This window comes from Pseudomonas quercus, assembly GCF_012033695.1.
In the GTDB taxonomy this organism is placed as follows: Bacteria; Pseudomonadota; Gammaproteobacteria; order Pseudomonadales; family Pseudomonadaceae; genus Aquipseudomonas; species Aquipseudomonas quercus.
Genome location: NZ_JAAVJI010000011.1, coordinates 56,527 through 110,097, shown reverse-complemented (window position 1 = coordinate 110,097; position 53,571 = coordinate 56,527). Strand labels below are relative to the sequence as shown.

Here is a 53,571-nt window from a genome sequence, read left to right as displayed (position 1 = left end):
ATCCCCGGTGGCGGATTCATAGGCGTAAAGCACCCATAGGCCCAAGCCCATGAGCGTTGCATTAAGGATCCAGTAAAAGATAGGCAGGGGTATGCCCAGTATCACTACTAAGCTGCCGCTTATCTTCAGGTAGAAGGGTGGAAACAATGCCATCATCAGTAAGGCGATAAAGTACACCGCAAATACCAGGGACTTCGTGCGCTGCGGCTGTGGGGCCGTTGAGAGCGTGTTCATGGGAAAGCTCCTTGAATTCTGGATCTTACGAGGTGAGGTCCGATAAAACTCAAGCAGAGGAAACAAGTTATGCGGTGGCCCGCTATGTTCTTATTGGTGTTGTGAAGCCTTACACTTCGCGCAGCCAGGATTCCCAACGAGGGTCACTGATGACACTTCGTGCCCTCATCTGTTTCCAGGCGCCGTACTTGTAGAAGTCAAAGTCCAGTTGCGATACAGCATGTTGCACCATGGCCCAGGTTGACCACTTGATATCAGCCAGTGCCTTGTACACTTTAACCCTGGCTACTGTCTCCGGTTTTACCTGGCCGAAATAATCTTCAATCAATTCGCGCTCCATGTCTTCCGTGAAAAACATTTCGCCAAACCAGAGTGCCAGTTCGTAATGGCGGTCATTGTTGGACGCATATTCGAAGTCGACCAGCCGTATGTCCTGCTGTGCATTGAGCATGAAGTTGCCGGCCAGGGTGTCATTCATGCAGGGCGCCAGGTCCACCCCGGAGGCTTCCAGGGCCGCACGGGCCCGCTGGGACTGCAAGGACAGCCAGGCATCGTCGAAGGGTTTTTCTCCCTTCAGCACAGCCACTTGCTGCTGGTGCTCCTCGATCATGTGGAAAATGGTTTTGGTCTGGTGCAGCAAGGGCTGGTCGTTGAATGCCTTTAGCCCTCGCAATGCGTTATGGCGTACATCGCGGTTCAGAAAATCTAGGTTGGAAGAGGTGCGCCACCCTTCCATAAACTCAAACACTTCAACCCCAAGCGCCTCTATAAAGGCAAACACCGGTGCGCCATAGCCTGTGGCTGCCGCTGCAACGCTGGCGTCGTGGGCCGTACGCCGATCAATGAACATTTCCGTGCCGGCACCGGGCACCTTGAAGAAATAAGCGGTGCCAGCGCCCTCAACTTCCACGCGCCAGTTGGTGTTGGAAATACCCCCGCTGACAGGCGAGTAGCAAATGTGTCGGCCCTGCCATTCCCGGATGCTGCTGACAGCGGCTTCCAGTTGCAGCTCTTGAGCGGTTGAAGCGTTCCCAAGCAAGGTCATGTGCTTATCCTCTTTACCAGACGCAACCAGCTCTCCAGCCGTGGGTCTTGGGTGCCCTGCTGGCAACGCAGGAACGTCCATTGCCCTAGCTTGGAGAATTCGAGCGACCTGCCAGACACCGTTCCGGCCCAGAAAGCCCAGAGTGTCCAGTACCAGTCATTGATCAGTGCGTATAGCCGGCAGGCGGCATAGTCCGCTTCAAGGCATTGGCCTGCCCAGGCTGCAATGCCCTCGCGCCACTGGTTTTCGAACGGGTACAGCTCATTAAGCGTAATGGCCACGTCGTACCAAGGGTCCATGCAGCCGCCGTAGTCGAAGTCGACCAGCCTGAGTTCGCCCTCTGTGGAGATCATCACATTGCTGCTGACACCGTCGCCGTGAATCGGTACTGCCGAGAACGCTCGGTCTTGGAGCGCCTCCCACGCCATGCCCGTGCATTGATCGATCCAGTCGTGGCCGGGGGGCAGTGCTACGTGATCACGACGGCAAAGCGTGCGCAGCTTGTTGATATCGTCCATGGGGGACCGAACAAACCCTGGAGAAGGGCCGGAATGAACGGCCCGTTTCAAGGCCCATAATTTGTTCAGGCTTTCAGGGGCGACAAGGTCGTCAAGCCGCGCAGTGCGCCAGTTGTCCGCCGGCAGCGCGTCGAAAAGCAGTACGCCCAAGGCTGTATCAGCCTCGATCAAGCGAGGCGCAGCGCCTGTTAGCCCTGCACACCGGCTGGCCTGTGCGCTGTTGGCCACATCGATGACTTCAGCCATGTCCGCCTGCAGCACTTTTGCGTAGCAAGGGGTATTGCCGCCCGACACCCTGTACCCCGCCCACTCCGTTGCCAGCCTGGACGGCGAAGCCACAGCCGGTGCTCCTGGTGCAACCAGAGGGCTGCAGCCTGGCGCATGCCCTAATAAGGTTGTATTCAGGCGGGCCAGCAAAGTCGATGAGTTCGGCATGGTCTGGCCTCAGTGAAGGTCGCTTGGCAGGGTGCAGGCACGGTGCAGCAAGGCTGTGAGCATGATCAAACCGTTGCGCATGTCGTGCGCGCTGCTGAACTCCGCTTCGTTATGGGACAAGCCCCCCTGGCTTGGAATGAACAGCAGGCAGGTAGGGTATTTACGGTTCATGCTGATGGCGTCATGGCCAGCCACGGTGACGCTGTCAGTGATCGAAAGGCCTAACTGCTGGCCCACCGCGTGGGCCAGTTCGGCAAAGCCCTCATGCAGAGCACCCGGGCTGCGCAGCACACTGCTTTCAATCTCGACCTGCGTCTGGGTTTTTTCAGCAATGGCTCGCACGGTCGCATCAAGGCGTGCGCCTGCAGACTGCAGGAGGTGAACATCCTGGGCGCGGTATTCGGCCATCAAGGTGGTAAGGGAGGGCACTACGTTGGGGGAATTGGGGTACACCTCAAGGCGGCCAACGGAGCTGTGCATGCGCTCCCCGTGCTGTTCGGCTTCGTGGCGAATGGCAATGATGGCATGTGCCGCTGCCAGCATGGCATCTCGACGGTCTGCCATGGGCGTTGGCCCGGTATGGTTCTGTTCGCCCGTGAAGCAAATGCGTTGCTTGAGGGCCGCCCAGGTGCTTCGGACTACGCCAATCGCATGCTGCTCACGTTCAAGCGCCGCGCCTTGCTCCACGTGAATTTCCACATACCCTGCAACCTCCAGGTCTACCCTGCCTTGGCCCAGGTATCCTATGGCGTGCAATGCCTGCTTCAGGCTCACGCCGTCTGCGTCCTGGCTGCCCCAGGCGTGTTCCAGCGTAAGGGCGTGGGTAAACACGCCACTGCCGATCAGGCTGGGCTGGAAGCGAGCGCCTTCCTCGTTTGTCCAGTTGACCACGGCGAGGTTGCAGGCAGGGGTCTCCTGGCGCTCCTCCAGTTGCCGCGCCAGGCTGGCCACCGCAACGGCCCCTGCCAGCACGCCATACACGCCATCGAATCGCCCTGCGCTGGGCTGGCTGTCAAGATGCGACCCACACACCACGTAAGGGGCACCCGGTGTGAAGGTCTTCAAACCAAAGATGTTGCCGATGGCGTCAATGTGAACATCGAGCCCTTGGGCCGTTAGCCACTCACACAGCAGGTCGCGCGCTTCGCCATCTTCGGGGGAGGCTGCAAGCCGATGCAGGCCGCCTGCCGCAGTGGCGCCGATAGCCGAGCTGCGTTCAAACAGGTCTTCGAACTGGGCATGGTCGGCGGTGCTGGGTATCAGCGGTTCAGGCATACAGGATCTCGACATTATCTTGCTCCAGGCGAGTTGCGAACTGAGCCGGTAACGGGCGGTTCGTCACCAGCGTAGTGATCGCACTAAATGGCAGTGTGTTTATAAATAAGCGGTGCCCAAACTTGCCGTCGTCTGCAAGGATGACACCTCGCCTTGAATGCCTCACCAGGCGGCGGCGCAGCATGGCCTCGGCCTCTTGGTAGTCCATAAGCCCAAGTTCCAGGTCAATGGCCCCGATGCCCATGAAGGCGATGTCGTAATGAAACTGCCCAGCAAACTCCAGCGTATGAGGCCCGATCAGCGCATTGTCTTTACGGCGAACATCACCCGGGGCTACCAGTACCTTGTTGTCACTTTGGCTTGTTATTACCTGGGCAATGTCCAGCGAATTTGTAATCACTCTAAGCTGGCTGAACTGCGTCAGCCGGTGGGCCAGTGACAGCGTGGATGTGCCTGTGTCCAGAAACAGCACCATGCCTTCAGTCACCAGCTCTGCTGCTTTATTGGCGATGCTCGCCTTGGCCTGCGGCTTGATTCGGCTACGAACCTGCAACGGCGGTTCATCCTGCAACTGAGGCAAGATGGCGCCCCCATGAATACGCCTTAACTTCCCCATTTCTTCCAGATACTTGAAGTCGCGGCGGATAGTTTCCTCGGATACATACAGTAAGGACGCCAGTTCGGACGCCTTTACACGCTGCTGTTGGGCCAGCAGGCGCATGATTTCATCGAGACGAGGCTGGTTTAGCATAGGGCTTTGATTCCGCTACAAATAAAACGCCAGTGTACCCACCCGCTGCCTGTACATGGGCAGGCTACGGTTTACTGCGTTCAGGCGCCCAGCATGGGCGGGATCCGCTGGTCCCAAGGCGCAATGGCTTCAATGGCGGCACAAAATTGAAGTACAGGCCCATCTGCAAACCGTGGCCCTACCACCTGCAACCCGATAGGCAACCCGTTGGGGCTCCAGCCGCAGGGAATGTTTGCTGCTGGGTTGCCACTGAGGTTGAAGGGGTAGGTAAAGGGCGTCCAGCGGGCCCACGGCACAGCACCGTCCTGCCCTGCGTACCCCGGCGGCGCAACTGCATCTGCCGCAAAGGGCAGCACGGGTAGGGTGGGCATAAGCAGCACGTCGTAGTCCTGAAACAACCCGTGCACCTGATTGGCGAACGCCGCTCGCTGCTGCACGCCTTGCAGGTAGCCAGCGAGGTTGTACTGGGCCGACCGCTTGATCAACGCAGCAAACCCAGGGTCCAGCTCGTCTAGTTTGTCGGTAAGTGATGCGCCATAGGCAATGCCTCGGCCGCCTACCCATAACGTTTCAAAGGTGGATAGCGGATCATTCCAGTCGAGGGAAAGCGTGGTGATATCAAGGTGCAGCTTGCTTGCGATGTTTTGAATGGCCGCTTCGACCGCCGTTGTAATGGCTGGATCGACGGCGGTATCAAACAGGGTGGGGGTATAGCCGACGCGTAACGCCCCCAAAGGCCTGTCACAGCGTGCCAGGTACGATTCTTCAGGTGCCGGCAGCGCCTGGTGATCCAGAGGGTCAGGGCCAGACAGAATATCGAACAGCAGGGCAGAATCGCGCACTGTGCGCGTCATAGGCCCTGCATGGCTCAGCATTTCAGTGGCCGACCATGGCCAGGTAGGAATGCGGCCCAAAGAGCCTTTCAAGGCGAATACGCCGCAGAACGCCCCTGGAATTCTTACGGAGCCGCCCCCGTCGGACCCCAGCGCCGCAGGCACCATACGCGCGGCCACTGCAATGGCAGAGCCGGAGCTGGAACCGCCACTGGTCAGCTGCGGGTCCCAGGGGGTACGGCCATTGCCAAAGACACGAGAGGTGCTCGCGCCGGTCCACCCAAATTCGGTTGTGGCTGTTTTGCCAAGAATGATGGCGCCGGCCTCTTTCAGCCGCCTGATGATCGGCGCGTCCCTGACCGGCACGTTATTCAAGCTTGTCAGAGAACCTTTGGTTGTGCGCAGGCCTGCTGTGGAAAACAGGTCCTTGATACCGAATGGAATGCCATGGAGCGGCCCACGGAAAATGCCCCTTCTGGCTTCCTCGCCCATTATGTGTGCTTGCTCAAGCGCTAACTCTGCATAGACATCGCCAAACGCGTTCAATGTGGAATTGTGGGTTTCTATGGCATCAAGACTGCGTTTAACCAAATGCTCGGGCGTCAATGTGCAGGCGTGAAGCAACGTGCTTGCCTCTATGACAGTCGGCATGGATAGGTTGTAGGGCTCAGTCATCATTGATGCTCCAGCAAGTGTGAGGCGTATGGCGATGGCAGTCGCATTACAGTCACAACGTCGTGAAGCGTCAAGTGGGATATGTTGTATTTGTTGGTTTTATGGTGTTTATTTTTTCTGCGGCACTTGTTGGGTGCAAATAAATGAACACTTGCGGCGCTTTGCCCAGTGGTGGTGCGTTCGTGCATCGATATCAACACGGCTCTGACCAAAGCCAATAAGCCGTGGCGGGTTCGGCTACGCTCTGATTGGCTATGCCTGTGAATTAACCTGGCCTACCTTGCCTGTGGAGGCTTCATGAAGTCAGTTGTCACACTGCTCTGTTTGCCCGTCGTTCTTCTCGGCGCCCTGGCGCACGCGGCTGGCGGCACTGTGAAAATCTACAATTGGGCGGCCTACATTGGCCCGACCACTCTTGACGAGGTGGTAATGCCCTCCAACCATCGGCCGATGACACGGGAGTGAATCGACATCAAGCGCGCAGGCCGTTGAGCGGATTATGGCGCCGTGCCCCGCTACGCACCTTGACGTGAGGCGCGGCAAAGCATAAATAGTGGCAAAATGATGTCTTTTGCCGTTAAAGTGAAGGCACCATGGGGTGCATAGTATGATTCGAAAAATTTCAGTTACGGATTTAGCCGTCGGCATGTTTCTGCATGAAGCCCTAGGCGATGGCATCACGCAGTCTCTCTGGAAAGTGGGGTTCAAGATCCAGCACCCTGTAGACCTGGAGCGCATCCGTGGGTCCGGCATGACTGAAGTGCTTATCGACACTGCCAGGGGCTTGGACGTGCCGCTAGAGGCGCCAGCACCAGCGCCAGCACTGTCTGTACTGGCTGGACAAAGCCTGCAGGCCGAAGTGGAGCAGGCCGTTGAAGTATGTGCCCGCGCCAAACGCGCCGTGGCTAGCATGTTCAATGATGCTCGCCTGGGCCAGGCCATTAGCAGTGATCGCTCACGCGCCGTAGTGGAAGAAATTGCCGAGTCGGTCATGCGCCACCCTCACGCTTTGATTAGCCTGGCGCGCCTGAAAACGGTGGATGAATACACCTATCTGCATTCGGTAGCCGTATGTGGGCTGATGGTGGCGCTGGCGCGTCAGCTGGGCTGGCCTGATGCCATGGTATTGGAGGCAGGCACCGCCGGGCTGTTGCACGACATTGGCAAGATGGCCATCCCGCTGGAAATTCTCAATAAGCCTGGCCGGCTCACCGATGAAGAGTTCGCGGTAGTGCGTGCGCACCCGGTAAGCGGCCTGGACATCCTGCGCCGCAGTGGTTTTCTCAGTGTGGCGGCCATCGACGTGTGCCTGCATCACCACGAAAAATTTGACGGCACGGGGTACCCCCACGGCTTGGCCGGCGAGGCTATCAGCCCGATGGCCCGCATGGCTGCCATTTGTGACGTCTACGATGCCGTCACTTCGGCTCGCCCCTACAAAAGGGCATGGGGCCCTGCCCATTCACTCAAGGAAATGGCGTCTTGGAAGGGGCATTTTGATGGGCACTTGTTCCAGGCCTTCGTGCGTACAGTCGGCATCTACCCCATTGGCGCTTTGGTCCGCTTGCGCAGTGACCGCCTGGCAGTGGTCATAGACCAGAACGATGGCGCCCTGCTGGCGCCCAAGGTAGCCGTGGTGCTTGACTGCAAACAGCGCCGGCGGCTGAGCACCACGTGCATTGATCTGTCCACAGGAGAGGACCGCATTGTGCGTATAGAACTGGCCCAGGATTGGGGGCTGTCAGATATGGATCAAGCGTGGTCAGGCCTACCTGCCTGACGCCACCGAAGCGTGGAGGGAGGGGAGGCAGGGGAAACTTTGCCTACAGGGTGACTAACGACCAATAAACACGCAAAATGGCCAGTCCTGCGATGGCTTGGCCATGCGCTGAACACTTCGGATTGGACCTGCTAACTCTATGCGAATGCGCCTAATGCTGTTGGGCGGCGGTAGCGCCCTTGGTCAAGCGCTGATTCGCCAAGGTGCCGAGGAAGACATCGGCTTCCTGGCCCCCCGCCCCCCGGATACCGTCTGGGACGCTTCCAGCCTGACCCAATTGCTCGACGATACCCGCCCGGATGCGCTGGTAAACCTTGCCTATTACCATGACTGGTTTCAGGCCGCGCAGGTGAGTGAATCACAGCTTGCCGCGCAGGAGCGAGCGGTGGAGCGCCTGGCCGAATTGTGTCAGCACCACGGCATCGTATTGATCCAGCCCTCTAGCTATCGAGTATTCGACGGCGCCCGTGCTACCGCCTACAGCGAAAAGGACGAGCCGCTTCCCTTGGGGGTACGCGGCCAGGCCTTGTGGCGTATCGAGCAGAGCGTACGCGCCATCTGCCCTCAGCACGTGCTGCTACGCTTTGGCTGGTTGCTTGATGACAGCGCCGATGGCTTGCTGGGCCGCTTCCTGAAACGCGCGGAAACAGCCAGCGAAGTACGACTGGCGGATGACCGCCGTGGCAACCCCACACCTATCGATGATGCGGCGCGCGTGGTGCTCTCCGTTATCAAGCAGCTTGATTGCGCTGCGCCGTTATGGGGGACGTACCACTACGCCGGCAATGAGGCCACCACCGCGGTCGCACTTGGCCAGGCCATTCTGGCCGAGGCGGCCGGGTTGCGTGCCTTGAGCGTCCGGGCGCCGACCCCACAGGCACACGCCGCCCGTGCCGACGCTGCAGAAGAACCCCAGCACGCTGTGCTGGCCTGCAAGAAAATCCTACATACGTTCGGCATCAAGCCACGCGCCTGGCGCGCCGGCCTGCCGACCCTGCTGGACCGGTATTACCGCCATGGCTGATCGCCCCATTCTGATTACCGGCGGTGCCGGTTTCATTGGTTCCCACTTGGTCCACGCGCTATTGGCGCGCGGCTATGCCGTACGTGTGCTGGACAACCTGTCCACAGGCAAGCGTGAAAACCTCCCGTTGGGGCATCCACACCTGCAGTTGTACGTGGGTGATGCTGCCGATACGGCGCTGCTTGCACAGGCCACGCAAGGTTGTGGGGCTGCCGTGCACCTGGCGGCGGTGGCGTCGGTACAAGCGTCGGTGGAAGACCCTGTAGCAACGCATCAAAGCAATTTCGTGACCACGCTGAACCTGTGTGAGGCGTTGCGGGCTAGCCAGGTTCGCCGTGTGCTGTTCGCATCCAGCGCCGCCATCTACGGCAATAACGGCGAGGGCGAGGCGATTGATGAAGCCGTTACCAAGGCACCCCTGACCCCTTATGCCGCCGACAAGCTGGCCAGCGAGCACTACCTGGATTTCTACCGGCGTGAGCACGGCCTGGAGCCGGTGGTGTTTAGGTTCTTCAATATCTATGGCCCTCGCCAGGATCCCTCTTCACCTTATTCAGGCGTGATCAGCATTTTCGCCCAGCGCGCACAGGCCGGTTTGCCGATTACTGTATTTGGGGACGGCGAGCAGACCCGTGATTTTTTCTATGTGGAAGACCTGGTTGGCTTGATGGTGCAGGCCTTGGAGGCCTCAAGCGCACCAGAGGGGCCCTTCAACGTAGGGTTGAACCACGCCACATCACTCAACCAGTTGCTGGAGGCGCTAGGCACGGTAGTGGGCGGGCTGCCAGCGATCACCTATCAGCCGGCCAGGGCGGGGGATATTCGGCATTCACGCGCCAACAACGCGCGGCTGCTGGCGCAGTTTACGCTAGGCGACACAACCCCGCTGGAAACGGGACTGCGGCGCTTGCTGGATGATGGGAGCCGCTGACAGGTAGGTCCCGGTAGGTTCCGGTAGGTCCCGGTAGGTTCTGGTAAGTTCCAGTGCTTCCCGGCCTCCGCCTTTGGCTCCGGCCGGGTCTACAGGCCATATACGACAGGGTGCATGTGGTTGCTGGCGAAGGCGCCGATATTAAAACTTGTACCCTAGCCCCACCATATACACCCAGGGGTCTACGTCCACGTTCACCTTGGTACGGCCTACGCCCAAGGCTGTCGGGCCATCCACACTGGCCTTGGTATTGATGTCGGCATACCACACGGCAGCGTTGAACATCAGGTGGTCGGTCAGCATGTAGTCCAGGCCTACCTGGCCAGCCAGGCCAATGGAGTCCTGCAGCTTGAGGTGGCTGAAGCCTTGAGTCTTGCGTTCGCTGCTCAGGTCCTCATCGAAGAACATCGTATAGTTCACGCCAACCCCGGCGTAAGGCTGAAAGCGCGACGTAGGGGCCATGGGGTAATACTGGAGGGACAGGGTAGGGGGTAGTTGTTTGATATCGCCCAGCTTGCCATCCAGCCCGTCGATGCCTGTCGCGTTGCTGATACCTTTAACGCCAACCCTGTGCTGGAAAGGCGTGGCGGCCAGCAGTTCGATGCCTACGTAGTCGGTCAGCATGTAAGCGAAGGCCAGGCCCAATTGGGTGTCGCCATCAAGTGTAGCCTTGGTGCCACTGATACGCGCGCCATCGAGCTTGAGCTCGCCGCTGTCCTCGGCAGGTGACACCCTTGCGGCGCCAGCGCGGATGATGAAGTCCCCGGCCTGATGGGCGAAGGCGGTGGGGGTAGCCAGTGCCAGGGCAAGTACAGCGGCACTGATGGCAGACGTTTTCATGACAGCTCCATGGGTAGGCGAATGAGTTCAATCCTGAACGCCCATCCCTCGCCGACTATTGATCCAGATCAATAACGGCACTATCACTGTCTGCGGCGCTGTGTCGCACCAAGTGCTCTAGTCCGGTAGTTCGTAGGCAAAAATCTTTTCTGCCTCCATCTGGTAGCCCGCTTCGGCCAGCTCGCTGCTACTGGCCTTGACCTGCATCGGGCCTTCGATCCAGTAGGGCTGGTACAACTCCTCTACCTTCACGCCCAGCTCACTGGTCACATGAACGATCTGGTTGGAAGGCGGAGGGGGCACATGGATGCAGGCGCCGTAGTAGGGCACCAGTAGAAAGTCCGTGGTGCGCCCTTCTTCGTTGACCTCCAGCGGTACGATGTAGCCGGGCAACCTGACGAGTTGGCCATTCAAAGCCTTCACCACCGGTGAATGGGGAGCAAGCTGGTGGGCGGCTGGGGCTGCTTCGGCCAGCCCTGTGCCTAATTTGGAGAGGTCATGCATGGGGGTGAGCACCGGGGCGATTTTTGGTGCGTCTGGCGGTACCAACGCCTCCCAAGTCAATACACGAATCGGTTCGGCATAGGCCGTGTTTACGGCCATTAGCAAGGCTAGCAATAGGGTGCGCACAGATAGCTCCTAGAGATGGACCGTCAGGCCATCAGCCAACGATTGCCGGTAGGCCCGCCAGGCAGGAATGGCCCCGATCAGGAGGGCAGCGCCGAATACCAGCCCCAGTAACGCGCATTCATAGGCGCTGGGTAACGTAAGTGGCAGGTATAAACCATAGCTAGCCTGCACATAACCCTGCGCGCAGGCGATGCTCACATACAGCAGCGCTACGCCGGCCACGATGCCCGCTGCCGCCAACGCGCCGGCCTCTGCAACCAGTAACACAGCGATCTGCCAAGGCCTCGCACCCACTGAGCGAAGAATAGCCATTTCCCGCCGTCGCTCATTGAGGCTGGTGAGAATGGCCGTCAGCATGCCAATCAAACCGGTGAGCACTACAAACAACGACACAACGAACAATGCCTGCTCTGCCGTACCCATCAGGCTCCACAGCTCCTGCAAGGCCACGCCTGGCAGAATGGCCAATAACGGTTCGTCCAGGTAGTCGTTCACCTCTCGCTGCAAGGCAAAGGTGGTCACCCGGTTCTTGAGGCCGATCAGCATGGCCGTGATCGCCTTGGGCGTAAGGTCCATGGTGCGTGCCTGGGCCGCGCTGATGCGTTCGGCGCCTCGTGCTGGCATGCCGTTGTGCCAGTCCACATGAATCGCCTCCATACCGCCCAGGCTGATATGCAGCGTGCGGTCAACAGGGGTGCCCGTACGCTTGAGAATGCCTACCACCGTGAAGGGTTTGTCGTCATGCTTGACCAAGCTGATGGTGGCGACACCATGGGCCAGTACCAAATGATCGCCTAAACTGTAATGGAGGGCGTCGGCAACCTCGGCCCCCAGTACCACTTCGAACGGATCGTCGGCGAAGGCACGGCCTTGCGCCAGTTCAAGGGCCTGGCCATGGCCATAGTGGTAATGCTCGAAGTAAGTGTGATCGGTGCCCATCACGCGGTAACCCCGGTGGGAGTCGCCCAGTGAAATTGGAATGGCCCACTTTACTCGTGGGTCTTGGGCATAGTGTTCGAAACTGCTCCAGCGAATGTTGTTCGTGGCGTTGCCGATGCGGAATACCGAATACAGCAGCAGGTTGATCGAGCCGGATCGGGCGCCGATGACAAGGTCCGTACCGCTGATGGTGCTGGCAAAGCTCGCCCGCGCCTCGGTGCGAACGCGCTCTACAGCCAGCAACAGGCACACGGAAACTGCAATGGCGAAGGCGGTCAGTGCGGCGGTGAAGCGGCGGTTGGCCAGGCTTGCCAGCGCAAGGCGTAGTAACGGCATCAGGCCTCCCGGGCGCGCGTAGCGCGGTTCAGGTCCATGAGGGATTCAGCCCGGTCGAACAACGGTGCCAGACTCTGATCGTGGCTTACGAACAGTAGGCCAGCACCGCCCGCCTGGCATTCTTCAAACAGCAGGCGCAGGAAGGCTTCCCGTGCATCACTGTCCAGTGCCGATGTCGGCTCGTCGGCAATCACCAGTTCGGGCTGGCCAATCAGGGCGCGGGCAGCGGCAACACGCTGCTGCTGGCCGATGGACAAGGCATCGGCGCGCCGGTCAAACAGCGAGGTGGGCAGGCCTAACCGCTCCAGCAACGTATCGGTGGCCTTCTCAAGGCTGCCGTGGCGATGCTGCGCGCGGGCCAGGCGAAGGGTGGAGAAGCGACACGGCAGGCGTACGTTGTCGCGAACCGACAGAAAAGGCAGGAGGTTGAACTGCTGAAAGATGTACCCGGTGTGGTCCACCCGAAAACGGTCGCGCGCCCCTTGGCGAAGCTGAGCCAGGTCCTGGCCCAGCAGCCGTACCTGCCCTCGATCAGGCAGTTGAACGCCGCCAAGCAACCCCAGCAGCGTGGTTTTGCCACTGCCGCTGGGGCCGCGCAAGAACAGGCTTTCACCTGTGCCTAGCTCAAGGGCAGGCAGGTCGAGCAACTCCGGCTGCCCTGGCCAGGCATAACCCAGGTTGTGCAGTTCGATCAACGCAGCCGCCATGTTCAGAACACCAATGTGCTGTTGTCAGGTGTCGCTTCAACGCCCACTTGGCCATTGGCGGTAATGGCCTGCACCAGCACTTTATGGGTCGCAGGGAAGGTGGTGAAGAAGCGGCTCAAGTCCAGGCGCTTCAACGCCTCAGGGTGCTCGCAGGTGAACTGGAAGTGCCCGTCGACATCGCTGTGATCGTGGTGATGGCCGTCGCCATCATCTTCATCGTCATGGTCATGGTCAGCAGGTTCTACAGCAGCGTTACCGAACAGTGGGCTAATCAGCTCCTGGTGCGTGGCGCTGCACTTGGCGGCCGGGGGCAGGTTGAACAATTGAGCGGGTGCTGCCAGCTGTTCATGTGCCTTCGCAATAGCGGCACGGTCGGCGTCGGTGCTAGGTGCGTGCTCGAACCCCACCAGGTTCATGCCGGGGCTGTCCAGGTCCAAGGCAAGGGTTTGGCCGTCTAGGGCAACATCCAGTCGCGCGGTGCCGTGCTCATGGGGCGCCAGCGTGGCATGGGCATGAGCAGGCTCAGTGGCAGCGTGTGCCAAGGCGGGCAATAGTGAGAGGGAGAGGGCGAGCAGGGCGTGGCGCATGGGAAAGATCCATTAGAGGTATTTGGTTATGTTATAACGGCTTTACCTCTCCGGCTAGGGTTTGCTTCGAAGCTTCATGTTAAGGTCGCTGTCATGGGCTATAGGGTGAATGCATGATCAGAATCACGGGCACGGTCGGCCAGTGGCCGATAGACCTCAACATAGACATGGGTGAGGGTGATTGGGCGCAACTGAAGGCCGCCCTGGATAACACACAGGTGGTGGCTACGCCTGCCGCGCCCGAGCCACGCCCAGCCGCTACCGACGCTGTGTGGCAGAACGCGTTGGCGCTGGTCAAGGCCAGCGGGCAGATCAGCGGGCCAGCGTTGTTCGAGCAACTGGAAGGGCTGACAGGGAATGCGGCAGCCGGCAAACGGCTGTTGGTGCGGCTGCGTCACTGTGATCAGGTGCAGGTAGTGAGCGGCGCCGACGCACCGCTCTATACCTGGGCAGGCGGTCAGTAAAGGGCAGCGAACAGCTTGCGGCGGTAGGTGGTGACCAAGGGGTGATCGTTGCCCAGCAGGTCGAACACCTGCAGCAGCGTTTTGTGCGCAAGGCCTTCATTGTAGCTACGGTTGCGCTGGAACAGTTTGAGCAGGCCGTCCAAGGCACCCTCGTATTGCTGGCGCGCCAGTTGCCGTATTGCCAGCTGGTAGGCCGCTTCGTCGTCTTGAGGGTTCTGGGCCAGGCGGCTTTTCAGGTCTGCAGCATCCGGCAGGTCGCCGGCCTGGCGCAGGAAGGTCAATTGGGCTTTTGCCCCGGCCAATGCAGCCTTGTGTTCGTCACCGGTCACAGCGTTCAGCACGGTTTCAGCTTCGGTTAACGCGTTGCGCTCTGCCAGGCAACGGGCATACAGGATCAAGGCGGCCATGTTGCTGTTGTCCGCGCTCAGCAGGCCTTGCAGGGCCGCTTCGGCCTCGCTGTAGTGGCCCTCTGCAAACAATGCCTGAGCCTGTTCAAAAGGATCGGCCGCCACGGGAGCCGGTTCGGCCACATGAGGTTCAAGCATGGCCCGGATGGCTGATTCCTGTTGGGCACCGGCGAAGCCATCCACGGGTTGGCCGTCCTTGAACAGCACCACGGTAGGCAAGCTGCGTACACCGAACATGGCAACCACTTGCTGTTCAACGTCGCAATTGACCTTGGCCATCAGCAGCTCGCCCTGGTAGCCCTCGGTGATTTTTTCCAGCACCGGCATCAAGGCCTTGCAGGGCGCGCACCAGTCGGCCCAGAAATCCACCAATACGGGCTGGTCGAATGATTTTTCGATGACCTCCTGCTGGAAGTTCGCATCGGTGGCATCGAAAATGTAAGCGGTGGCCTGACTCATGGTGACTCTCGAAGAAGACATGATTGGCGACACTATAATGGCTGCCGTGGCCGGCTGAAAGTCACGGCCGCTGGCCGTGGTACAGGCTTACCTGGCGAAACGCTTCAGGTTCAGCCAGGTCCGGCAGCGTCATGGCCTGAAGGTGTGCCAGCCGGGTATAGCACGGGTGGCTAAGGTCTCGAATACGAGAGTCGGCCACCAGTGCCTGCGGGGCGCGTTTCAGAAAGGCAGCCAGCAGCGGCAGGTTTTCCCGGTCGTACAACACATCGGCGGCCACTATCAGGTCGAAGCTGGCCAGGTCGAAGCTGTCGCCAGCAGAAAAAGCGTTGTCGCGGTATTCAAGCGTCACGCGATTGAGCGCTGCATTGGCTCGGCAGGCCTCCAGGGCTATAGGGTCCAGGTCGCACGCCACTACGCAGGCAGCCCCTGCACGGGCTGCTGCGATGCCTGCCACGCCTGACCCGGCGCCGAAGTCCAATACCCGCTTGCCTTGTACCCAATAGGGGTGCTGGGCGATGAAGCGTGCCAGGGCCAGGCCACTGGCCCAACAGAAGCTCCAGTAGGGCGGTGTGTCCAATACCCGCTGAGTTTCCTCGCGGCTGAAAGGCCGGTCCAGGTTGGCGGGGTCCAGCAACCATAGATGCAGCGCTGTACCCGGCAGAGCCACCTGCGCAAGCCGGGCCTCCCCGAGCAGTTCAGCCAAGGCGCTATGCAGGTGTTCAAGGGGCATTCAAGGGGCCTTGGTCATTTCCATCGTACCCAGCAGCTGCGTTGTAGGGCCGCCGATCTGCCTGGGCGTGAGGTGTAGAATCAGCTGGCCAGACTGGCTGGCGCGGCCGCGCAGTTCAACACGAGCATTTTGAGGGAACGCATCGGGGTTGAAGCGCAGGCGGAAGGGCAGCGGCTGGCCCGTACCGGCCAGTGTGGTATTGGCCAGCAGTTGCTGAGGCCGGCCCCGTTCGTCTATGACCAGCAGGGCCAGCTCCACCTCGGCACCACGAGGAATGGGGGTGAGGGTGCCGCTGAGTTCACGCTGATAAGCGGGCAAAGGCCCAAGGGGCTCCGGGTCGCGTATATCCGGGGCGGGGGCCTTGGCTGCCGCAGGCGCGGGGGCGGGTGGCGGCTTGGTGGGCTCGCTGGAGCAGGCGGCAAGCAGGCCGACGCAGCAGAGCAAGGCAAGTGAACGTACTGTCATGGGAAGCCTGTTCCTGTAGGCATGAAACCAGCGCGTCATCGCGCCTGGCCTGTATACCTGAAACCCAAGGCTGTGTCTGCGCCGGGCGATGCGCTAACATTGTTCTCCCTTCCAGAACGTACCGGCCACCATGCACTGTCCTTTCTGTGCCGCCAACGACACCAAAGTCATTGATTCGCGACTGGTCGCAGAAGGCGAGCAGGTCCGCCGCCGCCGCGAATGCCTGGCCTGTGGCGAGCGCTTCACCACCTTTGAAACCGCCGAGCTTGTGCTGCCTCGGCTGATCAAGCAGGACGGCAGCCGCCAGCCTTTCGACGAAGACAAGCTACGTGCAGGCATGCAGCGGGCCTTGGAAAAGCGGCCTGTAAGCATCGAGCGGATCGAAGCTGCGCTGGGCCATATCAAGGGGCAACTGCGTGCCACGGGAGAACGTGAAGTGAAATCGATGGTGGTGGGCGAGTGGGTGATGGCCGAGCTGCGCAAGCTGGATGAAGTAGCCTATATCCGCTTCGCCTCGGTGTATCGCCGCTTCCAGGCGCTAGACGAATTCCGGGAAGAGCTGGACCGCTTGGCTAGGGAGCCCGCTGCCAAATGAACAGCGTGACCCAAGATGCCGTGGACCGTCGTTTCATGGCCCGCGCGCTGGAACTGGCGCGGCAGGGCCTGTACTCCACTGACCCCAACCCTCGTGTGGGCTGTGTCATCGCCCGCGGTGACGAAACAGTAGGCGAGGGCTGGCACGTACGGGCGGGCGAACCTCATGCCGAAGTTCATGCGCTGCGGCAGGCCGGCGAAGCGGCTCGGGGTGCGACCGCCTACGTGACCCTTGAACCCTGTAGCCACTATGGCCGTACGCCGCCTTGTGCAGAGGCCTTGCTGGCAGCCGGCGTGACCCGGGTAGTGGCCGCCATGCAGGACCCGAACCCCCAGGTCGCCGGTCAAGGGTTGGCTCGGCTGGCTGCAGCCGGTGTCACGGTGCAGGCTGGCGTGCTGGAGGCCGAGGCCCGCGCGGTCAACCCCGGTTTCATCAAGCGTATGGAACAGGGCTTGCCTTTTGTACGGGTCAAGCTGGCCATGAGCCTGGATGGCCGAACGGCCATGGCCAACGGTGAGAGCCAATGGATTACCGGGCCGGATGCCCGGCGTGCGGTTCAACGCCTGCGGGCTCGTTCCAGTGTGGTTATTACCGGCGCAGATACGGTCATGGTCGATGGCGCGCGCTTGACCGTACGAGCGGCTGAGCTGGGCCTGCCGCCAGCTGCAACGGCCTTGGCAACCAGTCGGTCCCCCACGCGGGTATTGGTCGATGGTCGCTTGCGTGTACCCACCACAGCCCCTTTTTTCGCCGCGGGCCCATCGCTGGTGGTGTGTGCCCAGCCGCCGGCTGATTCTGCCGCCTATCAGGCGGTCAGCGCTGAGTTATTGGCACTGCCCGGTTCAGGCGGCCACGTAGCCCTGCCACAGTTATTGCGTGAACTCGCGCGGCGCGGCGCCAACGAAGTATTGGTAGAGGCCGGCTCGCGCCTGGCGGGCGCCTTTGCGCAGGCGAGGCTGGTAGATGAATACCACGTGTTTATGGCGGCCCTGTTCATGGGGTCCAGCGCACGGCCTTTGCTGGACTGGCCGCTGGCCCATATGGCCGAAGCACCAGCGCTCAAGATTGTGCACATGCGAGCGGTGGGCGACGACTGGCAGGTCATTGCCGTGCCAGCGCCAGCCCGCCCCGTATAATTCCCGTTTTCCCGGAGGTTTTCATGTTTACCGGCATCATCGAATCCATTGGCAGCATCCGCGCCCTCACGCCCAAGGGCGGTGACGTGCGCGTTCATGTGCATACCGGCAAGCTGGACCTGGGCGATGTGAAGCTGGGCGACAGCATTGCCGTCAATGGCGTGTGCCTCACTGCCGTGGAACTGCCCGGTGATGGTTTCTGGGCTGATGTAAGTCGCGAAACACTGGACTGTACCGCCTTCAACGATTTGAAAGCTGGCAGCCCGGTTAATCTGGAGAAAGCCCTTACCCCTAGCAGCCGGCTGGGTGGCCATCTGGTCAGTGGGCATGTGGATGGCGTAGGTGAAGTCGTTGCCCGTAGCGATAATGCCCGGGCTGTGCAATTCACCGTGCGAGCCCCGAAGGAGCTGGCCAAGTACATCGCCCACAAGGGGTCCATTACCGTGGACGGCACCAGCCTGACGGTCAATGCCGTCAATGGCGCCGAATTCGAGCTGACCATCGTGCCTCACACGCTGGCCGAAACCGTCATGGCTGACTACCGGCCAGGGCGCCGCGTCAACTTGGAAGTCGACCTGCTGGCCCGTTACCTGGAGCGTCTGCTGCTGGGCGACAAGGCCGCCGAGCCCGGGCAGGGCGGGATCACCGAAGGCTTTCTTGCCGCCAATGGCTACCTCAAATAACACCAAGGGGGTGCCGCGTGGCGCTCAACACGATTGAAGAGCTGGTAGAAGACATTCGCCAGGGCAAGATGGTCATCCTTATGGATGACGAAGACCGCGAGAACGAAGGCGACCTGATCATGGCCGCCGAATGCTGCCAGGCCGAGCACATCAACTTCATGGCGCGGTTTGCCTGTGGCCTGATTTGCATGCCCATGACCCGCGAGCGTTGTGAAACCCTGAAGCTGCCACTGATGGCCCCTCGCAATGGTTCAGGTTTCGGCACCAAGTTCACCGTCTCCATCGAAGCAGCCACCGGCGTGACCACGGGCATTTCCGCAGCAGACAGGGCTCGGACCGTACAGGCTGCTGCGGCCAGAGGCGCTGTAGCCGACGACATCGTCAGCCCAGGGCATATCTTCCCGCTGATGGCCCAGCCGGGGGGAACACTTGCACGTGCCGGGCATACCGAAGCGGCCTGTGACCTGGCCCGTATGGCCGGGTTCGAGCCCGCGGGGGTGATCTGCGAGATCATGAACAATGACGGCACCATGTCGCGCAGGGCTGAGCTGGAAACCTTTGCAGCCGAACACGGGATTCGCATCGGTACCATCGCCGACCTCATCCATTACCGCATGATCCACGAGCGTACCGTAGCGAGGGTGTCTGAGCGGCCACTGGACACCGACCTGGGGCCGTTCAACCTGGTGACCTACCGGGATTCGGTCGAAGGCGATGTGCACATGGCCCTGACCCTGGGGAAAATCCAGGGGGAGGAGCCTACGCTGGTGCGCGTCCACAACATGGACCCCCTCCGTGATCTGCTCATGGTGAAACAGCCAGGGCGCTGGAGCCTGCGGGCAGCCATGAGCCGGGTGGCTGAAGCAGGCGCAGGCGTGGTGCTGTTGCTGGGGCATGCGCCCGATGGCGACCGCTTGCTGGCGCATATCCGTGAGGTGACCGAACATGCGCCGCCCAAGGCCCTTACTACCTACAGCACCATCGGTGCCGGTTCGCAGATATTGCGCGATCTGGGCGTGCGCAAGATGCGCCTGATGAGTTCGCCAATGAAGTACAACGCGATATCCGGATTCGATCTGGAAGTTGTAGAATACGTGCCCTCCGAATAAACAGGCCCCTTGCCTGTTTTTGGACTTTACTTACCCACAGGCCGCTTCACGCGGCCTGGCTCTTTAAATACGAGACCGCCGAATGACCCTGAAGACCATCGAAGGTACCTTCATTGCCCCACAAGGGCGCTATGCACTGGTAGTTGGCCGCTTCAACAGCTTTGTTGTGGAAAGCCTGGTCAGCGGTGCGGTTGATGCACTGGTTCGCCACGGCATCAATGAAAGCGATATCACGGTTATCCGTGCCCCTGGCGCGTTCGAAATCCCGTTGGTAGCACAAAAGGTAGCCCAGCGCAGCGAGTTCGACGCCATCATTGCACTGGGTGCAGTCATTCGTGGCGGCACGCCGCATTTTGAATACGTGGCTGGCGAATGCACCAAGGGCCTGTCCCAGGTGTCCATGGAGTTCGGTGTGCCCGTGGCGTTCGGTGTGCTCACCGTAGACTCCATCGAGCAGGCCATCGAGCGTTCCGGTACCAAGGCAGGCAACAAAGGCGCCGAAGCGGCCTTGTCCGCTCTGGAAATGGTCAGCCTGCTGGCGCAGTTGGAGGCCAAGTGATCAACGACGAAAACGAGCAGTTCAACCCTCGGGAAGCCAAGGACCCTGCTGCAGCGAAAAGCAAGACCGCGAAGCGCCGCGAGGCCCGCAAGATGGCCACCCAAGCCTTGTATCAATGGCAATTGGCCGGGCACTCGCTTAACGAAATCGAAGCGCAGTTCCGTGTGGACAACGATTTCAGCGACGTGGACGGTGCCTACTTCCGCGAGCTGCTGCACGGCGTACCATCCAACAAAACCGAAATCGACAAAGCCCTTGCACCCTGCGTGGACCTGACGCTAGACGAAATGGACCCGGTCGAGTTGGCGGTGCTGCGCCTGTCTACGTTCGAATTGCTCAAGCGTGTGGACGTGCCTTACCGAGTCGTCATCAACGAAGGTATCGAGCTGGCCAAGATCTACGGCGCCACAGACGGTCACAAGTTCGTCAATGGGGTGCTGGACAAGCTGGCGCCGCGCCTGCGCGCGCCCGAAGTCAAAGCGCACAAGCGCTGAGGCCGTGGCACTAGGGGAGTTCGAGCTGATCCGCCACTACTTTGCGGCGGCAGCTTGCGCACGTGCTGTTAACGGCGTGGCCTTGGGTATCGGCGACGATTGCGCGCTGCTTGCGCTACCTGAAGGCGAACAGTTGGCCGTCTCTACCGACACCCTTGTGGAAGGTGTGCATTTTCCACAGGGCGCACCTGCGTACCGGCTGGGGCAACGAGCGCTTGCTGTTGCGGCCAGCGACCTGGCCGCCATGGGCGCGACGCCGATTGGGTTCACCCTGGCACTGACACTGCCAGCCGTTGCCCCCGCATGGCTGCAGGCCTTCGCCGAAGGGCTGGACAGCATGGCGTTGGCGTGTGGCATGCAACTGGTAGGGGGTGATACCACCCGTGGGCCATTGAGCCTGACCCTTACTGTTTTTGGCAGTGTACCTGTGGGCCAGGCGCTGACCCGCCATGGTGCTCGCCCTGGCGACCTGCTCTGTGTGGGCGGAACGCTAGGGGAGGCCGCAGGTGCCTTGCCGCTGGTTCTGGGCGAGTGCACCGCTGTAACGCCTATCAGCGACCTGCTGCTTGAACGCTATTGGGCACCACAACCTCAATTTGCCTTGGGCCTGGCGCTACGGGGCCTGGCAACGGCTGCCCTGGATATTTCCGATGGTTTGCTGGCCGATTGTGGACATATCGCGACGGCTTCGGGCGTAGCACTTGAAATAGAACAATCAAGCGTACCGTTGTCAGATGCCGTGTGTGCCTTCGCTGGCAGGCCTGCTGCCTTGCAAGCGGCGCTCAGTGGCGGCGACGATTACAGGTTGGCGTTCACATTACCCGCGCAGCACCTTGAGGCATTGCGTCTACAGGGCCACATGCCCTTCGTGATCGGCAAGGCGCTGGCAGGCAGCGGCGTAAGCCTGCTTGATGAACGGGGTCGACAGATCACGCCCCGCCAGCTGGGCTATCAACATTTCCGGGAGCAACCGTGACAGACCATCCGAACCAAGTACCTGCGGAGTTTGTGCCACCTTCAGTGTGGCGCAATCCGTGGCATTTTCTCGCGTTCGGCTTTGGCTCGGGTACCTTGCCCAAGGCACCAGGTACCTGGGGTTCATTGGTCGCGCTGCCTTTCATCCCACTATGGCAGATGCTGCCCGATTGGGGGTATTGGCTAGTACTGGGATTGACCATGCTGTTTGGCTTCTGGCTATGCGGCAAGGTCGCCGATGACCTACGTGTGCATGATCATGAAGGCATCGTGTGGGACGAAATGGTCGGCATGTGGATTACCCTATGGCTGGTGCCTGAGGGCTGGTACTGGCTGGTTATAGGGTTTCTGGTATTCCGGTTCTTCGATATTCTCAAGCCGTGGCCCATCCGCTGGATCGACCGGCATGTGCATGGCGGCATCGGCATCATGCTGGACGATGTGCTTGCCGGTGTCTTTGCCTGGCTCGCAATGCAGGGGCTGGTACAGTTATTGGCCTGACCCTGGCACAAACACGGATCGCGCCAAATGGAGTAGGCAATGTTCAAGTGGGTGGCGTCATTGTTGTGCGGGCTGCTGGCCACCGGGCTCGTCAGCGCGCAGGTGGCCAAGACTGTACCGGCGTCTGGCACTGTTGCCATTGTCAGCGATGCCTGGGAGGACTACACCGGTGCTGACGGTACCGGGCTGGGGTGGGACCTGATGCGTATCATTTTCGAGCCAGCCGGCTACGAAGTGGTATGGCGGATCGAGCCTTATCTTCGGTCCGTGGGCCTAGTGCAGCGTGGTGAGGCCGATGCCTGGGTGGGGTCTTACAAGGATGAGCAAAACTGCCTATACCCCCGCTGGCATTACGACACTGACCATATCTATGCTTTGAGCCTGGCCAGGCTGCCAGCGCCAACCCCTACCAGCCTGGGCGACTACCGCCTCGCCTGGGTGCGTGGTTATGAGTTCCAGCGTTACCTGCCATCGGCAAAACAGTACGAGGAAATACATCGGCGGGACGGCATTCTTGAAATGCTCAAGCGTGGCCGTGCTGACTACTACATCGATGCTGAGCAGGAAATGGATTACATCCAGCAGCAAGCGCCAGACCCTATGGCCTATAAAATGACCCACCTCATCGACTTGCCGCTGTACCTGGGTTTTACAAACAGCGAGAGGGGTCGCGAATTGCGCGACGTCTTTGATCGGCGTATGGACGAACTGGTCGCCAACGGTCAGCTGCGAGCCATCTACAAGCGCTGGAAAATGCCTTACCCCTTTGAGCGAGAGCCCACCAAGCACACCGAAGGCCGGGCTGATAGAGCGCATCGATAGGTAAGGTCAACTATTCGGGCTAAGCCACCTTCAGGCGCAGATGTTACAATGTGACATCCTCTGCGCGCCGCTACCTTTAAAGAGTGGCCACTAACATTTTCCCTACTTAGATAGGAGCACAAGGTGCCAGTCGCTTTTGTCGCCGCTTCCAAACTGCCTACGCCCTTCGCAACCTTCACGATGCATGGGTTTCTTGAGGAAGCCACCGGGCGTGAACATGTCGTACTCAGCCTGGGCGATATCGCCGATGGCCAGCCCGTGCTTGGGCGTGTGCATTCCGAATGCCTAACAGGCGATGCGTTATTCAGCCAGCGCTGCGACTGCGGCTCCCAATTGGAGGCTGCCTTGCAAGCCATTGCTCAGGAAGGCCGCGGTGTGTTGCTGTACCTGCGTCAGGAAGGACGGGGCATTGGCCTGATGAACAAGATCCGTGCCTATGAGTTGCAGGATCAAGGCGCCGATACCGTGGAAGCGAACGAGCGCCTTGGCTTTGCCGCCGACCAGCGGGATTACACAATCTGCCAGCCGATGCTGGCGCATTTGGGCGTGAGTTCACTACGGCTGATGACCAATAACCCTCGCAAGGTGAAGGCCATGACTGATATGGGCATCAAAGTAGCCGAGCGTGTTCCGTTGCACACGGGCCATAACCCGCACAACAAGTACTACCTGGCAACCAAGGCTGGCAAGCTTGGGCACATGATGGGCAATTGAACTCAAGCAGCCTTGTTTATTTGCAGGCGGGCCCCTACTTGCTGGCGGAGGCAATGCCGCCTGCGTGTGTAGGGGTGAACCCTGGGCTGTGAAGCGAGCTTCAGCCCGCTGCCTGTAGCCTCGCCTGAATGGCCTTTTCGATCCCAGCTTCGTCCAGGCCGCACTCAGCCAGCATTTGCGCGGGCTTGGCATGTTCCACATAGGTGTCCGGCAACCCCAGGTGCAGCAAGGGTACGCACAGGCCCTGGCTTGCCAGGAACTCTCCCACGGCCGAACCTGCCCCACCCATGGTGGCGTTTTCTTCCAGAGTGACGATCAGTGAGTGCTGGCCAGCCATCTCGCGGATAACGGCTTCGTCCAGCGGCTTCACAAAACGCATGTCCACCACTGTAGCGTCGAGGCGTTCTGCCACCGCCAACGCCTCGGTCAATTGCACACCGAATACCAGTATCGCTACGCGCTTACCGCGCCGGCGTACCACGGCTTTGCCGATCTCTACTGTATCCAGCCCAGGTGCTAGTGCAGCGTTCGGCCCGGTGCCACGGGGGTAGCGTACGGCCGCCGGCCCCATGTACTGGTAGCCCGTGCTTAACATCAGCCGCAGCTCGTTTTCATCACTGGGTGCCATGATGACCAGGCCGGGTATGCAGCGCAGGAACGAGAGGTCGAAGCTGCCGGCATGGGTAGGGCCATCTTCACCTACCAAGCCTGCACGGTCGATGGCGAACAGTACATCCAGGCCTTGTACCGCCACGTCATGAACCAGTTGGTCGTAGCCCCGCTGCAGGAATGTGGAGTAGATCGCCACCACCGGCTTGATACCATCGCACGCCAGGCCTGCCGCAAGAGTTACCGCGTGCTGCTCAGCAATGGCGACGTCAAAGTAGCGCTCGGGGAAACGCTCGCTGAACGCTACCAGGTCCGAACCTTCCTTCATTGCAGGTGTGATACCCACCAAGCGCGCATCTGCGGCTGCCATGTCGCAGAGCCACTGGCCGAACACGGCGGAGTACTTTGGCCCCGCTGCTTTTTTAGGCGGCGCTATCACAGGCACCAAGGGGTCAAGCTTGGTAATGGCGTGCCAACCGATCGGGTCAGCCTCGGCTGGGCCAAAACCCTTGCCTTTCTTGGTGACCACGTGAAGAAACTGCGGGCCCTTGAGGTCCCGCATGTTGCGCAGCGTGGCGATCAAGGTAGGCAGATCATGCCCGTCGATAGGCCCGATGTAGTTCCAGCCCAGCTCCTCGAACAACGTACCAGGCACCAGCATGCCCTTGGCATACTCCTCGGTGCGGCGCGCGATTTCCCAAGCCCCTGGCAGGCGGGACAACACCTTCTTTCCGCCTTCACGCATGCTGGCATAGGTGCGGCTGGACAGGATTTTCGCCAGGTAATTGGACAACCCGCCCACGTTGCGGGAAATGGACATGTCGTTGTCGTTCAGCACAACGAGCATGTTGGCGTTGACTTCAGGCGCATGGTTGAGCGCTTCGAACGCCATGCCTGCGGTAAGTGCGCCATCACCGATCACGGCGATAGCCTTGCGCTCGCTGCCTTGCAGGCGGGCGGCAATGGCCATGCCCAGTGCGGCACTGATGGAGGTGCTGGAATGCCCTACGCCAAAGGTGTCATAGGGGCTTTCACTGCGGCGAGGGAATGCGGCAAGGCCGTCTTTCTGACGCAGGCTATGCATACGTTCCCGGCGACCGGTCAGTATTTTGTGTGGGTAAGCCTGATGGCCTACATCCCATACAAGGCGGTCTTCGGGTGTGTCGAACACATAGTGCAGAGCGATGGTCAGCTCAATCACTCCCAAGCCGGCGCCGAAATGGCCGCCCGTCTGCCCTACGGTATAGAGCAGGTCCTGGCGCAGTTCATCGGCCAGGCCTTCAAGCTCGGCTTCGCCCAGCCGTCGTAGCCCAGCCGGTGTATCAGCCTGGTCTAGCAGCGGAGTTGACGGGCGCTCACGGGGAATCTCTTGGAACGTCGTAGGCATCAGGCGGATCGTTTTGGAAGCCATAAAGGGAAAGAGTTTACCCTAAGGCGGAGAGCTGTAGGAATCTGGCTCACCCGTGATAGCACATCCGCGGGCAAGCCAGGCCGTCAGTTGCGACGATCGACGATATAGCGCGCCAGCGCCCGCAGCGGTTCGGCGCTGCTCGAAAATGGCTGCAGGGCGTGAAGCGCCTGGTCACGCAACTCATGGGCATAGGCCTTGGCCACGTCCATGCCCAGCAGGGCAGGGTACGTCGGCTTGTCGCGGGCAATGTCTGCCCCCTGGCGCTTGCCCAGCGTTGCGGTATCGCTTTCCACGTCAAGGATGTCGTCCTGCACCTGGAACGCCAAGCCCACAGCGCCTGCATAGGCCTTCAAGGCACTCAGGCTCTGCGCGTTGGCACGCTCACTGGCCAGTGCGCCCAACACGACGCTTGCTTCAATCAAGGCACCGGTCTTGTGCCGATGCATCTGCTCCAGGGCCGCCTGGTCCAGCTTCAGCCCTACCGAACCCAGATCAATAGCTTGGCCTCCGACCATTCCGGCAGGGCCTGCACCCAGGGCAAGGGCGCGGACCATCTGCAATCGGGTGCCGTCACTTAGCCTGCCCAGGGCCATATCACTCAATGCCGCGAACGCCATCGCCTGCAATCCGTCTCCGGCCAATATTGCGCAGGCTTCGTCAAAGGCTTTGTGTGTAGTGGGCTGGCCACGCCGTAGGTCGTCATCGTCCATGGCTGGTAAATCGTCGTGTACCAGTGAGTAGGCATGAATGAGCTCTACAGCACAGGCTGCACCATCAGCGTTGGCCACTTCGCCCCCCAAGGCTTCACAGGCGCCGTACACCAGCAAGGGACGAACGCGTTTCCCGCCATTCATCACGCTATAGCGCATAGCCTCATACAGCCGGGCGACCTCCGCCAGGTGAGGCACGAACAAGAGGGTGAGGGCCCCGTCTACCCGCGCCTGGCACTGCGCCTGGTAACGCGCGATCATTGAGCGTCGTCCACGTCCAGTGGTGCTTCCACCAACTGCCCGTCGCGCTCCAGCAACTGCTGCACCTTGACCTCGGCCGCCGCCAGGGCGTCCTGACAATCACGGGTCAGGCCGATACCTTGCTCGAAGGCAGTGAGCGAATCTTCCAGAGACAATTGCCCGTTCTCCAGGCGCTCTACCAACGCTTGCAGGTCGGTAAGGGATTGCTCGAAGTCCAGAGCGGTTTTCTTTCGGGCCATGGTGGCGGTCTCGGCAGTCTTGATCAACCGCGCGACGTTAGCAGAGCGGGGCAAGGGGGGCAAACCGACGCTAGTGTTTGATGATGGAAATGCTGCCATTACGCTCCAGGATCGCATAGCGGATATCTTCCATACGCTCTACGCCTTCATTGGCGCGAGCGTTCTCCATGATGTCATCCTCGGTCAGGCGTGCCTTGGCCAGGCGCTTTTTCAGGGGCTTGCCGTTTTCCACAAGAATCATGGCGCTGTCATCCATGAACCGCGCCAAGCCATTGAACCGTTGCTTGGCCAGCGAAAACCCTACATCCATGGCAATCAGTGTGCTGATGATCAGTACCGCGTTAGTGAACGAAAAGTCGTCGCCTAATAGCGCTTGCTGGGTCGCTTCACCAATGATCAGCAGCAAAACGAAGTCGAAGGTGGTCAGCTCCATCAGCGAGCGGCGGCCAGCAATCTTGAACAGGATGATCAGCGCGATGTACATCGCGCCTGCGCGCAGGGCCGCGTCCATGGGAAGCTCCGAATGTCAGGGGTAGATGAATCGAGGAATAGCCAGTTGGGCGCCAGATGGCAGCGAATCAGAGGAAAGCGAGATAGTGCCGCGGTACAGCCCTACGCCATCGCTGCGCAAGGTGAGGTACAGCGTGGCGATACCGGTCGAGTCTGTGCGTACCGGGATTACCAGGTCTCGCCCCTCGCTGTGCGAAGGCCCGTTGATGGGGTGTACAGCTTCCAGGGTTACGCCTTCCAGCAGGCGTGCGCCGACGTGCACCTGCACGGCCTGGTCAGGTTTGCCCTTGGCTGTGACGATCAGCGTGTCCTGGGCGCCATTACGGCTGAAACGCTCGTATTCAACCCGCAATGAGCCATCTGGGCTTGAAAGGTCCCTGGAGGACAGCGGGCCCTTCGAGAACAGGCCCATCAGCGTCAGGGCAACCACCACCAGTAGCCCGTACCAGCCTATGCGTTCGATTGTCCAGGCACGTTGCTGCCGTTGCATGTTTTCGGCAACTGGGTACGTACGGTTGGTAAATTCGTTCTGGTCTTCCATGGTTACCCCTATGAGGCCTGGCTATTGGAGGGGGGCCTGGATGAAGCGTTCCGCAGCGGCCGCCGGGTGCCATTCGTCCGGCATAAATCAGGCGAGTGGGAACCATCGCCTGTTGCAAGCGCCGACAGTAGTAACCGGTGGCACCGCCACCCCCATCCTGGCATTGAGGAATGTAACCATGGACTCCTTACTCTCCGGCCTGATAAGCCTTGCAATCCTAGTAGCGGACATTTGGGCAGTCGTGAGCGTCTGGCGCAGCGAAAAATCCTCTGGTACCAAACTGGGTTGGACGCTGTTGATCTTCATCCTTCCCGTCGTAGGCCTGATCATATGGGGCATCATGGGACCACGCGCTATCGTGCCGCCAACCTCCCCTACGCACAGCAAAGGCTGAGGGCAAGGAGGGCCGAATGCGCTGTAAGGTAAATTCCGACAACCGGTGCAGCGAATTTTCTGCCCGCTGTGATGGTTGTCACAGTTCTCCAGGCCACGGAAATCGCGGCCTTTGATCTTCTGCCTACATTAGCCGCTTGCGGCAATGAGGATGAATCTCAAGAAGCCCGTAGTAGAGGGCTCAAGCATGGTCTACAGTGCAGCTTAACAATAAGAAACAGTAGAAGGATGTTTGCCATGCTTGACTACAAGAAAACTCATCGCTGCCTTCTTGCCGACGTAGCCTCTGGTCAATCTACCCATCGCGGGCAGCTGACCCAGACCTTGCAAGCCCTGGTACTGGGGGGCTTTCTTCGCAGTGAACGCGTGTACGACCCGGAACGGGCCATCGTGTTCAGGCTCACATTGACCGCTGCAGGGCATGAATACCTCGCAGGGTTGTGGCATTGAAGTTTATCCAAACCCCAGGGCCGGCAGGAAGCCGGCCTTTTGCTGTCTGGGCGCGACGCATGAAGGGGCTGGGGACGTAGTGGTTGGAAGCGGGGGCTGCGTAAGGTTAGATGGTCCCGCACTGGAATGGGCAAGCGCGGTGGAACCAAGGTTATCTATTGCAATACCCTAGCAGACAGGTACATATGGCTGTTGATGGTTTATACCAAAGCCAAGCTCGATAACCTTTCTGCGACGTTTATGGACCAATTGAGGGAGAGCATTAGCAATGGATAATGAAATGAAGAAATTCGAAGAAGACCTGCTAGCTTCTATACAGCAAATGAAAAATGGGGAAGCGGCCCGTACTACCGAAGTGAATTATCCCCCGCTGCCGAAGCTCGCATAAAAGTTGGTATCTCACAAAGCGCGTTTGCACGTCTTCTGGGCGTGAGCCTCCGTACCTTGCAAGACTAGGAGCAAGGCCGTCGTCAGCCCACAGGGGCAGCGCAAACGCTGTTGAGGTTAGCGAGTCTTCATCCGCAGGCATTGCGAGATTTGCAATCTACTTGAGAGCAAAGCGTATTTCATTAGAGGGTCTTTAATGCCCTACAGGCAAGCCATACCCAATTTTGGGTTGGCCGCATTTTTTAGCAATTTCGAATAGCATTCCCATCTGGGCAAGCAGTGCAAGTCGTTATTGAAAATAGGGGTTGAGCAAAGAATACTGCGAGTCGTCAGTTCGGGCGGTAGGCTCGCTTTCTACGTTTGGCAAGTTTTTCGTTTATATCACATGCTGATCGCTTGTTTGCTATTGCTCTTAAGGGGCCTGTACTTCTAAAGTGATCTCTAATGGCAACAAATTAAAAAGCCGGCTTGTGGCCGGCTTCTCGTCGATAGGTCTGGCCTGTTTTTGGCAGGCCTTACCCATCTGCAAAAGGGTAGGGTGCTGCTGCGCTAGGCAGGAGCGGGCAAGCAGGCGGGTAGCCGGGTTGCCGAGCGGGAGCGCGAGTGGCCCCTGCTGCAAGGGGCCACACAATAGCGCAATCGCTTAGTCTTTGTAAGCCGCTACCGCCTTGGTGATTTCGGCGCGGGCTGCGTCAGCATTGCCCCAGTCCTTCAGCTTGACCCACTTGCCTGGCTCCAGGGCCTTGTAGTTCTCGAAGAAGTGTTTGATCTGCTCCAGCAGCAACGGGGGCAGGTCGGTGTATTCCTTCACGTCCTTGTACAGCTGGGTCAGCTTGTCGTGAGGTACGGCCAATACCTTGGCATCGCCGCCGCCTTCGTCGTCCATCATCAGCACGCCAACCGGGCGAGCGCGAATGACCGAGCCGGGTACCACCGGGTACGGGGTCACCACCAGCACGTCCAGCGGGTCGCCGTCGTCAGCCAGGGTATTGGGGATGTAGCCGTAGTTGGCTGGGTAGAACATAGGGGTGGCGACGAAACGGTCCACGAAGAGCGCGTCGCTGTCCTTGTCCACTTCATACTTGATCGGCGCATGGTTGGCCGGGATCTCGATAACGACGTGGATGTCGTTCGGCAGGTCCTTGCCGGCTGGGATTTTGCTGTAGCTCATCAATAGTGCTCCCGTTAAGTCGGATCGTTGGCCAGTGTCTGGCAAAGTGGCGGGATTATAGGCACATCCCGTTGCAGGTGCCACGCTAGGACCATGGCAAGCCTGCTCGGTTGCACCCTGCCTCTAGCGGCGAGCCGCTTTGGTGTCGTTAGTGGCCATGCGTGCCTTTACCAGCCCGATAACCATAGGCAGGAAAGACAGCAGCACAATGAACAGCACCAGCAGCGTGAGGTTCTTCTTGATAAACGGCACATTGCCGAAGAAATAGCCCAAAGTGACCAGCCCGCCCACCCACGCCACGCTGCCGACCACACTGAAGCCCAGGAAGCGGGCATAAGGCATACGCGCTACACCGGCCACGAACGGCGCGAAGGTACGGATGATCGGTAGGAAGCGCGCCAGGGTGACGGTTTTGCCGCCATGGTGTGCATAGAAGGCCTGGGTGCGCAGCAGGTAGTCGCGGCGGAAAATCTTCGAGGTGGGGTTGGCGAACAGCCTTTCACCCAGGGTGCGGCCTACGGTGTAGTTGGTGGTGTCACCCAAAATGGCCGCCGCCATGAGTAGCCCTGCCAGCAGCATAGGGTCCATACCGCCACCGGCGGCCACTGCGCCTGCGATGAACAGCAATGAATCGCCCGGTAGGAAGGGCAGCACCACAAGGCCGGTTTCGCAGAAGATCACGGCGAACAGAATGACGTAGATCAAGCTTCCGTACTGGGTGACCAACTGGTTCAGGTACACGTCCAGGTGAAGAATGAGGTCCAGCGGGTTGAAGTCCATATACGGCTGCCTGTATCCATGCCCGTTCGGGCAAAAAGCACCATTATACGGGTGAATCCACTAGGAAGTTCAGCCTTGGTAACCAGGGCAGGCAAAGGGCGCGCGCGCGGTGCAGAAACCAGGTAGCGGGCGCCGCCTGAGCAGGCGCCCGCTACGGCTACATGGCGCTGCCCACCCGTTAGAAGAAGCCCAGCGGGTTGATGTCGTAGCTCACCAACAGGTTTTTGGTCTGCTGGTAGTGGTCAAGCATCATTTTGTGGGTTTCACGGCCTACCCCGGATTTCTTGTAGCCGCCAAACGCGGCATGGGCAGGGTACAGGTGATAGCAGTTGGTCCATACCCGGCCGGCCTTGATGCCCCGGCCCATACGGTACGCACGGTTGATGTCACGCGTCCACACGCCGGCACCCAGGCCGAATTCCGTGTCGTTGGCAATGGCCAAAGCCTCGGCTTCATCTTTGAACGTGGTCACGCTCACCACAGGGCCGAAGATTTCCTCCTGGAATACCCGCATGCGGTTATTGCCCTTGAGCAGGGTTGGCTGGATGTAGTAACCGGTAGCCAAGTCGCCTTCCAACTTCTCGACCTTGCCGCCGCTGAGCAGCTCGGCCCCTTCGTTCTTGGCGATGTCCAGGTAGCCCAGAATCTTGTCGAACTGCTGCTGGGACGCCTGGGCGCCGATCATGGTGTCGGTGTCCAGCGGGTCGCCACGCTTGATCTGCTCCACCTTTTTCATCACTTCCTGCATGAAGGCCCCGTAGATGGACTCCTGCACCAGCACCCGAGAAGGGCAAGTGCACACTTCACCTTGGTTGAAGAACGCCAGCACTACGCCTTCAGCCGCCTTTTCGATGAATGAAGGCTCGGCTTGCATGATGTCTTCGAAGAAGATGTTGGGCGACTTGCCACCCAGTTCCACAGTGCTGGGAATGATGTTCTCGGCTGCGCACTTCATGATGTGCGAGCCCACAGGGGTTGAGCCGGTGAAAGCGATCTTGGCGATACGCTTGCTGGTCGCCAGCGCTTCACCCGCTTCTTTCCCATAACCCTGCACCACGTTAAGCACGCCAGGCGGCAGCAGGTCACCAATCAGTTCCATCAGTACCGAAATGCCTAGGGGTGTCTGCTCGGCGGGTTTAAGCACGATGCAGTTGCCCGCTGCCAAGGCCGGGGCCAGCTTCCAGGCGGCCATCAGGATCGGGAAGTTCCAGGGGATGATTTGCCCTACAACGCCCAGGGGTTCATGGATGTGGTATGCCACAGTGTTACCGTCGATTTCCGCAGCGCTGCCTTCTTGGGCGCGCAGGGCACCGGCGAAATAACGGAAGTGATCGGCCGCCAGCGGGATATCCGCGTTGAGGGTTTCCCGAACGGCTTTGCCGTTGTCCCAGGTTTCGGTGATGGCCAGCAGTTCCAGGTTCTGCTCGATTCGGTCAGCGATTTTCAGCAGCACCAGTGAGCGCGCCTGCACAGAGGTGCTGCCCCAGGCTTCGGCAGCAGCATGGGCGGCATCCAACGCCTTTTCGATGTCTTCGGCGCTGGAGCGGGGAAATTCAGCAATAGGCTGGCCATTCACCGGTGAAGTATTGGTGAAATACTGGCCTTTCACAGGCGCTACGAACTGGCCGCCAATGTAGTTGCCGTAGCGTTCCTTGAAGGAAACGGTAGCGCCTTCGGTGCCGGGATGTGGATATTGCATGGCGGTGTCCTCTTATTGTTTGGCTGTGCACGCAAGCGTAGAGCAAACCCTAAGCCACTGCTTCGGCGCAATACCCTCTATGGAAAAATGCCCCGCCATGGCTTGGCACGCGCAACCGCACCCGGCGGGTGAAATTCTCCGTGGGCTGGGCTACCCTGCGGCGATGTTTTCCGAGGTTGAACATGCATATCCACATTCTTGGCATCTGCGGTACTTTCATGGGCTCTTTGGCGGTCCTCGCCAAGGAGGCCGGGCACCGAGTGACGGGCTCCGACGCGAACGTGTATCCCCCCATGAGCACGCAGCTTCAGGCCCAGGGCATCGAGCTGACCCAAGGCTACGATCCTGTGCAATTGGAGCCTGCCCCCGACCTGGTAGTGATCGGCAACGCCCTGTCCCGTGGCAACCCGGCCGTAGAGTATGTGCTCAACAAGGGCTTGCCCTACGTCTCCGGCCCTCAGTGGTTGGCAGACCACGTATTGCAAGGGCGCTGGGTGATGGCGGTAGCGGGCACCCATGGCAAGACCACCACCAGCAGCATGCTGGCCTGGGTGCTGGAACACGCCGGCATGGCGCCTGGTTTTCTGATCGGGGGCATTCCACAGAATTTCGACGTATCAGCGCGTTTGGGTAATACGCCGTTTTTTGTGGTGGAAGCTGACGAGTACGACAGTGCCTTCTTCGACAAACGCTCGAAGTTCGTTCATTACCGCCCCCGCACGGCCATTCTTAACAACCTGGAATTCGACCACGCTGATATTTTCCCGGACTTGGCTGCTATCGAGCGCCAGTTCCATCACTTGGTGCGGACCATCCCAGGTGAAGGCCTGATCGTTCACCCCGCGCGTGAAACGGCCCTGGCGCGGGTTATCGAGATGGGCTGCTGGACGCCAGTGCAGACCACAGGGGAGGGCGGCCAGTGGCATGCCCGGCTGCTGAGTGAAGACGGCTCCCGCTTTGAAGTGCTGTTCAATGGCCAGGTAGAGGGGGTGGTTGAATGGCCCCTCACCGGCCGTCACAACGTGGATAATGCCTTGGCCTGCCTGGCAGCGGCGCGCCATGTGGGCGTTGTGCCCGCACTGGGCATCGAGGGCTTGTGCCGGTTCCGCAACGTGAAGCGGCGCATGGAGGTTGTTGCGCAGGTCAACGGCATTAGGGTGTACGACGATTTTGCCCACCACCCCACGGCCATCGCTACCACCCTGGACGGCTTGCGCAAGCGCGTGGGTGCGGCACAGGTCATTGCTATCGTTGAGCCCCGCTCCAACTCCATGAAGCTGGGCGCACACCGAGAAGGCCTACCGGCCAGCGTAGCCCAGGCAGACCAAGTGATCTGGTACGCGCCGCCCAACCTGGGGTGGGACCTGCCCGGGGCGGTTGCCCACTGCACAGTGGCTAGCACCGTGGTCGACAGCCTTGAGGCGATCATCGCCCAGGTCAAGGCCCAGGCTGCACCTGGTACCCATGTGGTGATTATGAGCAATGGCGGCTTTGGCGGCCTTCACGGTAAATTGGCTGAGGCATTGAAATGAACGGTCCGCAACGTATCACCCTTGCAATGACGGGGGCGTCCGGCGCTCAGTACGGCCTGCGCCTGCTGGACTGCCTGGTGCGCGAAGACCGTGAAGTGCATTTTCTGATTTCCAAGGCGGCCCAACTGGTGCTGGCCACCGAGACAGACGTGACGTTGCCGGCCAAGCCCCAGGCCATGCAGACCTTCCTCACGGAATACACCGGGGCCAGTGCAGGCCAGATCAAGGTGTATGGCAAGGAAGACTGGATGGCCCCGGTAGCCTCCGGTTCCGGTGCACCAAGCGCCATGGTGGTAGTGCCCTGTTCCACGGGCACGCTGTCGGCCATTGCCACAGGCGCATGCAACAACCTGATCGAGCGTGCGGCAGATGTGACCCTCAAGGAACGCCGCACGTTGATTCTGGTTCCCCGAGAGGCGCCGTACTCCACGCTGCACCTGGAGAACATGCTCAAGCTGTCGCAGCATGGGGCGATCATCGTGCCCGCTTCTCCCGGGTTCTACCATCAGCCACAAACCATCGACGACCTGGTGGATTTTGTGGTGGCGCGTATCCTGAACCTGCTGGACGTGCCTCAGGACATGTTGCCGCGCTGGGGTGAGTACCACGTAGGTAACGATGAGTAAGGCCTGGCTGCCGCTGATGGTGCTAGCCCTCACCACGGGCTGTGCCAGTGTTCGCACCTTGGACGCCGCCAAGGCGGGTGCCCCTCTGGTGTACGCTGGCACACGGTTGGACCTGTACGCACTCCAGGGCGGATGCTGCCCCATGGACCGGTTTGGCGCACAACCGCCTGCCTGGCCACGAGCGGATCTCCCCGCCAGCGCCTTGCTCGATACGGTATTGCTGCCCTTTTCGCTGTTGTCGGCGATAGGGGTGGGGTACCAGGCCCAGGGCGGGCTGTAAGCGCTAGCAGGCCTACCGGCCCAGTTTTCTCAAATCGTCGGACTCTACCACCCGAATGCCGTCGCTTTCTTCCAGCGCCAGGCGCCATAGGGCCCTGGCCAGTTGGCAGGCTTCTATGCCGTGGTACTTGCCAGGAATCAGGCGGGACAACGGGCCAGCGATCTGTTCGGCCAGGCGCGGCTCGCTACGGTTACCAATCAGCAGGGAAGGCCGTGCCAATGTCAATTGTGGCCACTGCTGTTGGCGAAGCGTCATTTCCAGCTCGCCTTTGACCTGGTTATAGAACGTTGAGGCCTCTGGGTCAGCCCCTACCGCACTGATAACCAGCAAGTGGCGTGCCCCCAGTGCCCTGGCGCGTTGCGCGAAGGCGACGACCAGATCATGGTCAACGGCGCGGAAGGCCGCTTGAGAGCCGGCCTGCTTGATCGTTGTGCCCAGGCAGCAGAACGCGGTATCCACAGGCCCTTCCAGGCTCGGCAAAAGCTCTGCCAGTTCGCCAATAGGGTTATCCAGCCGGCTGTGTTCGGCCAGCGGGCGGCGCGTTGGAGCCACTACCCGCTTCACCGTCGGCTCGTTCAGCAGCCGGTCCAGCACGTGCTCACCGGTAAGCCCGGTTGCGCCCGCAAGCAGGATGTTCTGTGGGGTCAGGTACATAGCGGCTCCTGGGGTTCAATGGCGGGCGGGCAATTTTGATGGGCTATTGTTGCTGCTATCGTGCAGCGCTGCACTGGCCTGCTGCTGTCGTAGCCGATGCCAATGGGTGAGCACGCCCTTGGGGGCCCACATCTGAGGTTCGGACGCCTCGAAGTTTTCAGCTTGCTCGCGCTGCGCAACGATGCTGCTGGCTTGCTGGAAAGCAACCTGCAAGTCATCCGTGGCAGTGAGCGCCTGAGCGAACAGCGCGTCGCCGAAGTAGGTAAAGTCGGCCTCTTCCGAGCAGCCGAAGGACACCCTGTCAGGCCGCGAGGCTGTGATCACAAGCGTCCTGTCATTCTTCAAGGGTTCAATGAACCCGCCGGAATAGCAGGCCGAAACAACCACGACCTTGTCTCTATCCTTGAGCGGTGCCAGCAAGGCGGCGAGATCCTGGCCGGAAATATCGCTTAGCTGGAGGCGCGGCTGCTCCAGCACCAGTTCATGCTCGGAAGTGCCATGGCTGGTGAGGTAAATGAACACCAGGTCCTCCGGGCCACTGCGCTGGGCAATGGCCTGTACCGAGCGGGCGAGGGTTTCTCGTGTCGCCATCGCCCTGTCGGTCAGGTGATCGCGGTGGTTGACCAGGGTCACGCCACCTACCGCCCCAAACCGGGTGGCCAGCAGGTCATGAACGTAATCGGCCTCGCGCATAAACACGCTTTGCTCCCCATCGCCACCCAGCGTCAAGCTGTAGAGTTCAATGGCCGGGCTGGAGTTCGGCAGGCGATTGAGCGCGCGATCCAGCAGGGCGCCTTGAACCAGCAGGCCTTGCTCCAGAGGATCAGGCAGGGCGCGGTCATGTTCGTCGCGTACGCGGCGGCCTTCTGCCCAATACCCAGCCTGCGGCGCTTGGCCAGGCACTACCAGTGTGCCTTTGCCTTGGTAGGCATCGTTGGCAAAGCCGCCGGTGTAGAGGCTGCCATCGGCCGACGCCAGTTGGCCTTCCCCTTGGAAGTGCCAATCCACGAAGTCGCCTTGATAGTGGCTGCCATCGTTGGCGAACAGGTCGCCTGGGCCATTGGGCGCGCCATCTTTGAACTGGCCGATCCACACGTCGCCTGCCTGGGTTTCATACCGGCCATGGCCTTCCAGGCGCCCATGGTGGAAGTCACCGATGTACTGGTCGCCATCGCCGTTGCTGAACGTGCCATGCCCTTCGAGCTGGCCGTCCACAAAGTGGCCACTGAACTGGTTGCCGTCCGCGTCGGTACGCACACCTTCGCCATTGGGCTGGCCGCGCTCGAAGTCGCCTTGGTAAACGCTGCCATCGTCCATGTCCAGATGGCCCGCCCCGGCGTACTGATCGTTCTGGAACCCGCCTCGATAGTTGCGGCCCGGCGCCTTGAGCGTACCTTCGCCTTCACGTTTGCCGCGCTTGAAACTGCCGGTGTAGGTGGTGGTGGCTGTAGTCAGCGTGCCTTGCCCTTCGAACAGGCCTTGGCTGAACTCACCACGGTATACCTCGCCATTGGGGCCATGCCATTCGCCATTGCCGTTCCACTGGCCATCCTTGAACGTGCCTGCGTACCAGCTGCCATTGGGGTAGTCCACCCGCCCCTGGCCTTGCAGCAACCCATCTACAATGGTGCCCCGGTACTGGCCGCCGTCAGGCAGGCGAGCATCGGCAGGCAGCAGGGGTTTACCTTCGCCGCACGCGGCAAGGAGCAGGCACACGGCCAGTGGAGCAAATACGCGCATGACAGGGTCCGGGCAATCGAGGCGCCGAGTATGCCGCACAAGCTGTGGTTGTATACAGCCCTTGGCGCGGTTACCGGTGCTGCTCAGACGAAACACAGCAAAAGAGGCTCTGCCACACAGGCAGGTTTGGCCTGGCCTTCGATCTCCAGGGTCGCCTGGACCTTTAGTAACCATTGGCCTGGACGCTTCTCATCCACGCCCAGCAAGGTCGCTCGCAGCCGCACCTGGGCATTCACAGGGACAGGCTGTAGGAAGCGTACCGCGTCTAGGCCGTAATTGACGGTCATTTGCAGGCCTTCGGGTAGCACCAGCAAGCCGTCGAGCAGGCTCGGAATCAGTGACAAGGTCAGCAAGCCATGGGCAACGGTCGTCCCGAAAGGGCTGTGGGCAGCACGCACAGGGTCTACATGGATGTATTGATGGTCGCCTGTGGCATCCGCGAACCGATCAATGCGGGCTTGATCGATTAGCAGCCAGTCGGAGCAGCCCAGTTCCTGGCCGATAAAGTCTTTCAAATGATGGGCGGGTACCTGGCGCATGGGCAGATCCTGAGTACGGTGCAGTGAGACCATGCCTATAATGCCGCCCACTTCAAGCCGCCACGAGGAGGAAGGCTATGTTGTTGCGAGGGCTGACCTGGCTGATTCTGTTCCAACTGTTCGGCACGGCCATTCATCAATTGTTCCTGCCCATGCTGCCAGGGCCCATCATAGGGCTGCTTTGCCTGCTGGCGTGGTTGATGTACCGGGGTGACGTGCCTCAGCCTATCGAGCTGGCGGCCTCCAGCCTGCTGCGCTACCTGCCCTTGCTGCTGGTGCCGCCTGCTGTCGGGGTTATGGTCTATGCCTCGGTGATTGCTCAGCACTTCTGGGCAATCGTGGGCGCGCTGGGCATCTCGGTGGTGGTGTCTCTTGGCCTGACAGGGTGGCTGATGAATCGCTTGATCAACCTCAAGGTCGGGCAGCCTGAGGGGGGTCGTGATGCTTGACTGGCAGGGTGCAGTGGCCTCGGTTACCCACCACCCTCTCTTTGGCATTGGCGTAAGCCTGGGCGCGTATCAAGCCGCCATGGCCCTTTACGAGCGCACGCGCCTGGTGTTTCTCCAGCCGGTGCTGCTATCGATGCTGCTGGTCGTAGGCGTGCTGTTGGCGTGTGGCATCAGTTATGCCGAATATCGGCACGGCACGGAGATCCTCGCCACCCTGCTGGGGCCAGCAACGGTGGCCTTGGCGGTTCCACTATTTCTGAACCTGCGGCGTATACGGCAACTGTTCTGGCCTACGGTGCTTACGCTGGTTGTCGGCGGGCTGGCGGCCACCGGGTCTGGCGTATGGCTGGGCTGGTGCTTTGGTGCAGATCACGAAACACTCATGACCATGGCCCCCAAATCCGTCACCTCACCCATTGCCATGCTGGTGGCCGGCCAGTTGGGCGGTGTACCGGCACTGGCCGCCGTGTTCGTATTGACCACCGGGGTAATCGGCGGCATTTTCGGCCCAGGTATTCTACGGCTACTCAAGGTGCAGGCACCGGAGGCACGTGGCATGGCATTAGGGCTGACGTCCCATGCTGTCGGTACGTCCGTTGCACTGCAGGAAGGTGAAACCTGCGGCGGGTTTGCCGCGTTAGGTATGAGCCTGATGGGGTTGGCCACTGCAGTCTTCCTGCCCTTGGCCGTCAGCCTGTTTGTATAGAGGAAAGCCAAATGACGTTACCGTTGTTCCCGCTCAATACCGTACTGTTTCCCGGGTGCAAGCTGGACTTGCAGCTCTTCGAAGCCCGCTACCTGGACATGATCGGGCGTTGCATGAAGCAGGGTGAAGGCTTTGGCATCGTGTGCATTGTGCAGGGCAGTGAGGTGGGCGAGGCCGCCACTGCTCACGCTACGCTGGGCTGTGAAGCGCGAGTATTGGATTTCCAGCAGCAGGACAATGGCTTACTGGGCATCCGGATTGAAGGTGGCCGGCGCTTCCAGGTTGAGCGCGTAGAGGTTCAGCGCGACCAACTGATCGTCGCCGACGTCAACTGGCTGGAGGAGGCCCCCGAGGTGCCTGTGCAGGATGAGGACGAGGACCTTCTAGTACTGCTGGCCGCGCTTACTGACCACCCTATGGTCGCTGGGCTGGGCATGGGCGGCCCGCCGCTGGGGCGCCAGGCCCTCGCCAATCGACTGGCCTACCTGCTGCCGTTCGATGACGGCGACAAGCTCGCATTGCTAGGCATCGCCGAGCCTGGCGCCCGGCTGGCAGCACTCCAGGCCTTGCTGGAGCGCATGCAAGGCGAGCTACAAGCCTGAGCGATAACGTTCCCAGCAGCGCGCGGCTCAGTAGGCATAGCGCGTGAGGGCGTCTGCCCAGTCGTGCCAGGTGAACCAGCCAAACAGTAGCAGGCAGGGCACAAGGATCAGTAACCAGGTGCGCCAGCTCAGCGGTTCGAGGCGGTGTACCCGTAAGGTGATTGCCAGGCCGGCAGCGCACACGAACACCGCCAGCAAAGCGCCTGCCAGCACATCCGTCGGCCAATGGGCACCCAGGTAGACCCGTGACAGGGCAATGGACAGGGCAGGGATACAGGCCAGCCCAACCCAGGTCAGCCGCATGCGAGGTGGTTGCCCCCGGCTTGCAAGAATCGCCAGCACCAGGAAGAACGCAAAGGACGCTGAGCTATGCCCACTGGGCATGCTATAGGTGCTCAAGGGGTGGCTGAGGACTTCCGGGCGTGTGCGAGCAAACAGCCATTTCAACGTGCCATTGCCCAATGCGGTACATACCAGCACGCCGCCTGCGAACAAGGCATGGCGCCACTGGCGCGCCACCAGCAGCAATGTGGTCAGCAGGGCGCCTGCGAAAAGCTGTGTACGGAAGTCCCCAAGGCGCGTCACGCCCACGATGAAACGGTCCAGTACTTCGCTACGGTGCTCTTGTACGAGGGTTACCAGGCCCTCATCGAAATGGGCGAGGTAGGGCCAGCCCAGGAACACGCCCAGCATCAGCACAAAGCTGGCCGCGCTGGTAATCACTGTGGCACTCGGTTGCCGGCGCAGGCTGCTGTTAACAGCAAGGCCGATCAACGCTATAAGCCCCACCGCGACCACTGCAGCCTGTGGCCAGAAGCCCGGAGGCAACGGTAGGCGCACTGCCGCGCCAGCCATCCAGCCGGGCAGCAGGTAAGCGATGGACCAACCGGCTGCGGCCAGCAGGCTCACCGGTACAAAGCGAGGCAGCGGCATTCTCAGCATGCCCGCTACCATCGGCAGCATTGGGCGTAGCGGGCCAATAAAGCGGCCTATCAACAGGCTGGCCACGCCATAGCGTGTAATGAAATTTTCGGCCGTGGTGAGCCATTGCGGATGGCTGCGCAAGCCTGGCAGGTGCGGGATTCTATCCTTGAGGCCACGGCCGATGGCATAGGACAGGCCATCGCCCAGTAACCCGCCCGCATAACCCAGCAGTAACGTGTCTCCCAGGCTCAAGGCGCCACCGCCTGCCAAGGCCGAGACCGCGAACAGGGCCACGGTGCCGGGCACGATCAGCCCGGCCACGGCCAGGCACTCGATACAGGCCACCACGAAAATGGTCACCCCCAGCCATTCCGGGTTGGCACTCAGCCATTGGTTTATAGTGCCCAGCCAGGCATGCATGCTCAGAGTCCTTGGGTCAGTAGCTGATAGTCACGCCCTTCCACCTGCCCGCGACGCAGTGGGTTACGTGTGCAGAAACGCGTGTATTGAGCATCGACAAAACGGTACGGCAAGTGTTCATCGCGGCCTTGAGGAATACCCAGGCGGGTGGCCTGTATAACCTGTGGTACCAGAGCGCCTACGTCGTCCACGAACAGGTTGGCCGGGTCGAAACGGCGGGCGTCCCAGTCCGGCACTTTCAGGTTCAATGCCCGGCATAGCAGGGTTTGCCCGGCACACAAGCGCTCGGGCGGGCGTGGCTGGCCGCTGGCGTTAGGGTTGTTGAGAGTCATTTGCGCAAGGGCGTTGGCATCGCTCAGCTCATCTACCCAAGGGAAGGCGGACTTGACCAGCACCGCGTTGCCAGGCCCTTTCGCACTGAAGTTCATCGAATCCCCGCCACGGGCGTAGTACATGTAGATATGCCCACCGTCGAGAAACAGCGCCTTGCGCTTTTCGGTATACCCCAGTGAGGCATGGCTACCTTTCTCGTCCAGGTAATAGGCTTCGGTTTCGATGATTCTCGCGGCCAGCCAATAGGCGCCTTGGCGATGGCGGATGACCTTGCCGAGCAGTTCGCGGGCCACCAGAAGGGCATCCCGGTCAAAAAAGGCGTCGGGCAGGGGATTGAATACGGGCATGTCACCAACCGTTGAAAAAGTGGGGTGGATAATAGCAAGCCATCGGGAGCGGTTTCACGGGGTGATCGTACTTGTTTGTAACCATCTGCCCGGCACCGCTGTTAGTCGCTACCGGTCACAGTTATAATCAGCGGCTTTCCTATTTTCCAAGCCGTGGAACCATGACTGAGCCTGTCCTCGACTACATGCACCGCCTCGGGCACGCAGCCCGCGCTGCGGCCCGGGTCATTGCACGCGCCAGCACGGGCCGCAAGAACCAGGCGTTGCTGGCAACTGCCGATGCCTTGGACCATGCCCGCCACGCCCTGGCCGAGGCCAACCAGCTGGACCTGGACACTGCTCGCGCCAACGGCCTGGAAGCCGCTCTGCTGGATCGCCTGGCCCTTACCCCCGCGCGTATCGATGGCATGATTGCAGGCTTGCGCCAGGTGGCAGCCTTGCCCGACCCAGTGGGTGCCATTCGTGACATGAGCTATCGCCCCTCAGGTATCCAGGTGGGCAAGATGCGCGCACCACTAGGTGTGGTCGGCATCATCTACGAGTCACGCCCCAATGTGACCATCGATGCGGCCAGCCTGTGCCTGAAGTCCGGCAATGCGACCATCTTGCGTGGGGGCTCCGAAGCCATTCATTCCAATCGCGCTGTTGCCGCCTGCATCAGCCAGGGCCTTGAGGCTGCCGGCCTGCCCGCTGCAGTGGTACAAGTGGTCGAAACCACAGACCGTGCAGCAGTAGGCGCACTGATCACCATGCCCGAGTTCGTGGACGTCATCGTTCCCCGCGGCGGCCGTGGGCTGATCGAACGTATCAGTCGCGACGCACGTGTGCCGGTCATCAAGCACCTGGACGGCATTTGCCATGTGTATGTGTCTGCCCATGCAGACCTGCCAAAAGCTCAGCGCATTGCCTTCAACGCCAAAACCTACCGCTACGGCATCTGTGGCGCGATGGAAACCCTGTTGGTCGATGCCGCTGTGGCCGCTGCGTTTGTCCCCGGCATGGCGGCGCAGTTGCGTGAGCACGGTGTGGAACTGCGGGGCTGCGAGCGTACGCGTGAGCTTACCGAGGCACTGCCGGCGTCCGAACAGGACTGGCACACCGAATATCTGGCACCTATCTTGTCGATTCGCGTGGTCAGTGGGCTGGACGAAGCCATCGAGCATATCAACCACTATGGCTCGCATCACACCGATTCAATCGTGACCGACCATCAGGGCGAAGCCCGGCGTTTCATGGCCGAAGTGGATTCAGCTTCGGTCATGCTCAATGCCCCTACGTGTTTTGCCGACGGGTTCGAGTACGGGCTAGGCGCGGAGATCGGTATTTCCACCGACAAGTTGCATGCCAGAGGCCCAGTGGGCCTTGAAGGCCTGACCTGCGAAAAGTATGTGGTCGTCGGTGATGGGCAGCTGCGTGGCGAGTCGAGCGGCCATTGAATGAGCCTGCACGGGCCGCAGCCCACGCCCAGCGAATCGGTCTGCTAGGGGGGACGTTCGACCCCGTGCATATCGGTCACCTGCGCAGTGCGCTGGAAGTGGCCGACATACTGGCGCTGGATGAACTCCGGCTGGTGCCCAATGCGCGGCCGCCGCACCGTGGAGAACCCCAGGTAAGCCCAACACAGCGGCTGGCCATGGTTGAGCAGGCCGTGCAAGATATTGCCCCCTTGTGTGTGGATGGCAGGGAGCTGCTCAGAGAGCGGCCCTCCTATACCATCGAAACCCTTGAGGCGGTGCGTGATGAACTGGCAACGGATGACCAGCTGTTTCTTTTGCTGGGCTGGGATGCTTTTTGCGGTCTGCCAGGCTGGCATCGCTGGAACGAGCTGCTGGCGCACTGCCACATCATCGTGTTGCAGCGGCCGGACGCAGACAGCGAACCCCCGGATGCTCTACGTAATTTGCTGGCCGCCCGTGCGGTCGGCTCACCGGCAGGCCTGCATGGCCCTTCCGGCAGCATTGCTTTCGTCTGGCAGACGCCCTTGGCGGTGTCCGCTACCCAGATCCGCCAGCTGCTGGCCAGCGGCAAGTCGGTTCGTTATCTGGTACCGGACGCAGTATTGGCCTACATCGAGGCGCACGGGCTGTACCGTGCGCCCAACTGACCGGGGCAACGACGGGATACCCCGCGCCCCGAATACACGAGTTGAAGAGTTTTATATGAAGAAGCACACAATGAAGAGCGAAGACCTGGTCCAGTTGGCCACCGTTGCGCTGGAAGACATCAAGGCCCAGGACATCCTCAGCATCGATGTGAAGGAAAAGACCAGCATTGCCGACTACATGCTGATCGCCACCGGTACGTCTGGCCGTCACGTAAACTCCATGGTCGAGCATGTACGTGAAAAGGTGAAGGAAAAGGGTGTTCAGCCCTTGGGTGAGGAAGGCAAGGGCGACAGCGACTGGGTGCTGCTGGACCTGGGCGACGTGATCGTGCATGTGATGACCGCTGCCGCGCGCCAGTTCTATGACCTGGAGCGCCTGTGGCACGGGGCCGAACAGAGCCGTGCCCAACACGCGCCCGACCAGCACGGCACCGACCAGGAATAACCGCCCCCGTGCGTTTACGTCTGATCGCCGTGGGTTCGCGAATGCCGAAATGGGTAGAAGAGGGCTGGCATGAGTACGCCCGCCGGCTACCCGCCGAGCTGCCCTTGGAGCTGGTCGAGATCCCGCTCAATACGCGCGGCAAGAACGCCGACGTTGCCCGGTTCATGCGCCAGGAAGGTGAAGCGATGCTGGCCAAGGTGCAACCCGGCGAGCGTATCGTGACGCTGGAGGTGCAGGGCAAGCCCTGGAGCACCGAGCAACTGGCGGGTGAGCTTGACCGCTGGCGCCTGGATGCCCGCACCGTGAACTTCATGGTGGGCGGCCCGGAAGGGCTGGCCCCGGAAGTGTGCGCGCGCGCGGACCAGCGGTGGTCACTGTCAGCACTTACGCTACCTCACCCGCTGGTGCGTATCCTGATCGGCGAGCAGGTCTACCGGGCATGGACGGTACTGTCCGGCCATCCCTATCACAAATAAGCCCTAAAGCCTTTTCAGATGTCGCAGCCGATCCGCCTCAAGGACCACGAAAAAGACGCCCGCCTTGTGCGTGGGCGCGTGGTGGTGGGCGCTGTAGTGGTTGTGGCATTGATCGCTGTGCTGGTGGCCCGGCTTTATTTTCTGCAGGTCATCCAGTACGAGTACCACTCCACGTTGTCCGAAAACAACCGGGTGCACGTCCAGCCCATTCCACCGAGCCGCGGGCTGATCTACGACCGCAATGGCGTGATCATTGCCAACAACCGGCCCAGCTTCAACCTGAGCGTCACCCGTGAACGGGCAGGGGACTGGGAGGGCACACTCGACCTGATCGTCGAAGTGCTGGAACTCACGCCTGAAGACCGGGCACTGTTCGAAAAGCGTATGCGCCAGGGCCGTCGGCCGTTCGAGCCCGTGCCGGTGATGCAGGAGCTGACGGAAGAACAGATTGCCCGTATCGCTGTAAACCAGTTCCGCCTGCCTGGCGTCGAAGTCGTGGCTCAGCTCACCCGGCATTATCCAGAGGGTGCACACTTCGCACACTCGGTGGGCTATATGGGGCGAATCAACGAAAAAGAGCTCAAAACCCTCGACCCCGTCAATTACAGCGGTACTCATCAGATCGGCAAGACAGGCATCGAGCGGTTCTACGAGCCTGAGCTGCATGGCCAGGTGGGCTACGAGGAGGTCGAGACCAACGCCCGAGGGCGTGTGCTGCGCGTGCTCAAGCGAACCGATCCGATTCCAGGCAAGGACATCGTGCTGTCCCTGGACATTCAACTGCAGCAGGCTGCCGAAGCCGCATTGGGCGGGCGGCGCGGCGCCATCGTAGCGCTGGACCCAGCGACTGGCGAAGTACTCGCCATGGTGAGCCAGCCCAGCTTCGATCCCAACCTGTTCGTGACCGGCATTCCGTTCAAGACCTATGCCGAACTGCGCGATTCCATTGACCGGCCGCTGTTCAACCGCGTGCTGCGCGGGCTTTACCCGCCAGGCTCCACCATCAAGCCGGCCGTTGCCATTGCAGGGCTGGACAGTGGCGTGGTCACGCCCTCCACACGGGTCTTCGATCCGGGCTATTACACGCTGCCCAACTACGACCATAAATACCGTAACTGGAACCGCAGTGGTGACGGCTTCGTTGACCTGGATACCGCCATCATGCGCTCCAACGACACCTATTTCTATGACCTGGCGCACAAGCTGGGAATCGACCGCCTGGGTGAATACCTGGGGCGTTTCGGTATCGGCAAGAAGGTTTCCCTGGACATGTTTGAAGAGTCGCCTGGGTTGATGCCCTCCCGTGAATGGAAACGGGTTACCCGCCGTCAGGTGTGGTACCCCGGTGAAACCTTGATCCTGGGGATTGGCCAGGGTTACATGCAGGTCACCCCGCTGCAGCTGGCACAAGCCACTGCGCTGATTGCCAACAAAGGCCGTTGGAATCGCCCTCGTCTGGCGCGTGCAATCGAAAACCAGCCGCCGAAAGACCTCTCGCCAGTGCCGGATATCGTGCTGCGCGACCCGGCAGATTGGGCGCGTGTCACCCATGGCATGGAACAGGTGATGCAGAACGCAAGAGGTACAGCGCGCAAGGCCGCCTTGGGTGCCCAATACCGCATTGCCGGTAAAAGTGGTACCGCCCAGGTGGTCGCCATCAGGCAAGGTGAGCGCTATGACCGCAACAAGCTGCAAGAGCGCCATCGTGACCACGCATTGTTCGTAGGCTTTGCTCCGGCAGACCGGCCGAAAATCGTGGTAGCGGTGATGGTCGAGAATGGCGAGGCGGGCTCGGGTGTAGCTGCACCTGTGGTTCGGCAGGTGATGGATGCCTGGCTGCTGGGCCCTGATGGCCAGCTAAAGCCCCAGTTCGCCAGCGGTTCCACACCGGAGGTCACGGCCCGTGAAGAATAATTTCGACCGTATCCTGTCCAGCGAAGATGTGATGCGCCGTCGCGCCACGTTTCTACAACGTATACATGTCGATGGGCCGCTGCTGGTCCTGTTGCTGACCTTGGCCACGGGTAGCCTGTTCGTGCTGTATTCGGCCAGCGGAAAAAGCTGGGACCTGCTGATCAAGCAGGCCACTTCGTTCGGGATCGGCCTGGTCTCCATGTTCATCATTGCGCAGCTGGAACCCAGGTTCATGGCCCGCTGGGTGCCCCTGGCCTATGTGGTGGGCGTGATACTGCTGGTGGTGGTGGATGTAATGGGCCACAACGCCATGGGCGCGACCCGCTGGATCAACATCCCAGGGGTGATTCGCTTCCAGCCTTCGGAATTCATGAAAATCATCATGCCGGCGACCATTGCCTGGTACCTGTCCAAACGTACGCTGCCGCCCCATCTCAAGCATGTGGCAATCAGCCTGGCGCTGATCGGTGTGCCCTTCGTGCTGATCGTGCGCCAGCCGGACCTAGGCACGTCCTTGCTTATCCTGGCATCCGGGGCCTTCGTGATGTTCATGGCAGGCCTGCGCTGGCGCTGGATCATCAGCGTGGTGGCCGCAGCGGTGCCGGTCGCGGTCGCCATGTGGTTCTTCATCATGCATGACTACCAGAAGCAGCGAATCCTCACCTTCCTGGACCCGGAAAGCGACCCGTTGGGCACAGGCTGGAACATCATCCAGTCCAAGGCCGCCATTGGTTCGGGCGGGGTATTTGGCAAGGGGTGGCTGCTGGGCACCCAGTCCCACCTGGATTTTTTGCCCGAAAGCCATACGGACTTTATCATTGCGGTGCTCGGCGAGGAGTTCGGCCTGGTAGGTATCTGTGCCCTGTTGCTGATCTACCTGTTGTTGATCGGCCGTGGGCTGGTGATCACAGCCCAGGCACAAACCCTGTATGGGAAACTGCTCGCGGGTAGCCTTACCATGACTTTTTTCGTGTATGTATTCGTAAACATTGGCATGGTCAGCGGCCTTCTACCTGTAGTTGGCGTGCCCTTGCCCTTCATTAGTTACGGCGGAACTTCGCTTGTGACACTACTGTCAGCGTTTGGGGTTTTGATGTCGGTCCATACCCATCGCAAGTGGATCGCTCAGGTTTGAATAAGGTGAAGATGTCAATGCAAGCAATGCGCGGCTGGGTCGCTCGATACGCTCCTTGGGTCGGCCTGGCAGGCATCCTTGGCACGCCAGCTACATCGGTCGCCGGTGACTACGAAGGGTCGCCTCAGGTGGCCGAATTCGTAGGTGAAATGACCCGCGACTATGGTTTCGCCGGCGAGCAGCTGATGGGGGTGTTCCGTGAAGTGGAGCGCAAGCAGGCCATTCTGGACGCCATCTCCCGGCCTGCCGAGCGGGTGAAACCTTGGAAAGACTATCGCCCCATCTTCATCACCGATGCACGTATCGCTCGCGGTGTAGACTTCTGGCGCCAACATGAGGCTGCACTGGCCCGTGCAGAGCAGGAGTATGGCGTGCCGGCCCAGGTGATCGTGGCCATTATTGGCGTGGAAACCTTCTTCGGCCGCAATACCGGCAATTATCGAGTGATCGATGCCTTGTCCACCTTGGGCTTCGACTATCCTCCCCGTGCAGACTTTTTCCGTAAGGAGTTGCGCGAATTCCTGCTGCTGGCGCGCGATGAGCAGGTGGACCCCATGACCCTCAAGGGCTCCTATGCCGGTGCCATGGGGCTGCCGCAGTTCATGCCCAGCAGCTTCCGCGCCTACGCGGTGGACTTCGACGGTGACGGCCATATCAATATCTGGAGCGACCCTACCGATGCCATCGGCAGTGTAGCCAGCTACTTCAGCCGCCATGGCTGGGTGCCTGGCGAGCCCGTGGTCAGCCGTGCCGACGTACGAGGCGAGCGCGCGGACGAAGGCCTCAGCCCCGGCCTGGACCCGACGAAAACCGTAGGGGAGTTGCGAGCGCTGGGGTGGTCGAGTCATGATGCGCTGCGCGATGACTTACCGGTCGTTGCATTCAAGCTAGACGGGGCGGCTGGCCCTGAGTACTGGATGGGCCTGAAGAACTTCTACGTGATCACGCGCTACAACCGCAGCGCGATGTACGCCATGGCCGTTCACCAACTGTCGCAAATGCTGGTTCAAGCACGGGGCAACAAGTAATGCGGGCTTTGCCGTTTCGCACACCATTGAAACTGGCGCTCTACGGCGCGCTTGCCTTGCTGGTCGTCAGTTGCTCCAGCAGCCGGGCCCCACAGGGCACGTCTACCGGCACCAGTACCTATACCGTGCGCGCCAAGCCCGGCCTGGATATCAACCGTGCCCACAAAGATGGTGCGCCCTGGTGGGATGTGGACATCTCGCGTATTCCGGACGCGGTGCCTACGCTTCATACCGGCCCTTACAAAGCCAACCCCTACACGGTACTGGGCAAAACCTATTTTCCGATTCCCAGTGCCAGCAGCTACAACGTGGTGGGTACGGCCTCCTGGTACGGCACCAAGTTTCATGGCCAGAACACGGCCAATGGTGAGGTGTATGACCTGTATGGCATGAGTGCAGCCCACAAGACGCTGCCCCTGCCCAGCTATGTACGCGTTACCAACCTGGATAACAACCGTTCGGTGATCCTGCGTGTGAACGACCGCGGGCCGTTCTATTCTGACCGTGTGATCGACCTGTCCTACGCCGCTGCGAAGAAGTTGGGATATGCCGAAAACGGCACCGCTCGGGTTCGGGTGGAAGGCATCGACCCGCAGCAATGGTGGGCCCAGCGCGGGCGGCCAGCACCGATGGTGCTAGAGCCTGTGCAGGCCGCGCAGGCACAGGCGGCGTTGCTGCCGTCCACAGGAACGGTGGAACAGTACACCCCGCCGCCTGAGCAGCACGCCGTGGCAACGGCACCCGTTGTCATGGACCCAAAAAAAAACGCTTCTGCGCAGGCAACTGGCCTTTATCTCCAGGTGGGAGCCTTCGCCAACCCGGACGCTGCCGAGCTGCTCCGTTCGAAGCTCAGTACCATGGTCAAGGCTCCGGCCTTTACCAGCCCTACGGTTCGCAACCAGCAAACGCTCTATCGCGTGAGGCTGGGGCCGATCGGAACCCAGGATGAAGCACAGCAAGTGCAGAACAGTGTGCGCCTGGCCAGGCTCGGCTCGCCCAGCATGGTCACAGCAGACTAACCTCCACCTGCGATGCTTCATGCTCCCTGCGAGCGTGCGCCAAGGACGGCAACCCACGTAAGCCCTGACAAGGCTTTTAAAGATTTGCCCTCAGGGCCTGTGCCATCAGTAATCTCGAGAGACGGATGAACATCACCAACTTTGCCAAACGCCTGTGCCTGCTAGTTCCCTTACTGCTTTCGCCCACCGCCTGGGCCGTCGACCAAATGGTTCCGGCTGCCCCTCAGCTGGCGGCGCGTGCCTACGTGTTAATGGAGGCGTCCAGTGGCAATGTGCTGATCGACAGCGCTGGCGATGAACGCCTGCCGCCGGCCAGCCTGACCAAGCTGATGTCTGCCTATATCGCGACCCTGGAAATCCGCCGTGGTCAGATCGGCGAGAACGACCTGGTCACGGTCAGCGAAAATGCCTGGCGTACTGGCGGCTCCCGGATGTTCATCAAGGTGGGTTCCCAGGTCACGGTCAGCGACCTGCTGCACGGCATCATCATCCAGTCCGGTAACGATGCTACCGTTGCCCTGGCCGAGCACATTGCTGGTAGCGAAGATGCCTTCGCCGACATGATGAACGCGACCGCCAAGAAGCTGGGCATGGAAAACAGCCACTTCATGAACCCCACTGGCCTGCCTAACCCGGACCACTACGCTTCGGCGCACGACATGGCGATCCTGGCACGGGCTATCATTCATGAAGACCCGGCACACTACGCGATCTACTCCCAGAAAGAGTTCTTCTGGAACAACATCAAGCAGCCCAACCGTAACCTGCTGCTCTGGCGTGACAAGACCGTCGACGGTCTGAAAACCGGCCATACCCAAGAGGCAGGCTATTGCATGGTTGCATCGGCGGTCCGTGACGGCACCCGCCTGATCGCTGTCGTGTTCGGCACCAGCAGCGAGCAGGCCCGTGCGGCGGAAACCCAGAAGCTGCTGACCTACGGTTTCCGCTTCTTCGAAACCCAGACCTTCTACAAGGCCGGCGCCGAGCTGAACAAGGCCCCGGTGTGGAAAGGCACTACCAATGAAGTGAAGGCCGGCCTGGCCGAAGACCTCACCATGACGTTGCCACGTGGCCAGCTTAAGAACCTGCAGGCCAGCATGACCATGAACCCACAACTGACCGCGCCTATTGAAAAAGGCCAGGTGGTGGGCAAGGTTGAAGTGAAAAACGGTGACAAGGTTGTGGAAACCAAAGACCTCATCGCGCTAGACGCGGTTGAGGAGGGTGGTATCTTCCGCCGGTTGTGGGATAGCATTCGCCTATTCTTCTACGGCTTGTTCAACTAACGAACCGTCGGTTACCCCTCCCCAGCTCGCGGCTGCGGGAGGGGTAGCTTTTTTCCACGGCTTGATGAGGCCGTCACTGCCATGACAGACACCGATGTAAAGTCTCATATCATTGAGTTCCCTTGCCCCGACTATCCCATCAAGGTGATTGGCGACACGGTGGTGGGGTTCAAGGACGCGGTCATCGAAATTCTCGCCAAATACGCCAAGGTGGACATCAATACCCTGGCGGAGCGGCAAAGCAGCAATGGTAAGTACACCACCATCCAGTTGCACATCATCGCAACCGGGCAAGAGCAGCTACGCGATATCAATAGCGCCCTGCGTGCCACCGGCTTCGTGCACATGGTGTTGTGATGCAGGGTTGCCTGGGCTTTCGCGAGCTAGGCCTGACACCTTACGAACCGGTATGGCAGGCCATGCGTCGTGTTACCGACCACGCCCGCGAGCATCAGGTGGGCGATGAAGTATGGCTGGTCCAACACCCGCCTGTGTTCACGCAAGGCCAGGCCGGCAAGCCCGAGCACCTGCTGTTGCCGGGAGACATTCCGGTGGTGCAGGTGGACCGCGGTGGTCAGGTGACTTATCACGGGCCCGGTCAACTGGTAGCCTACCTGCTGCTGGACTTGCGCGAGCGCGGGTTTGGCGTGCGAGAACTGGTAAGCCGTATCGAAAACACGCTGGTGGCTGTGCTCGCCAGCTATGGGGTCAGCGGCTCGGCAAAGCCCGATGCGCCGGGTGTATATGTACAAGGGGCCAAGATCGCCTCGCTGGGCCTGCGTATTCGCAACGGCCGCTCGTTCCATGGGCTGGCCCTGAATGTGGACATGGACCTGCGTCCATTCCAGAGAATCAACCCGTGCGGCTACGCCGGCCTTGCGATGACGCAACTGGCCGACCATGCCCCCGGTGTCCAAATGTGTGAGGTGAGTGCAAGGCTGCGGGCGCAGCTCGTCGAACACCTCGATTATGCTGAGCAGACGACCCTCACGGGCGGAATCGACTGATATGACTATTGCCCAAGACACCGTCGCAAGCCCTGAAGTGGCGATCCAGAAGCCCTCGGCGCCTAAAAAAGTGGAAGCGGGCGTCAAGCTGCGTGGCGCTGAAAAAGTTGCGCGCATTCCGGTAAAGATCATCCCCACGGACGAACTGCCGAAGAAGCCAGACTGGATTCGTGTTCGCATCCCGGTATCGCCGGAAGTGGACCGTATCAAACAACTGTTGCGCAAGCACAAGCTGCACAGCGTATGCGAGGAAGCATCTTGCCCCAACCTGGGCGAATGCTTCTCCGGCGGTACCGCTACCTTCATGATCATGGGCGATATCTGCACGCGCCGTTGCCCGTTCTGTGACGTTGGCCATGGCCGCCCGAAAGCCCTGGACGCGGATGAGCCGCACAACCTTGCCGTGGCCATCGCAGACCTGCGCCTGAAGTACGTGGTGATCACGTCGGTGGACCGGGACGACCTGCGTGACGGCGGTGCCCAGCACTTTGCCGATTGCCTGCGGGAAATCCGCAAACTGTCGCCAGGCGTACAGTTGGAAACACTGGTACCCGACTACCGTGGCCGCATGGACGTTGCCTTGGACATTACGGCCCAGGAGCCGCCAGACGTGTTCAACCACAACCTGGAAACCGTGCCACGCCTGTACCGGGCCGCCCGCCCAGGTTCGGATTACGACTGGTCGCTGGACCTGCTGCAGAAGTTCAAGCAGCGTGTGCCCACAGTGCCCACCAAATCCGGCTTGATGCTGGGCCTGGGCGAAACCGACGAAGAAGTGATCGAAGTCATGCACAGGATGCGCGAGCACGACATCGACATGCTCACCCTGGGCCAGTACCTGCAACCCTCCCGCAGCCACTTGCCGGTACAGCGTTTCGTTCACCCGGATACCTTCGCCTGGTTCGCTGAGGAAGGGTACCGCATGGGCTTCAAGAACGTCGCATCAGGCCCCCTGGTGCGCTCTTCGTATCATGCGGACCAACAGGCCCATGAGGCGAAGATCAAGCTTTGACCACGCCCTATGGCAGGCCTGTGCGGGCACTGCGCCCAGGCGACTGCCTGGCACTGATCGCCCCGGCAGGCCCTGCCGACTTTGACCATGCTGCTGCCCACTTGTGGGCAGAGGGGCATGGTTATCGGTTGAAGATCTACCCAGGCGTGTCGCACAAGGCAGGCTACCTGGCAGGCAGT

At 60.5% G+C, this 53,571-nt stretch carries 62 protein-coding genes and 1 pseudogene (2 of these 63 cut by a window edge); 36 read left to right on the top strand and 27 right to left on the bottom strand.

The genetic code is table 11. From position 1 onward, the window contains the following. From HBH25_RS17175 to HBH25_RS17150, 6 genes are all read right to left on the bottom strand, one after another. On the bottom strand, positions 1 to 234 hold the 5' portion of the coding sequence (locus HBH25_RS17175) for a hypothetical protein (protein ID WP_168085166.1). 24 nt of this gene lie to the left of the window's left edge; only the first 234 of its 258 coding nucleotides appear in the window; the start codon lies at positions 232 to 234; its stop codon lies beyond the left edge, outside the window. A gap of 109 nt (positions 235 to 343) precedes the next feature. After that, on the bottom strand, positions 344 to 1,279 hold the full coding sequence (locus HBH25_RS17170; protein WP_168085165.1) for a choline kinase family protein: 936 nt from the start codon (positions 1,277 to 1,279) through the stop codon (positions 344 to 346). After that, on the bottom strand, positions 1,276 to 2,232 hold the full coding sequence (locus tag HBH25_RS17165) for an aminoglycoside phosphotransferase family protein (RefSeq protein ID WP_168085164.1): 957 nt from the start codon (positions 2,230 to 2,232) through the stop codon (positions 1,276 to 1,278). The genes HBH25_RS17170 and HBH25_RS17165 overlap by 4 nt, the downstream gene beginning before the upstream one ends. Positions 2,233 to 2,241: 9 nt before the next feature. Further along, positions 2,242 to 3,522: a Zn-dependent hydrolase gene (locus HBH25_RS17160; protein ID WP_168085163.1), complete on the bottom strand. Its 1,281-nt coding sequence runs from the start codon at positions 3,520 to 3,522 to the stop codon at positions 2,242 to 2,244. After that, on the bottom strand, positions 3,500 to 4,258 hold the full coding sequence (locus tag HBH25_RS17155; protein ID WP_168085162.1) for a DeoR/GlpR family DNA-binding transcription regulator: 759 nt from the start codon (positions 4,256 to 4,258) through the stop codon (positions 3,500 to 3,502). The genes HBH25_RS17160 and HBH25_RS17155 overlap by 23 nt, the downstream gene beginning before the upstream one ends. An 80-nt stretch (positions 4,259 to 4,338) precedes the next feature. Beyond that, positions 4,339 to 5,766 (bottom strand): amidase, encoded by a 1,428-nt coding sequence (locus tag HBH25_RS17150; protein ID WP_420708514.1) that lies wholly within the window; start codon positions 5,764 to 5,766, stop codon positions 4,339 to 4,341. Between the two features lie 607 nt (positions 5,767 to 6,373). On the opposite strand from HBH25_RS17150, the gene HBH25_RS17145 reads away from it, so the two are divergent. The 3 genes from HBH25_RS17145 (at position 6,374) to HBH25_RS17135 (ending at position 9,501) form a co-directional block, all read left to right on the top strand. After that, positions 6,374 to 7,546: an HD-GYP domain-containing protein gene (locus HBH25_RS17145; RefSeq protein WP_168085161.1), complete on the top strand. Its 1,173-nt coding sequence runs from the start codon at positions 6,374 to 6,376 to the stop codon at positions 7,544 to 7,546. Positions 7,547 to 7,685: 139 nt separating this feature from the next. Continuing rightward, positions 7,686 to 8,570, top strand: coding sequence for a sugar nucleotide-binding protein (locus HBH25_RS17140; protein WP_168085160.1), 885 nt, complete (start codon positions 7,686 to 7,688; stop codon positions 8,568 to 8,570). Then, positions 8,563 to 9,501 carry an NAD-dependent epimerase/dehydratase family protein gene (locus HBH25_RS17135; RefSeq protein WP_168085159.1) on the top strand — a complete coding sequence of 313 codons (939 nt, stop codon included), beginning with the start codon at positions 8,563 to 8,565 and terminating at the stop codon, positions 9,499 to 9,501. Before HBH25_RS17140 ends, HBH25_RS17135 begins: the two co-directional genes overlap by 8 nt. A gap of 141 nt (positions 9,502 to 9,642) precedes the next feature. Here the strand turns inward: HBH25_RS17135 and HBH25_RS17130 are convergent, their stop codons facing one another. From HBH25_RS17130 to HBH25_RS17110, 5 genes are all read right to left on the bottom strand, one after another. After that, complete coding sequence (locus tag HBH25_RS17130) at positions 9,643 to 10,341, bottom strand: OmpW/AlkL family protein (RefSeq protein ID WP_168085158.1); 699 nt, start codon at positions 10,339 to 10,341, stop codon at positions 9,643 to 9,645. Positions 10,342 to 10,458: 117 nt separating this feature from the next. Then, positions 10,459 to 10,944 carry a DUF3299 domain-containing protein gene (locus HBH25_RS17125; protein WP_168085217.1) on the bottom strand — a complete coding sequence of 162 codons (486 nt, stop codon included), beginning with the start codon at positions 10,942 to 10,944 and terminating at the stop codon, positions 10,459 to 10,461. Positions 10,945 to 10,980: 36 nt separating this feature from the next. Further along, a complete protein-coding gene (locus tag HBH25_RS17120; RefSeq protein WP_168085157.1) occupies positions 10,981 to 12,246 on the bottom strand; it encodes an ABC transporter permease in 1,266 nt (421 codons plus the stop codon). Further along, on the bottom strand, positions 12,246 to 12,953 hold the full coding sequence (locus tag HBH25_RS17115) for an ATP-binding cassette domain-containing protein (RefSeq protein WP_168085156.1): 708 nt from the start codon (positions 12,951 to 12,953) through the stop codon (positions 12,246 to 12,248). Before HBH25_RS17115 ends, HBH25_RS17120 begins: the two co-directional genes overlap by 1 nt. Before the next feature lie 2 nt (positions 12,954 to 12,955). Further along, positions 12,956 to 13,540: a DUF2796 domain-containing protein gene (locus tag HBH25_RS17110; RefSeq protein WP_168085155.1), complete on the bottom strand. Its 585-nt coding sequence runs from the start codon at positions 13,538 to 13,540 to the stop codon at positions 12,956 to 12,958. A 113-nt stretch (positions 13,541 to 13,653) separates the two neighbouring features. Between HBH25_RS17110 and HBH25_RS17105 the strand changes: the two genes are divergently transcribed. After that, entirely contained in the window at positions 13,654 to 14,004 is a 351-nt protein-coding gene (locus HBH25_RS17105; protein ID WP_168085154.1) for a hypothetical protein, read from the top strand. Here HBH25_RS17105 and trxA read toward each other — a convergent pair. The 3 genes from trxA to HBH25_RS17090 form a co-directional block, all read right to left on the bottom strand. Next, on the bottom strand, positions 13,998 to 14,870 hold the full coding sequence (gene trxA / locus HBH25_RS17100) for a thioredoxin (protein ID WP_168085153.1): 873 nt from the start codon (positions 14,868 to 14,870) through the stop codon (positions 13,998 to 14,000). The two genes, HBH25_RS17105 and trxA, sit on opposite strands and share 7 nt — an antisense overlap. Positions 14,871 to 14,931: 61 nt before the next feature. Continuing rightward, complete coding sequence (locus tag HBH25_RS17095; RefSeq protein WP_168085152.1) at positions 14,932 to 15,600, bottom strand: class I SAM-dependent methyltransferase; 669 nt, start codon at positions 15,598 to 15,600, stop codon at positions 14,932 to 14,934. Then, positions 15,601 to 16,065 carry a YbaY family lipoprotein gene (locus tag HBH25_RS17090; RefSeq protein WP_168085151.1) on the bottom strand — a complete coding sequence of 155 codons (465 nt, stop codon included), beginning with the start codon at positions 16,063 to 16,065 and terminating at the stop codon, positions 15,601 to 15,603. Between the two features lie 130 nt (positions 16,066 to 16,195). Between HBH25_RS17090 and nrdR the strand changes: the two genes are divergently transcribed. From nrdR to ribA, 10 genes are all read left to right on the top strand, one after another. Then, a complete protein-coding gene (nrdR, locus tag HBH25_RS17085) occupies positions 16,196 to 16,660 on the top strand; it encodes a transcriptional regulator NrdR (RefSeq protein WP_168085150.1) in 465 nt (154 codons plus the stop codon). Continuing rightward, positions 16,657 to 17,796, top strand: a complete 1,140-nt coding sequence (gene ribD / locus HBH25_RS17080; protein ID WP_168085149.1) for a bifunctional diaminohydroxyphosphoribosylaminopyrimidine deaminase/5-amino-6-(5-phosphoribosylamino)uracil reductase RibD — start codon at positions 16,657 to 16,659, stop codon at positions 17,794 to 17,796. The genes nrdR and ribD overlap by 4 nt, the downstream gene beginning before the upstream one ends. 23 nt (positions 17,797 to 17,819) lie before the next feature. Then, positions 17,820 to 18,479, top strand: coding sequence for a riboflavin synthase (locus HBH25_RS17075; protein ID WP_168085148.1), 660 nt, complete (start codon positions 17,820 to 17,822; stop codon positions 18,477 to 18,479). A gap of 17 nt (positions 18,480 to 18,496) precedes the next feature. Then, positions 18,497 to 19,588, top strand: a complete 1,092-nt coding sequence (gene ribBA / locus HBH25_RS17070) for a bifunctional 3,4-dihydroxy-2-butanone-4-phosphate synthase/GTP cyclohydrolase II (RefSeq protein ID WP_168085147.1) — start codon at positions 18,497 to 18,499, stop codon at positions 19,586 to 19,588. Positions 19,589 to 19,670: 82 nt separating this feature from the next. Then, positions 19,671 to 20,147 carry a 6,7-dimethyl-8-ribityllumazine synthase gene (ribH, locus tag HBH25_RS17065; protein ID WP_168085146.1) on the top strand — a complete coding sequence of 159 codons (477 nt, stop codon included), beginning with the start codon at positions 19,671 to 19,673 and terminating at the stop codon, positions 20,145 to 20,147. Continuing rightward, complete coding sequence (gene nusB, locus HBH25_RS17060) at positions 20,144 to 20,641, top strand: transcription antitermination factor NusB (RefSeq protein ID WP_168085145.1); 498 nt, start codon at positions 20,144 to 20,146, stop codon at positions 20,639 to 20,641. Before ribH ends, nusB begins: the two co-directional genes overlap by 4 nt. Before the next feature lie 4 nt (positions 20,642 to 20,645). After that, complete coding sequence (gene thiL, locus HBH25_RS17055) at positions 20,646 to 21,617, top strand: thiamine-phosphate kinase (RefSeq protein WP_324616908.1); 972 nt, start codon at positions 20,646 to 20,648, stop codon at positions 21,615 to 21,617. Next, complete coding sequence (locus HBH25_RS17050; protein WP_168085143.1) at positions 21,614 to 22,117, top strand: phosphatidylglycerophosphatase A family protein; 504 nt, start codon at positions 21,614 to 21,616, stop codon at positions 22,115 to 22,117. Before thiL ends, HBH25_RS17050 begins: the two co-directional genes overlap by 4 nt. A 39-nt stretch (positions 22,118 to 22,156) precedes the next feature. Then, positions 22,157 to 22,939 carry a substrate-binding periplasmic protein gene (locus tag HBH25_RS17045; protein ID WP_168085142.1) on the top strand — a complete coding sequence of 261 codons (783 nt, stop codon included), beginning with the start codon at positions 22,157 to 22,159 and terminating at the stop codon, positions 22,937 to 22,939. 123 nt (positions 22,940 to 23,062) lie between these two features. Further along, a complete protein-coding gene (gene ribA / locus HBH25_RS17040; RefSeq protein WP_168085141.1) occupies positions 23,063 to 23,653 on the top strand; it encodes a GTP cyclohydrolase II in 591 nt (196 codons plus the stop codon). Positions 23,654 to 23,753: 100 nt separating this feature from the next. On the opposite strand, the gene dxs is transcribed toward ribA, so the two are convergent. From dxs to HBH25_RS17015, 5 genes are all read right to left on the bottom strand, one after another. Further along, a complete protein-coding gene (gene dxs / locus HBH25_RS17035) occupies positions 23,754 to 25,649 on the bottom strand; it encodes a 1-deoxy-D-xylulose-5-phosphate synthase (RefSeq protein ID WP_168085140.1) in 1,896 nt (631 codons plus the stop codon). A 107-nt stretch (positions 25,650 to 25,756) separates the two neighbouring features. Then, positions 25,757 to 26,644 carry a (2E,6E)-farnesyl diphosphate synthase gene (gene ispA / locus HBH25_RS17030; protein WP_168085139.1) on the bottom strand — a complete coding sequence of 296 codons (888 nt, stop codon included), beginning with the start codon at positions 26,642 to 26,644 and terminating at the stop codon, positions 25,757 to 25,759. Further along, positions 26,641 to 26,883 carry an exodeoxyribonuclease VII small subunit gene (locus HBH25_RS17025; RefSeq protein WP_168085216.1) on the bottom strand — a complete coding sequence of 81 codons (243 nt, stop codon included), beginning with the start codon at positions 26,881 to 26,883 and terminating at the stop codon, positions 26,641 to 26,643. Before HBH25_RS17025 ends, ispA begins: the two co-directional genes overlap by 4 nt. 70 nt (positions 26,884 to 26,953) lie before the next feature. Then, positions 26,954 to 27,394, bottom strand: a complete 441-nt coding sequence (locus tag HBH25_RS17020; RefSeq protein ID WP_168085138.1) for a DUF421 domain-containing protein — start codon at positions 27,392 to 27,394, stop codon at positions 26,954 to 26,956. Positions 27,395 to 27,409: 15 nt separating this feature from the next. Then, positions 27,410 to 27,934: a hypothetical protein gene (locus HBH25_RS17015; RefSeq protein WP_168085137.1), complete on the bottom strand. Its 525-nt coding sequence runs from the start codon at positions 27,932 to 27,934 to the stop codon at positions 27,410 to 27,412. Between the two features lie 178 nt (positions 27,935 to 28,112). Here HBH25_RS17015 and HBH25_RS17010 point away from each other — a divergent pair, with 178 nt between their 5' ends. The 3 genes and pseudogenes from HBH25_RS17010 (at position 28,113) to HBH25_RS23395 (ending at position 29,329) form a co-directional block, all read left to right on the top strand. Continuing rightward, positions 28,113 to 28,328, top strand: coding sequence for a PLD nuclease N-terminal domain-containing protein (locus tag HBH25_RS17010; RefSeq protein ID WP_168085136.1), 216 nt, complete (start codon positions 28,113 to 28,115; stop codon positions 28,326 to 28,328). A gap of 236 nt (positions 28,329 to 28,564) precedes the next feature. Beyond that, positions 28,565 to 28,777 (top strand): hypothetical protein, encoded by a 213-nt coding sequence (locus HBH25_RS17005; RefSeq protein WP_168085135.1) that lies wholly within the window; start codon positions 28,565 to 28,567, stop codon positions 28,775 to 28,777. 268 nt (positions 28,778 to 29,045) lie between these two features. Continuing rightward, positions 29,046 to 29,329: pseudogene (locus tag HBH25_RS23395) on the top strand (helix-turn-helix domain-containing protein). A gap of 478 nt (positions 29,330 to 29,807) precedes the next feature. Here the strand turns inward: HBH25_RS23395 and ppa are convergent. The 3 genes from ppa to exaC form a co-directional block, all read right to left on the bottom strand. Further along, positions 29,808 to 30,335, bottom strand: a complete 528-nt coding sequence (gene ppa, locus HBH25_RS16995; RefSeq protein ID WP_168085134.1) for an inorganic diphosphatase — start codon at positions 30,333 to 30,335, stop codon at positions 29,808 to 29,810. Between the two features lie 123 nt (positions 30,336 to 30,458). Then, positions 30,459 to 31,115, bottom strand: coding sequence for a DedA family protein (locus HBH25_RS16990; RefSeq protein ID WP_168085133.1), 657 nt, complete (start codon positions 31,113 to 31,115; stop codon positions 30,459 to 30,461). Between the two features lie 178 nt (positions 31,116 to 31,293). Then, a complete protein-coding gene (gene exaC, locus HBH25_RS16985) occupies positions 31,294 to 32,814 on the bottom strand; it encodes an acetaldehyde dehydrogenase ExaC (protein WP_168085132.1) in 1,521 nt (506 codons plus the stop codon). Positions 32,815 to 32,996: 182 nt separating this feature from the next. Here exaC and mpl point away from each other — a divergent pair, with 182 nt between their 5' ends. The 3 genes from mpl to HBH25_RS16970 are packed head-to-tail and all read left to right on the top strand — an operon-like array spanning position 32,997 to position 35,252. Further along, positions 32,997 to 34,346: a UDP-N-acetylmuramate:L-alanyl-gamma-D-glutamyl-meso-diaminopimelate ligase gene (gene mpl, locus HBH25_RS16980; protein ID WP_168085131.1), complete on the top strand. Its 1,350-nt coding sequence runs from the start codon at positions 32,997 to 32,999 to the stop codon at positions 34,344 to 34,346. Further along, positions 34,343 to 34,972, top strand: coding sequence for a flavin prenyltransferase UbiX (ubiX, locus tag HBH25_RS16975; RefSeq protein WP_168085130.1), 630 nt, complete (start codon positions 34,343 to 34,345; stop codon positions 34,970 to 34,972). Before mpl ends, ubiX begins: the two co-directional genes overlap by 4 nt. Further along, a complete protein-coding gene (locus HBH25_RS16970; protein ID WP_168085129.1) occupies positions 34,965 to 35,252 on the top strand; it encodes a YceK/YidQ family lipoprotein in 288 nt (95 codons plus the stop codon). Before ubiX ends, HBH25_RS16970 begins: the two co-directional genes overlap by 8 nt. Before the next feature lie 12 nt (positions 35,253 to 35,264). Here the strand turns inward: HBH25_RS16970 and HBH25_RS16965 are convergent, their stop codons facing one another. The 3 genes from HBH25_RS16965 to HBH25_RS16955 form a co-directional block, all read right to left on the bottom strand. After that, a complete protein-coding gene (locus HBH25_RS16965; RefSeq protein ID WP_168085128.1) occupies positions 35,265 to 35,906 on the bottom strand; it encodes a Rossmann-fold NAD(P)-binding domain-containing protein in 642 nt (213 codons plus the stop codon). Positions 35,907 to 35,921: 15 nt separating this feature from the next. Continuing rightward, positions 35,922 to 37,646, bottom strand: a complete 1,725-nt coding sequence (locus HBH25_RS16960) for a C13 family peptidase (protein ID WP_168085127.1) — start codon at positions 37,644 to 37,646, stop codon at positions 35,922 to 35,924. 83 nt (positions 37,647 to 37,729) lie between these two features. Then, positions 37,730 to 38,185, bottom strand: coding sequence for a MaoC family dehydratase (locus tag HBH25_RS16955; RefSeq protein ID WP_168085126.1), 456 nt, complete (start codon positions 38,183 to 38,185; stop codon positions 37,730 to 37,732). A 77-nt stretch (positions 38,186 to 38,262) separates the two neighbouring features. On the opposite strand from HBH25_RS16955, the gene HBH25_RS16950 reads away from it, so the two are divergent. From HBH25_RS16950 to HBH25_RS16940, 3 genes are read left to right on the top strand one after another with little or no spacing between them, the layout of a single operon-like run. Then, on the top strand, positions 38,263 to 38,634 hold the full coding sequence (locus HBH25_RS16950; RefSeq protein WP_168085125.1) for a CidA/LrgA family protein: 372 nt from the start codon (positions 38,263 to 38,265) through the stop codon (positions 38,632 to 38,634). After that, the gene (locus HBH25_RS16945; RefSeq protein ID WP_168085124.1) at positions 38,624 to 39,340 is read left to right on the top strand and encodes an LrgB family protein; all 717 of its coding nucleotides are present in this window, start codon (positions 38,624 to 38,626) and stop codon (positions 39,338 to 39,340) included. The genes HBH25_RS16950 and HBH25_RS16945 overlap by 11 nt, the downstream gene beginning before the upstream one ends. 11 nt (positions 39,341 to 39,351) lie before the next feature. Further along, positions 39,352 to 39,942, top strand: coding sequence for an LON peptidase substrate-binding domain-containing protein (locus HBH25_RS16940; protein ID WP_168085123.1), 591 nt, complete (start codon positions 39,352 to 39,354; stop codon positions 39,940 to 39,942). Between the two features lie 27 nt (positions 39,943 to 39,969). Here the strand turns inward: HBH25_RS16940 and HBH25_RS16935 are convergent, their stop codons facing one another. Then, positions 39,970 to 41,286, bottom strand: coding sequence for a bifunctional DedA family/phosphatase PAP2 family protein (locus HBH25_RS16935; protein WP_168085122.1), 1,317 nt, complete (start codon positions 41,284 to 41,286; stop codon positions 39,970 to 39,972). 2 nt (positions 41,287 to 41,288) lie between these two features. Next, on the bottom strand, positions 41,289 to 41,966 hold the full coding sequence (locus HBH25_RS16930; RefSeq protein WP_168085121.1) for a DNA-3-methyladenine glycosylase: 678 nt from the start codon (positions 41,964 to 41,966) through the stop codon (positions 41,289 to 41,291). A gap of 161 nt (positions 41,967 to 42,127) precedes the next feature. On the opposite strand from HBH25_RS16930, the gene HBH25_RS16925 reads away from it, so the two are divergent. The 13 genes from HBH25_RS16925 to HBH25_RS16865 all read left to right on the top strand — a co-directional run. Next, on the top strand, positions 42,128 to 43,402 hold the full coding sequence (locus tag HBH25_RS16925) for a glutamate-5-semialdehyde dehydrogenase (protein WP_168085120.1): 1,275 nt from the start codon (positions 42,128 to 42,130) through the stop codon (positions 43,400 to 43,402). Then, on the top strand, positions 43,399 to 44,070 hold the full coding sequence (nadD, locus tag HBH25_RS16920; RefSeq protein ID WP_168085119.1) for a nicotinate-nucleotide adenylyltransferase: 672 nt from the start codon (positions 43,399 to 43,401) through the stop codon (positions 44,068 to 44,070). Before HBH25_RS16925 ends, nadD begins: the two co-directional genes overlap by 4 nt. A 55-nt stretch (positions 44,071 to 44,125) precedes the next feature. Then, positions 44,126 to 44,515 carry a ribosome silencing factor gene (gene rsfS, locus HBH25_RS16915; protein ID WP_168085118.1) on the top strand — a complete coding sequence of 130 codons (390 nt, stop codon included), beginning with the start codon at positions 44,126 to 44,128 and terminating at the stop codon, positions 44,513 to 44,515. Positions 44,516 to 44,523: 8 nt separating this feature from the next. Next, a complete protein-coding gene (gene rlmH / locus HBH25_RS16910; RefSeq protein ID WP_168085117.1) occupies positions 44,524 to 44,991 on the top strand; it encodes a 23S rRNA (pseudouridine(1915)-N(3))-methyltransferase RlmH in 468 nt (155 codons plus the stop codon). Positions 44,992 to 45,009: 18 nt separating this feature from the next. Continuing rightward, positions 45,010 to 46,905 (top strand): penicillin-binding protein 2, encoded by a 1,896-nt coding sequence (gene mrdA, locus HBH25_RS16905; protein WP_168085116.1) that lies wholly within the window; start codon positions 45,010 to 45,012, stop codon positions 46,903 to 46,905. A gap of 31 nt (positions 46,906 to 46,936) precedes the next feature. Next, a complete protein-coding gene (gene rodA / locus HBH25_RS16900; RefSeq protein ID WP_168085215.1) occupies positions 46,937 to 48,040 on the top strand; it encodes a rod shape-determining protein RodA in 1,104 nt (367 codons plus the stop codon). A 17-nt stretch (positions 48,041 to 48,057) separates the two neighbouring features. Beyond that, a complete protein-coding gene (gene mltB / locus HBH25_RS16895) occupies positions 48,058 to 49,068 on the top strand; it encodes a lytic murein transglycosylase B (RefSeq protein WP_168085115.1) in 1,011 nt (336 codons plus the stop codon). Then, positions 49,068 to 50,087, top strand: a complete 1,020-nt coding sequence (locus tag HBH25_RS16890; protein ID WP_168085114.1) for a septal ring lytic transglycosylase RlpA family protein — start codon at positions 49,068 to 49,070, stop codon at positions 50,085 to 50,087. Before mltB ends, HBH25_RS16890 begins: the two co-directional genes overlap by 1 nt. 125 nt (positions 50,088 to 50,212) lie before the next feature. Continuing rightward, positions 50,213 to 51,373 (top strand): D-alanyl-D-alanine carboxypeptidase family protein, encoded by a 1,161-nt coding sequence (locus HBH25_RS16885; protein ID WP_168085113.1) that lies wholly within the window; start codon positions 50,213 to 50,215, stop codon positions 51,371 to 51,373. A gap of 81 nt (positions 51,374 to 51,454) precedes the next feature. Continuing rightward, complete coding sequence (locus HBH25_RS16880; protein WP_168085112.1) at positions 51,455 to 51,730, top strand: DUF493 domain-containing protein; 276 nt, start codon at positions 51,455 to 51,457, stop codon at positions 51,728 to 51,730. Next, complete coding sequence (gene lipB, locus HBH25_RS16875) at positions 51,730 to 52,380, top strand: lipoyl(octanoyl) transferase LipB (protein ID WP_168085111.1); 651 nt, start codon at positions 51,730 to 51,732, stop codon at positions 52,378 to 52,380. The genes HBH25_RS16880 and lipB overlap by 1 nt, the downstream gene beginning before the upstream one ends. 1 nt (position 52,381) lies before the next feature. Further along, positions 52,382 to 53,392 (top strand): lipoyl synthase, encoded by a 1,011-nt coding sequence (gene lipA / locus HBH25_RS16870; protein WP_178089027.1) that lies wholly within the window; start codon positions 52,382 to 52,384, stop codon positions 53,390 to 53,392. Then, on the top strand, positions 53,389 to 53,571 hold the start of the coding sequence (locus HBH25_RS16865) for a S66 peptidase family protein (protein WP_168085110.1). 744 nt of this gene lie beyond the right edge of the window; the window shows 183 of its 927 coding nt (coding positions 1-183); it begins with the start codon at positions 53,389 to 53,391; its stop codon lies beyond the right edge, outside the window. The genes lipA and HBH25_RS16865 overlap by 4 nt, the downstream gene beginning before the upstream one ends.

Excerpts from the sequence above, each read along its gene's own strand:
- HBH25_RS17170 (WP_168085165.1), bottom strand. The coding sequence starts at position 1,279 with ATGACCTTGCTTGGGAACGCTTCAACCGCTCAAGAGCTGCAACTGGAA.
- HBH25_RS17165 (WP_168085164.1), bottom strand. The coding sequence starts at position 2,232 with ATGCCGAACTCATCGACTTTGCTGGCCCGCCTGAATACAACCTTATTA.
- HBH25_RS17160 (WP_168085163.1), bottom strand. The coding sequence starts at position 3,522 with ATGTCGAGATCCTGTATGCCTGAACCGCTGATACCCAGCACCGCCGAC.
- HBH25_RS17155 (WP_168085162.1), bottom strand. The coding sequence starts at position 4,258 with ATGCTAAACCAGCCTCGTCTCGATGAAATCATGCGCCTGCTGGCCCAA.
- HBH25_RS17150 (WP_420708514.1), bottom strand. The coding sequence starts at position 5,766 with ATGACTGAGCCCTACAACCTATCCATGCCGACTGTCATAGAGGCAAGC.
- HBH25_RS17145 (WP_168085161.1), top strand. The coding sequence starts at position 6,374 with ATGATTCGAAAAATTTCAGTTACGGATTTAGCCGTCGGCATGTTTCTG.
- HBH25_RS17140 (WP_168085160.1), top strand. The coding sequence starts at position 7,686 with ATGCGAATGCGCCTAATGCTGTTGGGCGGCGGTAGCGCCCTTGGTCAA.
- HBH25_RS17135 (WP_168085159.1), top strand. The coding sequence starts at position 8,563 with ATGGCTGATCGCCCCATTCTGATTACCGGCGGTGCCGGTTTCATTGGT.
- HBH25_RS17130 (WP_168085158.1), bottom strand. The coding sequence starts at position 10,341 with ATGAAAACGTCTGCCATCAGTGCCGCTGTACTTGCCCTGGCACTGGCT.
- HBH25_RS17125 (WP_168085217.1), bottom strand. The coding sequence starts at position 10,944 with ATGGCCGTAAACACGGCCTATGCCGAACCGATTCGTGTATTGACTTGG.
- HBH25_RS17120 (WP_168085157.1), bottom strand. The coding sequence starts at position 12,246 with ATGCCGTTACTACGCCTTGCGCTGGCAAGCCTGGCCAACCGCCGCTTC.
- HBH25_RS17115 (WP_168085156.1), bottom strand. The coding sequence starts at position 12,953 with ATGGCGGCTGCGTTGATCGAACTGCACAACCTGGGTTATGCCTGGCCA.
- HBH25_RS17110 (WP_168085155.1), bottom strand. The coding sequence starts at position 13,540 with ATGCGCCACGCCCTGCTCGCCCTCTCCCTCTCACTATTGCCCGCCTTG.
- HBH25_RS17105 (WP_168085154.1), top strand. The coding sequence starts at position 13,654 with ATGATCAGAATCACGGGCACGGTCGGCCAGTGGCCGATAGACCTCAAC.
- trxA (WP_168085153.1), bottom strand. The coding sequence starts at position 14,870 with ATGAGTCAGGCCACCGCTTACATTTTCGATGCCACCGATGCGAACTTC.
- HBH25_RS17095 (WP_168085152.1), bottom strand. The coding sequence starts at position 15,600 with ATGCCCCTTGAACACCTGCATAGCGCCTTGGCTGAACTGCTCGGGGAG.
- HBH25_RS17090 (WP_168085151.1), bottom strand. The coding sequence starts at position 16,065 with ATGACAGTACGTTCACTTGCCTTGCTCTGCTGCGTCGGCCTGCTTGCC.
- nrdR (WP_168085150.1), top strand. The coding sequence starts at position 16,196 with ATGCACTGTCCTTTCTGTGCCGCCAACGACACCAAAGTCATTGATTCG.
- ribD (WP_168085149.1), top strand. The coding sequence starts at position 16,657 with ATGAACAGCGTGACCCAAGATGCCGTGGACCGTCGTTTCATGGCCCGC.
- HBH25_RS17075 (WP_168085148.1), top strand. The coding sequence starts at position 17,820 with ATGTTTACCGGCATCATCGAATCCATTGGCAGCATCCGCGCCCTCACG.
- ribH (WP_168085146.1), top strand. The coding sequence starts at position 19,671 with ATGACCCTGAAGACCATCGAAGGTACCTTCATTGCCCCACAAGGGCGC.
- HBH25_RS17045 (WP_168085142.1), top strand. The coding sequence starts at position 22,157 with ATGTTCAAGTGGGTGGCGTCATTGTTGTGCGGGCTGCTGGCCACCGGG.
- dxs (WP_168085140.1), bottom strand. The coding sequence starts at position 25,649 with ATGCCTACGACGTTCCAAGAGATTCCCCGTGAGCGCCCGTCAACTCCG.
- ispA (WP_168085139.1), bottom strand. The coding sequence starts at position 26,644 with ATGATCGCGCGTTACCAGGCGCAGTGCCAGGCGCGGGTAGACGGGGCC.
- HBH25_RS17025 (WP_168085216.1), bottom strand. The coding sequence starts at position 26,883 with ATGGCCCGAAAGAAAACCGCTCTGGACTTCGAGCAATCCCTTACCGAC.
- HBH25_RS17020 (WP_168085138.1), bottom strand. The coding sequence starts at position 27,394 with ATGGACGCGGCCCTGCGCGCAGGCGCGATGTACATCGCGCTGATCATC.
- HBH25_RS17015 (WP_168085137.1), bottom strand. The coding sequence starts at position 27,934 with ATGGAAGACCAGAACGAATTTACCAACCGTACGTACCCAGTTGCCGAA.
- HBH25_RS17010 (WP_168085136.1), top strand. The coding sequence starts at position 28,113 with ATGGACTCCTTACTCTCCGGCCTGATAAGCCTTGCAATCCTAGTAGCG.
- HBH25_RS17005 (WP_168085135.1), top strand. The coding sequence starts at position 28,565 with ATGCTTGACTACAAGAAAACTCATCGCTGCCTTCTTGCCGACGTAGCC.
- ppa (WP_168085134.1), bottom strand. The coding sequence starts at position 30,335 with ATGAGCTACAGCAAAATCCCAGCCGGCAAGGACCTGCCGAACGACATC.
- HBH25_RS16990 (WP_168085133.1), bottom strand. The coding sequence starts at position 31,115 with ATGGACTTCAACCCGCTGGACCTCATTCTTCACCTGGACGTGTACCTG.
- exaC (WP_168085132.1), bottom strand. The coding sequence starts at position 32,814 with ATGCAATATCCACATCCCGGCACCGAAGGCGCTACCGTTTCCTTCAAG.
- mpl (WP_168085131.1), top strand. The coding sequence starts at position 32,997 with ATGCATATCCACATTCTTGGCATCTGCGGTACTTTCATGGGCTCTTTG.
- ubiX (WP_168085130.1), top strand. The coding sequence starts at position 34,343 with ATGAACGGTCCGCAACGTATCACCCTTGCAATGACGGGGGCGTCCGGC.
- HBH25_RS16970 (WP_168085129.1), top strand. The coding sequence starts at position 34,965 with ATGAGTAAGGCCTGGCTGCCGCTGATGGTGCTAGCCCTCACCACGGGC.
- HBH25_RS16965 (WP_168085128.1), bottom strand. The coding sequence starts at position 35,906 with ATGTACCTGACCCCACAGAACATCCTGCTTGCGGGCGCAACCGGGCTT.
- HBH25_RS16960 (WP_168085127.1), bottom strand. The coding sequence starts at position 37,646 with ATGCGCGTATTTGCTCCACTGGCCGTGTGCCTGCTCCTTGCCGCGTGC.
- HBH25_RS16955 (WP_168085126.1), bottom strand. The coding sequence starts at position 38,185 with ATGCGCCAGGTACCCGCCCATCATTTGAAAGACTTTATCGGCCAGGAA.
- HBH25_RS16950 (WP_168085125.1), top strand. The coding sequence starts at position 38,263 with ATGTTGTTGCGAGGGCTGACCTGGCTGATTCTGTTCCAACTGTTCGGC.
- HBH25_RS16940 (WP_168085123.1), top strand. The coding sequence starts at position 39,352 with ATGACGTTACCGTTGTTCCCGCTCAATACCGTACTGTTTCCCGGGTGC.
- HBH25_RS16935 (WP_168085122.1), bottom strand. The coding sequence starts at position 41,286 with ATGCATGCCTGGCTGGGCACTATAAACCAATGGCTGAGTGCCAACCCG.
- HBH25_RS16930 (WP_168085121.1), bottom strand. The coding sequence starts at position 41,966 with ATGCCCGTATTCAATCCCCTGCCCGACGCCTTTTTTGACCGGGATGCC.
- HBH25_RS16925 (WP_168085120.1), top strand. The coding sequence starts at position 42,128 with ATGACTGAGCCTGTCCTCGACTACATGCACCGCCTCGGGCACGCAGCC.
- rsfS (WP_168085118.1), top strand. The coding sequence starts at position 44,126 with ATGAAGAAGCACACAATGAAGAGCGAAGACCTGGTCCAGTTGGCCACC.
- mrdA (WP_168085116.1), top strand. The coding sequence starts at position 45,010 with ATGTCGCAGCCGATCCGCCTCAAGGACCACGAAAAAGACGCCCGCCTT.
- rodA (WP_168085215.1), top strand. The coding sequence starts at position 46,937 with ATGCGCCGTCGCGCCACGTTTCTACAACGTATACATGTCGATGGGCCG.
- mltB (WP_168085115.1), top strand. The coding sequence starts at position 48,058 with ATGCAAGCAATGCGCGGCTGGGTCGCTCGATACGCTCCTTGGGTCGGC.
- HBH25_RS16890 (WP_168085114.1), top strand. The coding sequence starts at position 49,068 with ATGCGGGCTTTGCCGTTTCGCACACCATTGAAACTGGCGCTCTACGGC.
- HBH25_RS16885 (WP_168085113.1), top strand. The coding sequence starts at position 50,213 with ATGAACATCACCAACTTTGCCAAACGCCTGTGCCTGCTAGTTCCCTTA.
- HBH25_RS16880 (WP_168085112.1), top strand. The coding sequence starts at position 51,455 with ATGACAGACACCGATGTAAAGTCTCATATCATTGAGTTCCCTTGCCCC.
- lipB (WP_168085111.1), top strand. The coding sequence starts at position 51,730 with ATGCAGGGTTGCCTGGGCTTTCGCGAGCTAGGCCTGACACCTTACGAA.
- lipA (WP_178089027.1), top strand. The coding sequence starts at position 52,382 with ATGACTATTGCCCAAGACACCGTCGCAAGCCCTGAAGTGGCGATCCAG.